This is a genomic window from Bradyrhizobium sp. MOS001 (assembly GCF_004634465.1).
GTDB lineage: Bacteria > Pseudomonadota > Alphaproteobacteria > Rhizobiales > Xanthobacteraceae > Bradyrhizobium > Bradyrhizobium barranii.
In genome coordinates, this window is sequence record NZ_SPVJ01000048.1 from 1 (window position 1) to 57,287 (window position 57,287).

Below are 57,287 nucleotides of genomic sequence, written 5' to 3' on the forward strand. Positions count from 1 at the left end.
GCGTCAATCGCGTTGGGGCGGGGCGGTAAAGACTTGTTTCGCGGTCACGAGCGAGAAAGAAGCCGTCACCGCTTCGTCCCGGTGGCGGCTTTTTTATCGCCCCCGGCGCGGGCGCAGGCGACCGATACCGGGGGCGGCATCACGGCATGAAACACACTTGGTACGTCACTTTTGAAGTGCCGCCGGATGGCACGCTGTTAAGACGGCGACATCCGCGCTTAACCAAGACGTTTGAAACCGAAGCAGAAGCGAAGGATTTTGCGCGAACCAAATTCAACGAGGGATTGGTCGTCACCGCGGGGACCATGATCCCCCACCTGCCGAGAACGTCAATCCCGTCGCCGGAAATTCCAGCGTGGCTTGAAGCTGACGAAGTAAATGAGAGCAGCGGGCCGACCAAAAAGTAATCTTTGACGACGTTGGCACGCTGCCGGGTGCAACTGCGCCTATTTGTTCTAGATCAAGCGCCGGCTCTCGACCTCAGGTGCCATGCTCTGGGGCAACAGCAACCGGGAGCCTGACGATGAGTGAACGTTCGGAGCCGAAACAGGTCTGTCGTCGCAACGCACTCACTTTCCTTGGATACGCGGCCGTGTTTGGGCTTATGGCCTCGCCCGCAATTTTGGCGGTGTCAGAGGCGGAAGCTCAGACCACCACGGCGCCCGCCACGCCCACGACGCCGCCCGCAGACGCGCCGATGTCTGGGACAGAGCGCCGTCAGGAGCGGCGAAGCGGGCGAACAGAAAGGCGCCAGGAACGCCGGACCGGACGCACAGAACGGCGTCAAGACCGGCGCACAGGACGCGACGAGCGACGGGACGCGCGCGACGGCACCCCGACCACTACAACCACCACCGAGCAGAAAAAGTAGTCCGTTCATTCGGGCCAACCACGGCAACCGGGCCGCAGCGCAGGCCCGGGAAGGCCGTACAGCGCGCGCGGATCGCAGGGCCACCGCATGGGGCGCGCCGCGATCCTCAGGCCGTTCGAGCGGCTTAAGCTTCCCGAACTCCAACTCGCGCCCAACGGCAGGATGTGAAACTAGGGCCTAATAGGGCCCGGCAGGTTCGGGCGGGCCTTTCGTTAGTGCGACAAAAACCGAAATATACCTTTAGTTTCAGGTACTTTCACCGCTTTTAACCGGCCGAAAACAGCGCTTGCGGAAAGGACCACACGGTTTTGCCGTACGCACGGCCCGCCATTTCGCCGCAGTTTTTCCAGCCCTGTCGACGGAGCCGGAAACTTACAGACGAGACGAACCTGACAGCGCCGCTCATCCGGCACGAAGTTCTGGGCTCACGGAGAGCAATCCGCCCTGCCCTTAACCTCTCGCGCCCGACGCTGTCGCGTCCACCGCAAGCCCGGCTCGCGACACATGACACGTGACGACACAAGATCGCCCCTCTTGGTGAGCCGGGATGGGCGACACATACGCAATTTCCGAATTTCGGTAAAGTGGAATATTCTTGCAAGCGCGGCTTGACACCGGCGCAGCTCGGAATGACCCGGTGTTTTGCCCGACGGCCGGGCCCGGCGGCGCGCTCGCGAATCCGGCGGCGCGCTTACGAATATCGTCCCGAACGCAACACGCTTCGGAACCTAGGTTGACGTCGCGCCGTTGTTGAGCACAGTCTGCGACAATTCGAGCATGCCTCGGACATAAAGGCGCGGCAATCTCAGGGCTTGTCGATCGCCCCGCCACTGCTTCCCCGGAGTTCCCATGCATTCTGCCGACCGGCCGGCAACGCGCCTCGCGACGCGGCTCGCCTTTCTCGTCGCGGGCTTCGGCATCGCGTGCTGGGCGCCGCTGGTGCCGTTCGCAAAGACGCGGCTCGGCGTCGATGACGGCGTTCTTGGATTGCTCCTGCTCAGCCTCGGCATCGGCTCGGTCGTCGCGATGCTTCTGACCGGAGTCATGAGCGCGCGCTACGGCAGCAAGCCGATCATCATTGCGGGCGGGCTCGGTCTGGCGCTGGTGCTGCCCCTGCTGGCGATCGCGAGCTCGCCGGCAACGCTGGCGCTGGCCCTGTTCGCCTTCGGCGCCGCGCTCGGCTCCATCGACGTCGCCATGAACATCCACGCGGTCGAGGTGGAGCGCGACGCGGGCCGCCCGCTGATGTCCGGCTTCCACGCGCTGTTCAGCATCGGCGGCTTCGCGGGATCAGCCTTGATGACTGCGCTGCTTTCGCTGCAACTCGGCGCGCTCGCCTGCACGCTGATCTGCTCCGTGCTGATGCTGGTCGCGATGCTGGCGGCCTGGCCGCGCCTGCTTCGTTCGGTGCAGGTGCTGGACGGACCGCTCTTCGTGCTGCCGCATGGCTCCGTGCTCCTGCTAGCGCTGCTCGGCGCCATCACTTTCCTCGTCGAGGGCGCGATGCTCGATTGGGGGGCGCTGCTCGTCATCGGCGCGGGCCTCGTCTCGGAGACGCAAGGCGGGATCGGCTACATCGTGTTCTCGATCGCGATGACCGCGGGGCGGCTCGGCGGCGACGCTGTCGTTGCACGCATCGGGGATCGCACGACATTGTTCTGGGGCAGCATCATTGCAATCGCGGGCTTCGTAGTCCTACTCATGGCGCCCGTAGCGGCGGTCGCCATCGGCGGCTTCCTGCTGATCGGCCTCGGTGCATCGAATCTCGTGCCGGTGCTGTTCCGCCGGGCGGCGCGGCAAACGGTGATGCCGACGGGGCTCGCCGTCGCCGCAATCACGACAGCCGGCTATGCCGGCATCCTGATCGGCCCCGCCGGCGTCGGCTTCGTCGCACGCCTTGGCGGATTGCCGACTGCATTCTGGCTTCTGGCCGCGCTGATGGGTCTCGTCACGCTGTCGGCCCGCATCGTCACGGCGGAGGGCCGGCAGACGTCGCGCGTGGAGGCCTGAGCGGCCTCACAAATTGCTCAGCCCGATCGACTTGATCACGGGCGCCAGGCTTGCCGTCGTCGCATCGACAATACGCTGGAATTTGTCCGGGCTCGAATCGCCGTCCGGCTCCATGCCCTGCGCGCGGTAGCTTGCCTGAAGCGCCGGATCGGCCATGGCGAGACGTGTCGCTTGCGCGATCTTGTCGATGACCGCATCGTCCGTGTCCTTGGGCGCGAACAGGCCGAACCATCCCCCGTAGCGGATGTCGGGCATGCCGGATTCAACGGCGGTCGGAATCTCCGGCGCCCCGCTCAGCCGCGTTTCGGTGGTGACCGCCAGCAGCCTCACTTTCCCGGTTTGAGCCAGTTGCTGCAATTGAACGGACATGACGGCAATGATCAGCGAGATCTGACCGCTGACGAGGTCGTTGGTTGCCTGCGAGATGCCCCGATACGGAACGTGGACGATATCCAGCCCGCCGGCCTGCTGCTTGAAGGATTCGCCAACCAGATGATTGCCGGTGCCGATGCCGGGTGTCCCGTAGGACAGCTTTCCCGGATTGGCCTTCGCGTAGGCGATCAGCTCACGCAGATCCGTGGCAGGCACCGACGGATGGACCGCGAAAACCAGTGCACTGCTGATCAAGCGATAGATGGCGCGAAAATCGTCGACGGAATAGCCGGGATTTTTCGAGGTCAGGGGAATGATGACCTGCGTGCTGCCGTTGCCAAGCAGCAGCGAATAGCCGTCGGGCTCCTCGCGCGCGACCGTCGCAGCCCCGATCGCGCCGCCCGCACCGCCGATATATTCCACGAAGGTCGGCCCAAGCAGCGACGACATCTTGTCCACCCAGGGACGCCCGATCTGGTCCCCCGCTCCGCCGGCTCCGTACGGAAGCACCAGGCGAATGGGACGAGACGGATAATCAGCGGCTTGTCCGCTGCGCGGGATCGCCGCCAGCGCCGCTGCGCCCGATAGCGCATGGACGAATCGTCGCCGCGAGAAGGAAGCCATGTTCGAATTCCGGAAGTCGATGTCGAGGCGGGACCGGCTCCCTAGCCGTCCAATGTCAGCAATCGGCTACCACCGTCAATTCGCCATCCGGATGAGAGCACCGGTGCCATCGCCTTGTTATGTCACCATAACCCTTTACTTCTTAAGGGTTATTTCGGCGGACCGGCCGATCGAAGCCATGCGCGCAGGGCTACCAGCTCTGCCCACTGCTTTCGGCCAGTTTACTGTACGCCTCGTTCTGATAGACCAAAAAGTAATACATTTTGACTCCCGTTGCGGGGGCAATGGCGCGTGCCAGATCGTACCGAAGACTCGGCCATTTCCTTTGGGCCATTTCGACTATTTCCGAAGTCGCGGCTCTTGGAGAGGGAGGGCTCGCCGCTTCACGTCGGCGGCCGCGCGCTCGATATTCTGATCTTCCTCGCCGAGCGCCCCGGCGAAGTCATCGACAAGAGAGAGCTGGTCAAGCGCATCTGGGCCGACGTCAATGTCGACGAGGGCAGCCTGCGCTTCCACATCGCGGCACTGCGCAAGGCGCTGGGCGATACCGGCAAGTCGGCCCGTTATGTCGTCAATGTGCCCGGCCGCGGCTACTGCTTTGTCGCCTCGCTCGCTCACGCGGCTCCGCCGGCCGCTCAGCCCGCCGTGAACATTGCACCTCCCCGTTCCCTTCCCTCGCCGCTCTCGAAAATGGTCGGACGGGAGGAGATCGTCGAGAAGATATCGAACGGGCTTTCGCTGCATCGCTTCATGACGGTGGTCGGCCCCGGCGGCATCGGCAAGACCGCCGTCGCCGTCACCGTCGGGCATCGCAGATCGGCGGATTTCGGCGGGCGCGTATTCTTCGTCGACTTCGGTCCACTGAGGGATGCCAGCCACATCGCGACCACCATCGCCTCCGCACTGGGACTGACCATCAGCGCGGAGGATCCGACGCCGGCCCTGCTGACATTTCTGAAGACCGGCCCAGCCTTGCTGATCTTCGACAGCTGCGAGCATGTGCTCGATGCGTTGGCACCGCTCGTCGAGCGCATCGTTCGCGACACACCGCAGCTTCGCGTTCTCGCAACCAGCCGCGAGTCGTTCCGGAGCGACGGCGAACGGATTTTCCGCCTGTTCCCGCTGGATTGCCCGCCGGAGCGCGAGGACCTGGGTGTCGCCGAGGTCCTAGCTTACCCCGCGGCCCAGCTCTTCGTCGAGCGCATTGCGCAGAGCTCGGGTCCGTTCCAGCTCAGTGCGGAAGAAGCGCCGCTCGTCGCGAGCATTTGCCGGCGCCTCGACGGCATTGCGCTCGCGATCGAGCTCGCGGCCGGCCGTGTCAATGCGTACGGTATTGCCGGCACGGCGTCGCTGCTCGACAGCCGCTTCTCGTTGCAGTGGCGGGGTCGGCGCACCGCCGTGCCACGACATCAGACGCTCGCCGCGGCGCTCGACTGGAGCTACGATCTGCTACCTCCCGCCGAGAGTGCCACGCTGCGACGCCTGTCGGTCTTTGCCGGGCCCTTCGCGCCGGAGGCGGCTGCCGCGGTAGCCGCCGGCGACGGCCTCGGCGCGTCCGAAACGCTGGAGGCGATCGACAGCCTCGTCACCAAATCGCTGATCTCGCCATCCGGCTCGCGAACGTTGCGCTATCGCCTGCTCGACACCACACGCACCTATGCGCATGGAAAGCTGAACGAGCTCGGTGAGACCAGTCAGTTCGCGCGCCGTCATGCAGAGCATTTTCGCGACTTCTTCGAGCGCGCGGAGGCCGATACATCGACGCCGCTGCCGGAATGGCTGAGCATCTATGGCGCGGAGCTGGACAATGTGCGCGCCGCATTGAACTGGGCCTTCGGGCCCGACGGTGACGCCGCACTCGGGATCGCGCTGACGGCGGCTGCCGTCACGCTGTGGGTCCGCCTGTCCCTGTTCGCCGAATGCCGCGAGCGCGCCAAGACGGCGCTCACCGCGCTCGGCGACAGCGGCGGCGACGATCGCATTCGCATGCAACTTCTGTCGGCGCTCGGCTGGTCGCTGATGTATGGCGAGGGCCGCGCCCGCGAGGCGCGTCCGATCCTCGAAACGACCCTGGAGCTGGCTGACAGGCTCGACGACAAGGACTTCCGGCTGCGCGCGCTCTGGGGCTTGTGCATCGACCAGTTCAACAACGGACAGTTCGGCAAGGCCCGTGCGCTCGCCGACCGGTTTGCGAATGCAGCGGCGAACTCGTCGGACAGGACCGATCTCATGCTGGGCGACCGGCTGATGGCGGTGGCGCTGCATTATCTCGGCGATCAGAACGACGCACGGCTGCGCATCGAGCGCGTGAACGCGTCGCTGCACGTGCTGGCGGAGAAGCCGAAGATCTTCCCGCTCGACCTCAGGATATCGACGCAATATTTCCGGGCCCGCATCCTGTGGCTTCAGGGCCTCGCCGATCAGGCCCAGGCGCTCGCCGCCCGAAACATCGAGGAAGGTCGCGCCAACGGCCACGCGCTGACTTTCTGCAGCGTGCTGGGGCAAGCCGCCTGCCCGATCGCCTTCTGGTCCGGCGATTTCGAGGCCGCGGAGCGCCACGGCGCCGAGCTGCTCGAACACACCGAGCGCCACGCCATCCGGCTGTGGGGCCTGTGGGCACGGGCCTTCAACGCGGCGGTCGTCGTAAGGCGTGGCGACGTCGCGACCGGCCTGCCGCTGCTGCGCGAAGAGCTCAATCGCGCCGGCGATGCGCGTTTCCTGCCGCGCTTTCTTCCGCTGCTCGGCGAACTTGCCGCGTGTTCCGGCGAGGCCCACCAGATCGACCGTGGCCTCGACGTGATCGAGGACGTCCTGACCCGCTGCAACGACCGGCAGGAGCTGTGGTATCTGCCGGAACTGATGCGCATCAAGGGCGAGTTGTTGCTCAAGAGCCCGCGGCATGCGGGGGACGCCGAGGCGCGCTTTCGCGAGGCCATGGACATTGCCAACCAGCAGGGCGCGCGATTCTGGGAGCTGCGCGGTGCGATCAGCCTCGCGCGGTTCATGATCGGAGCCGGCCAGAATGCCGAGGCGCTGGCAATTCTCGAACATGCATGCGGGGCGTTCAGCGAGGGCGCCGGCATCGCCGATATCCGCAGCGCGCGCGATTTGATCGCGCAACTCCGGACTTGACGAGGCCGGCCGAAGCCGCTCGCTTCATCCTGCCCGCGGAATGAATCCGGGCACGCCGGTCTCTACCACTGTGTTGAAGCGGACATTCGTCGTGATGTGGTCCCGCATCTCCCGCATGGCGTCTTCAGGCAGCGTCGAAATATCGAAGTTTTCCTCGATCCGCTGAGGATTGGTCGAGGTCGTCAGGAAAGCCGTGCCGCGCTGGACGGCCCAGGCCAGGGCGACTTGAGCCGACGTCTTGTGCAGGCGTTCCGCGATGGCGGTGATCACGGGGTCGGCGAGGAGGTTCGGCTTCATGGCGTGTCCCAGCGCCGCAAACGCCTGCAGGACAATTCCATGCTCCCGACAGAAGTCGAGCAGGTCCCATTCGGGCAGGTACGGATGCGATTCAACCTGCACCATGGCAGGCCTGATCCGCGCGACCTCGACGATCTCGCGCAACTTCTCCAAGGTGATGTCCGACAGCCCGATCGACTTGCAGTGCCTCTCGTCGACGAGGCGCTCCAGCGCCCCCCATGTCTCCGCCAGCGTCACGCCTGAATCGCAGATGACATGGCCGCTCGCATCCCTCGGGTCCTGCTCGTCGCCGGGTTGAAAGGCGAAGGGGGTATGGATGATGTAGCAGTCGATCTCGTCGAGTTGCAGCCGTCTGCGACTGGCGTCGAAGGCAGGCCTGACCCGCTCCGGCCGATGATTGGTGTTCCATAGCTTCGTCGTAACGAACAGGTCCTGGCGCCGAAGCGTGCCCGCCTTGAACGCATCCTGCATCGCCTCGCCGACGGCCGCTTCGTTGCGATAGCGCTCGGCACAATCGAGATGTCGAAATCCGGCTTCCAATGCAGCCCTGGTGGCCTGCCGGGTCACGTGCGGATCGGGAATGAGCGTGCCAAATCCGACTGCGGGAATCGTCACGGCCTCATGCGTGGGAATTCTCGTGTAACGAAGTGAATCGGAGGTCGTCATGGTGATACTCCTTGTTGACTGCTGGCCGCGCGATGCGGACCAAGCGATCGAGGTTGCGGACACTTTTTCACGACTCTCCGGCGTTAGCCGACGGGACGCGGCCTACGAAGAAAGAACACCAGCGGGATCACGACGAGCATGGCGAACATCAGGATCTCGAACTGATCGATGACCGCGACCGTGGCCGCCTGGCGCGTGACCATGCCGTTGAGGGCGGCAAGGCCTGGCTTCCCGATCGGGCCCGTGACATTCGCCGCGACACGATAAGGCGTGAGATGCTTGGCGAGCGCGATATGCACGGCCTGAGTGTTGGCATAGAAGAACAGCTGGACCACCGCGATGCCGATGGTGCTGCCGTAAAGGCGCGACAGGTTGATCAGCGCACTGCCTTCAGGGCGAAGCTTCGGATCGAGCGTTCCGAACGCGGCCCTCACCAGCGCCGGCAACAACATGCCGAGACCTGCGCCCTGGAGGAAACCTGCTTCGACGACCGGCCGCCAATCCATCGCCGGCGAATAGCCGAGCATCAGCCAGTTGGCATAGACCACCAGCGCCATTCCACCCATGAGGAACGGCCGGTAGTCGACCTGTCCCGGAACCAGGCTCGTCAGCACGAGCGCTCCCACCAGCGCCACGCCGCGTGGCATACTCATGTAGCCGGTGGTATCGACAGGGTAGTTGAGCAACTCCTCCAGCATCGGGGACGTCAATGCCAATGTCGGCAGCAGGACGAAGCCGAGCGCAAAGGAGATCACCGTCGAGAGGACGAGATTGCGATCCCTGAACAGCGCCGTGCGGAGAAAATGTTCCTTCTTCGTCAGAACGTGCACGATGAAGAGATAGAATCCCAGGACCGAGGCGATCGCTTCAACCCAGATCTCCGTCGAGGCGAACCATTCGAGGCGCTCGCCGCGATCCAGCAGCATCTGCAGCCCGATCATGCCGGCGGAGAAGGTCGTCAGGCCGAAGACGTCGAAGGGCTGGCTCCGCTCTGCCCGCTTCTCGCCCAGCAACAGCGCCATCGTCAAGGCGATGAAGGCCGTCATGGGCAGGCTGACATAGAAGATCGACGGCCAGCCGTAATATTCGCTGAGCCAGCCACCAAGAGCGGGGCCGGTGCTGATGCCGAGCAGCGAGCAGACCGTCAATGCCAGGCCCATGCGCGCTTGTCGCGCCGCCGGCGTCGCCTCTAGCAGAATCGCCAATGAGAGCGGCGCAAGTGGTCCGCTGGCCGCGCCCTGAAGAATCCGCGCCAGCACGAACTGGATCGACGTCGTCGCCAGCGTGTCGAGGACAAGACCAAGCGTGAAGACGGCAAGGGCTGCTTGATAGACCGCCTTGCGGCCATAGCGTCCCGCGAGCCATTGGGTGATCGACATGGTCACGGCGCTTGCAGCGATATACGAGGAGAACACCCAGCCGACCTCGTCATTGGCCATCGAGAGCGTGGCCTGGATGTGCGGCAGCGCGGCGTTCGGGATCGAAATGTTGACGGCCTGCATGTAGGTCGCCATCAGGGCGGCCGCCGAGATTGCATGATGACCGCCGGTCGCGGTCGATGGGAGGGTCGTACTCATTTGACCTCCGTCGCAAGCGCAGGCTGGAGCAGATGCAGCCAGTTGCGACGATGGCCGGTGTCGACCCGCGCCGTCACGCTGATGCCGGAGAACAGCGGCCGGGTCGGATCGGAATCGTCGAGCTCGAGGCGCACCGGCAGCCGCTGGACGACCTTGACCCAATTCCCGGTCGCATTCTCCGGCGGCAGGATCGAGAAGTCCGACCCGGTGCCGGGACTCATGCTGACGATATGCGCCTTGAATTTTCCATCCGGATAGGCGTCGACGTCGATCCTCGCCTCCTGGCCCGGCCGCATGTGGGTCAGGCCCGTCTCACGAAAATTCGCCTCGATCCAGACGTCCCGGCTCGACATCAGTGAGAACGTGGGCGCGCCCGCGTTGACGAAACCGCCGATCTGCAGATCGTCGACCTTGGTCACGATACCGTCGTCGGGCGCCTTCACCGTGGCGTAGGAGAGGTCGAGCCGCGCGCGATCGAGCTGCGCCCTGGCCGCGCGGACCGTCGGGTGGCGGTCGACATCGATGTCGGGGTCACCGTTGAGCGCGACGACCGTATTGGCGATCTGCTGTTCGATCGATGCCACCCGATGGCGCGCGACCTTGAGATCGGTCTCGGCCCGCTCGTAGACCGCGCGCGGCGTGAAGTCGGAGGCGACCAGCATCCTCTTGCGGTCGAACTCGCGCTCGTCGAAAGAGGCCGAGTCCTTCGCCGATTGCAGCTCCGCCTGCTGTTGGCGGTAGGTCGCCTTGAGGGAGTCGATCTGGAGCCGCGCGCTGCCGAGCCGGGCTTCGGCTTGATCGACGGCGATCTGGTAGGGCTCCGGGTCAATTCGAAACAGCACCTGGCCCTGCCGGACGCGCTCGTTGTCGCGCACGGCGATCTCGACCGCCTGGCCGGACACCCGCGCGTTGATGGTGACTTTCGCGGCGCGCACGAACGCATCGTCGGTCGAGACAAATTGTTCCTGCGCCAGATACATGAAGGCGCCGAACACGGCAGCCGCGGCGGGCACCACGAGCATCAGGGGCCGGCGCAGCCGCCTGGCAAGATCCGCTCCGAACCACAGCGCGGCGGCCTCGCTCCCGCGGAAGCTGCGATCGCCCAGCCAGCCGGCGATTGGCGCAAAGTTCAAACCCATCGTCCTCGTCCCTATCTCATTTACTAACGTTCGTTACAAATATTGTACCCCGATGCAGCGATCAAGCCGCGCGGCCATTGATTTTTATAACGATCCATACAAATATACGTGTGGAACATGGCAACCAGGTTCGAACGACATGGCACGGAAAAAGAGCGAGACGGGCCCGGCGCGCCGGGGACGGCCACCCGCCTACGACACTGAGACGGCCCTCAAGCGGGCGACAGAAACGTTCTGGAGGACGGGCTATTCCGGCACGTCCCTGGACAAGGTCGCGGCCGCGACCGGCATGAGCCCACCGAGCCTCTACGCGGTGTTCGGCAACAAGCACGCGCTCTATCTCGAGGCGTTGGCGCGCTATTGGGAGATCAGCCTCGCCGCAACGCGCGAGGCTCTCGCAGGGGACCATCCCTTGGACGAAGCGCTGATGCTGGCCTATGACGCGGCGCTGTCGATCTACTTTTCCGGCAAGGGATCAGCGCGTGGCTGCTTCGTGGTCGGTACCGCGGTGACCGAAGTCGCCGAGGATGCGGCGATCCGGAGCAGCGTTGCGACGGGACTACGCGCGATCGATGCCGATTTCGAGGCCCGCTTCCGCCTGGCGCAGGACAAGGGCGAGCTGGATCGCGAGGCCGATCCGGCTGCACTCGCGATCCTTGCCGCCGCCACGATGCAGACGATCGCCATCCGCGCCCGCGCCGGCGCACGCCGCGCCGATCTGAGGGAGGTCGCCCGCAAGGCGGTGACAGTGATCTGCCGACGCCGGTCGGAGGCGCATTGAGCCCCGAGGAATTCTCGTGATCGTACGATGAGGGGAGTTCGCACATTTGCACTCCTCGTCAAAGGCCCTCGGCGCCCTTACGCGACAATCCGCTTAGCCTCCCACGGCGGCCGCGCGCCTTGGCAGCTTCCAGTCGGGCCGGATGAAGTGGCAGGTGTAGCCATCGGGATAGCGCTCGAGATAATCCTGATGCTCGGGCTCGGCTTCCCAGAACTCCGCTGCGGGCGCGACCTCGGTCACCACTTTGCCGGGCCAGAGGCCTGACGCCTCGACATCGGCGATGGTGTCTTCGGCGACTCTCTTCTGCTCGTCACTCGTATAGAGGATTGCCGAGCGGTAGCTCGTGCCCAAATCATTGCCCTGGCGGTTGAGCGTGGTGGGATCGTGGATCTGGAAGAAAAACTCCAGCATGGTCCGGAAGCTCGTCTTCGCGGGATTGAAGATGATCTCGATCCCCTCGGCGTGGCCCTCGTGATTGCGATAGGTGGCGTTCTTCACATGCCCGCCAGTGTAACCGACACGGGTGGAGATCACCCCCGGTTGCCTGCGGATCAGATCCTGCATGCCCCAGAAGCAGCCTCCGGCCAAAACTGCACGCTCTGTCGTCATCTGATGCTCCATTGGTTTCGTCGAGATAGTCAGCGCTTGTCCGCTGCCGGATGCAAGCGCGGGTCATCATGGTCATCGTGATATTCGAGGCCCAGCGGCCCGATGGCGGAGACCTGTGTGACGTATTCGCCGGACTTCGCCCAGTGAAAATGCCAGGTCTCGCCGGGCAGCACGATGACGCTGCCCGGCGGATAGGCTTTCACCTGGTCGCCATCAAAACGCTCGCCGAGGCCGATGTAGAACACACCCGACATGACCGTGTAGATGCGATCTTCCGGATGCTTGTGCGGCATCAGCTTCGTGCCCCCGGGCACCTTCACCCGGACCACGTAAGGTCCGGGTTCATTGGGATGGCCGACCATCACCGCCAGCCGCGCGCCCGGCGGGAACGCAGGGAACGGTTGCCAAGCGATGTCCTCGGGCAAAATCGCCCGGAACCTGTCTTCATCCGGCTGATGCTGGCGAGGCAGATCTTGACGAGGCGGATCTTGGCGAGAGAGATCTTGGCGAGGCATGGCACCGCTCCCTGTGTTGGATCAGGTCAATTTGGCGTCGAGCGTGATCGCGGCGTTGAGCACCTTCGACACCGGACAGTTCTTCTCGGCCTCGCCGGCGATCTTGGCGAAACCTGCGTCGTCAAGGTTCGGCACCTTGGCGCGAAGCGTCAGTGCCGACTTGCTGATCTTGAAGCCTTTGCCTTCCGGCTCGAGCGTGATGGCGGCTTCCGTCGACAGCTCGTCCGGCGTGAAGCCGGCGAGCTGAAGGCCGAAGGCCAGTGCCATGGTAAAGCAACCGGCATGGGCCGCGGCGATCAACTCCTCGGGATTGGTGCCCTTCTCGTTCTCGAAGCGGGTCTTGAACGAATAGGGTGTCCCGGCGAGCACGCCGGATTCGCTCGACAGATGGCCGGTGCCGTCGCGACCGGTGCCCTTCCAGACTGCTGTTGCCTTGCGGATCATCTCAATTCTCCTTGTTGGTTTTTAAGTTGGTCTTTGGCACCGGCGCTCGGTAGCGGAGGAAAGCGACATTGGCACGACCGCCTGTCACTCCTCCAACCGGCCGAACGCCACAGCGGTTCCGTTAGCCGCTGATTTGACCCACATGGAAGCCCAGCCGGTTCTCGACGTCGCCGGCGCGGTGGAAGCCGCGCGCCATCAGCGCCTTCATGCGGGTCTGGCTGGCAGGACGGCCGAGCGCGGCCAGGAACGCGTCCCACTCCGGCTTGATCTCGTCATCCGGCGGCAGGCTCGCAACATCGACGAGACGCTTGGTCTCGGCGATAGCCTCCTTGTCGAACGACGCAATGCGCATGGCGAGCGCCTCGACGAAGCCGTCGAGCTCCGCATCCGGCAGCGAACGGTTCACGTAGCCGTAACGCTCGGCGAGATCGCCGTGGATGTCATCGGCACCGAGCAACACTTCGAGCGCGCGGCCTCGGCCCATCAGCCGCGGCAACCGGGCCATCGGTCCGCCGCCGGGCACGAGTCCCGCGCCGACCTCCCATTGCGACAGGATCGCCTTCTCGCGGCTGGCAAAGCGCATGTCGCTCGCCAGCGCGAGCTCGCTGCCGACCCCGGTCGCACGGCCCCGGATCGAGGCAATGGAGACGACCGGCGCGCGGCTGAGGCGCACCAGCATGTCGGGCAGCGCCTGCAGGCCGGTCGGCCCGGGTGGAACGCGAAGCGAGTCCTCAAGCGGCGCCAGGAAGTCGTAATGCGTTATGAAGAAGCCTTCGACGGCGCTGTCGAATACGACCACCTTCACGTCCGGATCGGTCTCAATCGCGGTGATGATGTCGTTGAGCAGCGGAAGGTGCTTTGGACCGAAGATGTTCACCGGCGGCATGTCGAAGGTGACACGCCAGTATGTCGGCAGGCGGCGCTCCAGGCGAATGTCCTCGGTGGTGAAGATCTGTACGGGGCGGTTCATTGTTGGCACTCCTGACATGTATGTTCGAAAATGGAACGCACGGCAGCGCGCGTCCCCTGCTCGGTTCAGATCGACTGGCGCAGCGGGCGGAACGCGGTGCGCATTTCCACAGAGAACAGCGCGGGCTGCTCCCAGGCCGCGAAGTGGCCGCCCTTGTCGAGGCGGTTGTAGTGCATCAGCTTCGGATAGGCCTTCTCGGCCCAGTTGCGCGGCGCGGCATAGATCTCGTCAGGGAACACGCTGACGGCGACCGGGATATTGATGTGCTTGGGCGCGAAGAACACCAGCTTGTTCTCCCAGTAGAGCCGCGCCGACGACACCGCGGTGTTGGTGAGCCAGTAGAGCGTGATGTTGTCGATCACGTCGTCCCGCGACAGGCCTTCGGTCTTGCCGTCGAACACCCGCGCGATCATCGCAGCACTGCGTGCGTCGTGATCGAGCATCCAGGATGCAAGACCGGCCGGCGAGTCGACGAGGCCATAGAGCGTCTGCGGCCGGTTCGACATCTCGAAGGCGTAGCCGAGGCCGTGCTTGTAGAAATCGTCGAGCTGGTCGTAGGCAATGCGCTCGTCGGCCGAGAGGTTTGACGGCCGCGTCCCGCCGGGCTGAAGCGCCTTGGCGATGTCGTCGGGAACGGTGGCGGGCATGTTGGTGTGAATGCCGAGCAGCTCCGGCGGTGCGATCACCGCCATCTGCTCCGTGACGGCATTGCCCCAATCGCCGCCCTGCGCCACGTAGCGGTTGTAGCCGAGGCGCTTCATCAGCACGATCCAGGCGCGCGCGATGCGCTGGGGATCCCAGCCGAGCTCCGTCGGCTTGCCGGAGAAGCCGTGGCCGGGAAGCGAGGGGATCACCAGGTCGAATGCATCCGCAGCCTTCGCGCCATGCGCGGTGGGATCGGTGAGCGGGCCGACAATCTTCATCTGTTCGATGATCGAGCCCGGCCACCCATGCGTGACGACCATCGGCAGCGCGTTCTCGTGGCGGGAGCGGATGTGAATGAAGTGGATGTCGACGCCGTCGATCTCGGTGACGAATTGCGGCAAGGCGTTCAGCCGCGCCTCCATCTTGCGCCAGTCGTATTCGTTCTGCCAGTACCGCACGAGCTGCTGAAGCGTCGTGAGCTGCACGCCCTGCGATTCGTCGGCGACGATCTCGCGATCCGGCCAGCGTGTCGCTGTGAGGCGGCGGCGGAGGTCAAGCAGATCTTCCTCGGGTACGCTGACGCGGAACGGCCGGATGGCGCCGCTTGGAGCGGCCTTTGCCGGACGCAGCGGCAGCAGGCTCGCCACGCTGGCGGCAACCGCGGTCATTGCGGCCTGGCTCAGCAATTGACGGCGGTCGGGATTGAGTATGTCGGCTCGTGCTTGCGTTGTCATGTCGGATCTCCCTGGCTTTGGTCGGTGACGCCAACCGAATTCGAAATCGACGCGTCGGTTCGTCGTGAGGAGAGATTGGCGCAGGTCCTGGCAATTAGCTCGTTATCGGTTGTTAGGCCGCGTTAGCCGTTGCGAGTCCGGGGGATGCAGGAAAGCGAGCGACGATGACGATACGCGCGATGCAGAAGCAACTCGGCGCGCGACGAGTTCAATCGGCGCGCGCCCTGTCTGTGAATTCAGGCGATGTGTTCATTACAACTCAGGAGGGCAGCGGTTGACCGGCCTGCTCGCGGACGATGTAGTCGGCGTACCAATCCGCCCAGTTCTCGTCGTGTCCGCCGATGCGCTTCTCGTGCTCACCATGCGCGACAGCGGCACGTCGCAGGGTTGCGGCCAGATCGGCCGTTGAGGCAAACGTCGTGCCGTCACCAGCGATGCGTCCAGGCAGTCGCGTCGTGACCTCCTGGAACAGCCAGCCATTACCGTCGGGATCGCTGAACGAGGCAAACGAGCTGTAGCTGCCGCGCTTCGGGTCAGCACCGCTGACCCGGACGCTGCCGAACAGATACGGCTCGTCCGGACCGGCGTGAACGTCGCCCGCACCATGGAATGGTGCGCTCACCGCGATGCCACGGTCGAGCAGATCCTGTCGCGCCGCCGCCAGATCGGAGACGATCAGGTACAGCCCGCGCGCCGAACCGGGCGCTGCCGGTGTGACGTTCTTGCCGAAGATCACCGAACAGGCCGAACCCGGCGGCGTGAACTGGATCACGCGCCATTCGTCACCTGAGGCAAAATCGGCGTCCAATCGCCAGCCGAGGCGCGTGTAGAACGCCTTGGCGCGGTCGACATCCGACACGGGGATGACGACGATCTCGAGCTTCAGATCAACGCCACGCGATGTCGAAGACGTGTTCGGAGACCTCGCCGCGGCGTCGCGGTCGATTTCGGTGCCGGCCATGTCGAACTCCCTGAGTTGAAATTGAAGCGAGCTTCAAGCGGCAGTGGGCATCACGATCGTCACGCGTGTGCCGCCCTGGTTCGCCTCGCCCTGCAACCGCGCGTCGATACTGCGTGCGAGCCCTTCAAGGATGCGGCTGCCGGTGCCCTGAAGCGGACCGGTCGCGCCGATGCCGTTGTCAGCCACCGTGCAGAGCCAGGCGCCGTCGCGGTTGGCCATTTCGATCCGGATCAGCGCATCGTTCCTGTTCGGGAAGGCATGTTTGGCGGCATTCGTGACCAGCTCCGTCAGCATCAACGCCAGCCGATGACACTGCGATGCCGGCAGCGTCCCGCTCTCGATCGCTGCCTCGCAGCGGATGCCGGCCGGTTCCAGCACTGCCTCGGAGAGCGCCTCGCACAGGTTTTCGAAGAAGGCCTCGACGGAGACGGCGGTCAGACTGTCGCTGTCGGACAAAAGCTGATAGAGCCTGCCGAACGCGACGATGCGCTGCTCGAACCGGTCCACCGCGCCCGACATATCCCTGGTACCCGGCCGCGAGAAGTCGCGGCGGACTGACGCACCCAGCAGCGTCAGCGTGTTCTTCATCCGATGGTGGGATTCCCGCAGCACCAGTTCCCAGTCACGCGACTGATCATCAAGGCTGGCAATGTGCTGAGAACGAACGAAATGGTCGCTCGTCTCCAAGCCGATAGCGGACATGATAGCCTCCCCGTTGGATCTAGGACCTAATTCGAAGCGTATACTGGATGCACCGCGCGCGTTTTGCTCGTTAGACGTTGCAAGATTTTGTTATGATCGGCGGCACAAGTTGGCGGCCAGACCGTCCTCTCGACGGTCAAGCACGCTGACGGGTCGTCCCGATCGCTTCCCAAGCCGCTCGCGTTTAAGCGAAATTTGTCACGCATCATCCCGGTGCGGCCGAATGACTTGCCGCGCGATTTCGCCACTTTCGACCAGTTTACTCATAACCTCGTTCTGCTAGATCAGGATGCGGACAACAGCCCCTTCACTGGATTCATTGGCGCGTGGTGGACACTAACGACCAGGATGCGGCGATTTCCTTCGGGCCATTCCGGCTGTACGCAAGGTCGCGCCTGCTCGAGAAGGACGGCGCTCCGCTTCACCTCGGCGGCCGCGCACTCGACATCCTCATTTTTCTCGTCGAGCGCGCCGGCGAGGTCATCGACAAGCGTGAGTTGATCAAGCGCGTCTGGGCCGACGTGACGGTCGATGAAGGCAGCCTGCGCTTCCACATCACGACGCTACGCAAGGCCTTGGGGGATGCCGGTGAAGGCTCCCGCTATGTCGTCAATGTGCCCGGCCGTGGCTATTGCTTCGCGGGCCCGCTGGTCCGGTCCGAATCGCCGGAGACGCGGACAAGCCCGGCCGTCCCGTCGCCTCACATACTCCCGCCGCCGCTTGCCAGGATGATCGGACGAGACGACGCGGTCGAGCGGATTTCCACCGAGCTTGCGCAGCATCGCTTCGTGACAATTGTCGGCCCCGGCGGGATTGGCAAGACTTCCGTCGCGCTCGCCGTCGCGCATCGCGAACTCCAGGCCTTCGACGGACAGGTCAACTTCGTTGATTTCGGCGCGCTGACGGATGCCAGGCTCGTTCCAAGCACCATCGCCGCCACGCTCGGCCTGACCGTCAATTCCGAGGACCCGATGCCGGGCCTGCTGACGGTGCTGCGCAACCGTCGGATGCTGCTGATCTTCGACAGCTGTGAGCACATCATCGACGAGCTCGCGCCCTTGGCCGAGCACATCGTCCAGGAGGCGCCCGAGCTGCACATTCTCGCCACCAGCCGCGAATCCTTTCGCACCGAAGGCGAACGCGTCCACCGGTTGTTTCCGCTGGACTGCCCGCCCCAGCGCGACGGGCTCGGCATCGCCGAGATCCTTGCCTATCCCGCAAGCCAGCTCTTCGTGGAACGCATTGCCGAGAGCCTGGGCGAATTCGAACTGAGCGAGGAGGATGCACCGCTTGTCGCCGAGATCTGCCGGCGACTGGACGGCATCGCGCTCGCGATCGAGCTCGCCGCCGGACGCGTGAACGCCTATGGCATTGCCGGAACCGCCTCGCTGCTCGACAGCCGCTTCGCGCTGCTGTGGCGGGGACGCCGTACCGCGATCCCGCGGCACCAGACCCTGAGCGCGGCGCTCGCCTGGAGCTATGATCTGTTGCCGGCGGCCGAAAGCGCGACGCTGCGCGGTTTGTCGGTGTTCGTCGGGCCATTCACGATGGAGGCCGCGCTCGCCGTTGCGTCCAGCCAGGGCATCAGCGAGCCCGAGGCGGTCGAGGCGATCTCGAACCTGCTCTCCAAATCGCTGATCGCAACCTCACCTGCGGAGCGGCGGCTGCGCTATCGTCTGCTCGACACCACCCGCGCCTTCGCCGGCGCGAAGCTCGTCGAGAACGGCGAAGCGCCCCGTGTCGCGCGCGCTCACGCCGAATATTTCCGCGACTTCCTGCGCGACATCGCGCTCAAATCCACGGGCATGCAGACCGCGGGCGGCTTCCTTCCCTATGCCGACCATTTGCCCAATGTCAGGGCCGCGCTGGCCTGGAGCTTTTCGGATAACGCCGACCGGACGATCGGCGTGGATCTGGCGGCTTCGGCGGCCCAGTTTTTCCTCGAACTGACATTGCTGACGGAGTGCTATCGCTGGACGAAGCAGGCGCTTGTCTCTCTCGATACGAATTCGATCGACCGCCGCCAGGAGATGACGTTGCAGGCCGCGCTCGGCGTCTCCGTGATGTTCACGCAGGGCAATACCGAAGCGGTCCGGTCGGCGTTCACACGAAGTCTTCAGCTTGCGCGGGATCTCGAGGATCTGCACTGGCAGCTCTGGCTGCTGCGCGGATTGCACATCTACCTGACCAGGGTCGGGGATTTTCACGGCGCGCTCGGCACCGGCGAGCAGGGCGAGAGCGTTGCGCGCAAGCTGAATGATCCGGCCGCCGCGCTGAACGTGGAATGGATGCTGGGCGTCGCGCACCATCTGATCGGCAATCAGGACAAGGCCGTGCAGTTCTGCGAGAGCGCGATGGTGCACAATCCCGGCTCGCAGCGGCTGAACATCGGGCACCTCGGTTATGACGACCGCATCGTCGCGCTGGTCGCGCTGGCGCGCGGGCTCTGGCTCACCGGCCGGCCCGATCGCGCGATCGAGGCGGCGAGATACACCGTTCGCGAGGCGGAACTGCTCGAACAACCCCTCACCCTCGGCATCTCCCTGATCTGGACGATCTACGTGTTCCTCTGGGTCGGCGACTGGGCCAATGCCGAAATCCTGATCGAGCGGCTGATCGACCATTCGGCGCGGCACTTCCTTGGTCCCTATCACGCCGTCGGCATCGGCCAGAAGGGCGAGCTCATGCTTCGCCGCGGCGACATCGCCGGCGGGATCGAGCATCTTCGCCGCAGCCAGGCCACGCTGTACGCGACGCGGCACCGGATCATGACGACGGTGTTTGCGACGGCGCTGGCGGAGGGCCTCGTCGCGGAGAACCAGCCGGACGAGGCCTTGCGCACGATCAATGAGGCCATTGCGCAGATTCCAGATCATGGCGAATCCTTCGACATGCCGGAGATGCTCCGGGTCAAGGGCGACATCCTCGTCCGGTCGGGAAACACCGCCGAGGCCGAGAGTTGCCTCCGGAAATCGCTCGATCTGTCGCGCCGGCAGTGCGCGCTCGGCTGGGAGCTGCGGGGGGCGATCAGCCTCGGCCGGGTCTGGCGCCAGGCCGGACAGGCGGGCGAAGCACGCGCTCTGCTCGCCCCGCTCGTCGCGCGATACCAGGAAGGCCTCCAGACCCGCGATCTCGTGGCCGCCAGGGAGCTCCTGAGCGCGCTGAATTGACAGTATCTTCAACGGGATACCGTCCAAGCACCTGCTCGCAAGTCCTAACAACTTCTAACACGCCAAGCCGCATCCGCCCCGCCATGGTGGTGGCACTTCACGGTGGATATGGCGGGATATGGCGCTTCTTGACGATGTAATTGATGCCAGCGGCGGTATGGCCCGCTGGAATAGCTTGACCCGATTCACGCTCCACCTTTCCGTCGGCGGCTCGTTGTTCTCCAGCGCCGGACATGCCAGCGAATTCAAGGACGTGACGGCGGAGGGCTCGACCCGCGCCCAGTCGGTCCGCTTCACCGGCATCACCGGGGGTGAACACTCCGGCTGCTTTCAGCCCGACGCAATCACGATCGAGAGCCTCGAGGGTGAGGTCCTGCGCACGTGGGATAACCCGAGCCCTGCATTTCCCGAGACCGGCTCTCCTGGGCTCGCGGACGAACTGCACCTCGTCTTCTTCTGCGGCGTAGCGATCTGGAATTATCTGACCAACCCATTTCTGCTCGCCCATCCCGACGTCGTCACGGAGGAGCTTCCGCCGTGGCGCGAAAACGCTGACACGTGGCGGCGGCTGCGCGCGCAGTTCCCGCCGAACCTGATCACGCTCGCGCCCGAGCAGATCTTCTACTTCGACGAGAACGCCCTGCAACGGCGGACGGATCACGATCTGTTCGGAAACAAGGTCGCACATTATTCCTGGGCCCATGACAGCTTCGGCGGCATCGTCGTGCCGACATTGCGGCGTGTGCAGACGCTGCGGCCTGATGGAAGCGTGATCGCCAGGCCCGTGCTGATGGACGTCGAGATCTTCGACGCCGTGTTCGAATAGCGGTGGCGACGCGCGAGAGCGGGAACCGTTCACTGCTCTCAACGCCTAACAATACATAACGAGCTAACACGCGGCCTTGGGCGCAACATTGGGCTCACGAGCAACGAACAAGTGTTGTGCTCGAACGAGACCGAGGCCGGCGCACCTCCACCACGAGGGAATGCGTCATTGCAGCGAACGCACTCAAGGAGATCGTCATGAAGATTCTTATGGTTATCACCTCCCACGACCAGCTCGGCAACACCGGACGCAAGACCGGGTTCTGGCTCGAGGAGCTCGCCGCCCCCTACTACGTTTTCAAGGATTCCGGCGCGGAGATCACGCTGGCTTCGCCCAAGGGCGGTCGGCCGCCACTCGATCCCAAGAGCAACGAGCCCGAGTTCCGCACTGACCTGACGCTGCGCTTCGAGGCGGACGCTGCCGCTGAAGCCCAGCTCGACAAGACGGTGCGCCTCGACAGCGTCAAGCAGGAAGACTTCGACACGCTGTTCTATCCCGGCGGTCACGGCCCGATGTGGGACCTCGCCGAAGACAAGGACTCGGTCAAGCTGATCGAATCCTTCCTCGCCGCCGGCAAGACCATCGCGGTGGTGTGTCACTCGACCGGTGCGCTGCGCCACGTCAAGACCCCCGATGGCAAGCCTTTGGTCGAGGGCAAGGAAGTGACCGGCTTCACCAACGGCGAGGAAGAGGACGTGGGCCTGACCAATGTCGTGCCGTTCCTCGTGGAGGACGAGATGTTGAAGCTCGGCGCGGTCTTCTCGAAAACGGCGAACTGGGGCGTACACGTCGTCAGCGCGGGCCAGCTCATCACGGGACAGAATCCGCACTCCTCCGGCCCGGCCGCGCAGACGCTGCTCGCCGCCCTGGCCAAGAAGGCGAAGTCGGCCGCGTAAGTCAGGCTCGCATCGGAGCGGTGCTCATCAATGAGCACCGCCCCGGCACTGACCGGACACATCGAGGACGATGACGAAAGCTTTACGCCGGAGCTTACGAATGTGATCCGGCGATCGGAAGCTGCTGCGCACAACAGCGATCAAGGTGGGAGCGTGCCGCTCAATCCCGTCAGAGCGGTTGCCGGCGCATGACGCGCCGGCACGTCTCGACGCGACACGCCCACATCGGAGCGATGACATGAATATTCCAGCCACCCTCGCCCTCGCAGCCGCCCTCGCCTGCACCACCGTGCAGGCCTCGGCACAGGATCTGCGGTCGAGCCGACGCTCGATCAGCTATCACACGATCGATATCGGGGGTCTCAATATCTTCTACCGCGAGGCCGGGTCCGCCGACGCGCCGACCGTGCTGCTGCTCCATGGTTTCCCATCCTCGTCGCGGATGTGGGAGCCTCTGCTGCCGCTGCTCGCCGACAAATATCACCTGATCGCGCCTGATTATCCCGGCTTCGGCAACAGCAGCGCGCCGCCACCGTCCGACTTCACCTACACTTTTGACAACATCGCCGGCGTGATGGGCGAGCTGACGAACAAGCTCGGCCTGACCAACTACGTGCTGTTCATGCAGGACTATGGCGGTCCGGTCGGCTTCCGCATGGCGCTGGCGCATCCCGAGCGCGTTCGCGCCATCATGATCCAGAATGCCGTTTCGCATGAACAAGGACTGAGCCCGCTCTGGGAAGCGCGTCGCAAATACTGGGCTGATCCGGCGCATGAGCTCGAGGCGCTCAAGGCCAACTTCACATCCTTGGCCGCGACGCGCCAGCGGCACCTCGGCTCCAGCCCGCACCCCGAGCGCTACGACCCCGATAGCTGGACCGACGAATACGCGTTCCTGACGCGTCCCGGCGCGGCCGAGATCCAGACTACGCTGTTCCTGGATTACCGGACCAACGTCGCCTCCTATCCGAAATGGCAGGCGTGGCTGCGCAAGACGCGGCCGCCGACGCTGGTGGTCTGGGGCAAATACGATCCCTCCTTCACCGTCGCCGGCGCGTCGGCCTATCGCGACGATGTGCCGGATGCGGCGGTCCACATCCTCGAAGCCGGCCATTTCGCGCTCGACGAGGCGACCGACGAGATCGCCACGCTGATCCGCGACTTCCTTGCGCGTCTGGACGGGCACAAGGGCTGACGGCGACTTGCACAATGCACCGACCACAGGAGGCACACATGCCCGACAACATCAACCACGAACGACGTCGTTTCGTCGGCAGGGCTGCGATGGCGCTCGCCGCGACCCAGCTTGCGCTGAGCACGACGGCTACGGCGAAGCCGGCGAAGTCCGCCACCATCGTCAAGCCCGGCGCCAACACCGCGTTCGCGTCCCTGAAACAGATCGACGCCGGCCTCCTCAATGTCGGCTATGCCGAGGCGGGTCTCGCGGATGGCCCGCCCGTGATCCTGCTGCATGGCTGGCCCTATGACATCTACGCCTTCGTCGATGTCGCACCGCTGCTCGCCGCGGCCGGCCGCCGCGTGATCGTGCCTTACCTGCGCGGCTACGGCAGCACGCGTTTCCTCTCCGACTCGACGATGCGGAACGGGCAGCCGGCGGCGATCGCGGCCGACATCGTCGCCCTGATGGACGCGCTCGGAATCGACAAGGCGACGATTGCCGGCTTCGACTGGGGTGCGCGCACCGCCAACATCATCGCTGCGCTCTGGCCAGAGCGGGTCAAGGCGATGGTCTCGGTGAGCGGCTACCTGATCGGGAGCCAGCAGGCCGGCAAGATGCCGCTGCCGCCGAAGGCCGAGCTGCAATGGTGGTACCAGTTCTATTTCGCGACCGAGCGCGGCCGCGAGGGCTACGACAAGTACCGCCACGACTTCTCGAAGCTGATCTGGCAGCTCGCTTCGCCCCAATGGCATTTCGACGATTCCACTTTCGACCGTAGCGCGAAGGCGTTCGACAATCCGGACCATGTGGCGATCGTAATCCACAATTATCGCTGGCGACTGGGCCTCGCCGAAGGCGAAGCGAAATACGCCGACGACGAGGCGAAATTGGCGCAGGCGCCCGTGATCGCAGTGCCTACGATCACCTTGGAGGGTGACGCCAACGGCGCGCCGCATCCGGAGCCGTCCGCATACGCGAAGAAATTCTCCGGGCGCTATTCGCACCGGACCATCAAGGGCGGTATCGGCCATAATCTGCCGCAAGAAGCGCCGAAGGCCTTTGCCGACGCGGTGCTGGACGTCATGGCCGAAGCCTAGGCGCCGGACCTGCCAACGGCACTTAACAACGCTTAACGGGCGATCGTCTGCGCACGGAGGTATCTCTATTGGGGCGACACCACCGATGCGAGAGGAAACGGCCGGATGATTCCGCTGCTGGCGAATGCGATCGAGGCCCATGGCGGGCTCGATCGATGGAATGCCCACGAGCGACTCACCGCCACGATCGTGACGGGCGGCGACCTCTGGATATTGAAGGGCGTCGATCAGGACCAGGCGCCGCGCACGATGCGGATCGAGCTGCGTCGTGAGCGGGCTTCCATGGAGCCGTTCGGCAAGCCCGGCCAGCGCACCGACTTCAGCCCGGAGCGGATCGCCATCGTGGCTGCGGACGGCCGCATCGTCGCGGAGCGCAACAATCCGCGCGCCGCCTTCGCGCGGCACGATATGCGCACGCATTGGGATCCGCTGCATCGCGCCTATTTCAACGGCTATGCGCTCTGGACTTACATGACTGCGCCGTTCCTGCTGGCGGCGGACGGGTTCGAGGTCCGGGAGATCGCGCCGCGGCGCGAGGGCGCGGAGGTCTGGCGCGGATTGCGGGCGACCTTCCCGGCCGTGATCGCAAGCCACAGCGCCGAGCAGGATTTCTATTTTGGCCCCGACATGCTCATCCGCCGGCATGATTACCGGGTCGAGATCGCCGGCAATTTTCCGGCAGCTCAGTACGTGTCCGATCCCGTCACCGTCGACGGATTCAAGCTCCCGACCCGCCGGCGCATCTATCTGCGCGGCGACGATCTGATGCCGCTGCGTGATGAGCTGATGGTGTCGATCGATCTCGCGAATTTCCGGTTCGACTGAGCCTTGTCAGGCAGATGCCTCGTCCAGCACGAGCCGCGCTGCCTTCAAATCCGCCGTCTCGAATCCTTCCGAGAACCGCGCATAGGTCGCGGCGAGATCGTCGAGCGGATTCTTGACGCCCTGCCGAAGCCGAAGCGCCGCAAGCGACATCTCCGTCCGCAATCGCCAGGACAGCGCGCCCTGCTGCTCCGCCAGCGCGAGCGATGCGGCGAAGCCCGCTTCGGCGGCACCGAGATCACCGGTCCGCGCCTCGAGGTCGCCGCGCCGGCGCAGGAGCTCGGGCATGTCAAAACCTCCGCCGCCCTGCTCGACGCGAGCGATCGTCTCCTGCAGGACCTGCAGCCCTTCCGTCAACCGTCCCAGCGCCGCCAGTCCTTGCGACAGATCCGCGGCGAACGCGGATGCGTAGAGCTCGTAGCGATCCGCATGCAGGCGCAGCAGCGCGCTCCGCAGCAGATCGACACCGCCGGCCAGCTCGCCGCGGGCGATCATGGTCTGCGCGCGAAAGCCGGTCGCGACGGCTTCGTACGGCGCGAGCCCGTGCAAATTCGCATGGGTCGCGAGGCGTCCCGTCATCGTCTCGACGGCGGCCCAGTCACCGACCCAGCCGAACACCGAGGATGACCAGCACAGCGCGATGCAATGCATCAGCACATCGCGCGGCGCGGCGGCGCCGACGAGCGGGCGGACGCAATCGAGTGCGCGGTCGGGAAAGCCGCGCAGCCACAGCACCCGCGCGAGCGGAATCTGCGGCGTGCGCGAATAGGCGAAATGCCCGGGCTCCGTCCCGCGCAGCGCGGCGTCGTCGCGCACGCCTTCGTCGAGATGGGCCTGCGCCTCGGCCTGGTCGCCGGCGAGATGATACGACACGCCGAGAAGCGCCTTGCTGCCTGCGATCCCCGCGGTATCGCCGATCTGGCGGGCGATGCGCTCGGCCTGGAGTGCGGTCGGCACGAGGTGCCTGTAGTCGCCCGTGCGGCGATAGAACATGTTCAGCCGCGACAGCAGCCTGAACGCATTGGCGTGATCGTCGAGCGCTTCCGCGATCTCCAGCCCGCGCACGAGTGCGGCCTCGGCCTGCTCGCTGTTGCGCTCCGTGAACATGAAGGCGTGGCCAAGCGTCGACTGCAGCTCGAGCTCCCATTTGCCGCCCTGGTTGGCATCGTCGAGCATCGCGAGCGCGCGGCCCGACCAGATGCGCGCCTCGTTCAGCAGGTTGAGCTCGACGAACAGCCTTGCGGCGCTGCCGGCGAGCGGCACGCGCAAGGCGGCACCGTCGTGGTTGGCAAAACTCCATTCCAACGCCGCACGGGCATCTGCGAGCAGGCTCGCGCGCGCCTGCAGGCGCGAAGCCGGGTCGCCGCCCTGCTCCGCCATGCCGGCTTCGAGCGTGCGCTGAACATAGGCCGTGTGACGGCGCGCGATCGCCGCCGCTTCGCCCGCGTCGACCAGCTTCTGCATGGCATAGGCGCGCGTGGCATCCAGCAGGCGATAGCGCCGCGATGCGCCATCGGGCTGCGCCGACACCAGCGACTTGGCCACGAGCTGCTCCAGCGCATCGACGACGCGATCGGCCGCGGCACCCTCATCCGCGGCGACTGCGATCGCCCCCTTGAGCGTGAAGGGGCCGGCGAAGATGGCGAGTCGCTGAAGCACTGTGCGTTCGCTCTCGCCGATCAGGCCAAAGCTCCAGTCGAGCGTCGCGCCGAGCGTCTGCTGCCGTGGCGGCGCCGTTCGCCGTCCGCGCCATTCGAGCTTGAGCCTGGACTCGAGCAGCGCGGCCATCTCCCGCAATCCGTAGACGCCGACGCGCACGGCGGCGAGTTCGATCGCGAGCGCGATGCCGTCGAGCTTGCCGCAGATCTCGGCCAGGACCTCGGCATCCTCGTCCGTGATATCGCCGCGATGGCCTGCGGCCGCGGCACGATCGATGAACAGCTGCGCGGCCGGATAATCCAGCACTTCGCCGGCGCTGAGGCGCGCCCCTTGCGGCGGGCCGGCCAGCGGAACGAGCTCGAAGATCTGCTCGCCTTCCACCAGCAGCGACTCGCGGCTGGTGGCGAGAATGGCGATGCCCGGCGCCTCGCGATAGATGTTTTCGGCCAGACACGCGACCTCGTCGATGACGTGCTCGCAACTGTCGAGGATGAGAAGCTGCCGCCGTCCGCGCAGAAAATTGACGATGCTGCCTGAGGGATCATCGTGATGAACGACGAGACCCAGAGCGGCGGCAACCGTGCTCGCGACCAGCGTGGCGTCCTTCAGTGGGCCGAATTCGAGGAAATGAACGTGCCCCTCGAACGCCTGCCACATGTCATGCGCGAGCGCGGTCGCAACCGTGGTCTTGCCGATGCCGCCCGGTCCTCGCAGCGTGACGAAGCGGTCGCTCAGCAGACGCGCCGACAACTCGGACAGCACGTCGTCCCGACCGATCATCCGGTCCAGCCGGTGTGGCAAGGCTGCAGGCGGCGCCGTTCTTTCAGGTGCACGCGGCGCGAGTGCCGGAGCGGCGTTGCGCTCGCCACGTTGCACGGGCGCGACGAAGCAATAGCCGCGGCTCGGGACGTTGGTGATGTAGCGGGCCCCGTCCTTGCCGTCGCCAAGCACCTTGCGCAGCTCCGCGACATGGACGCGCAGGCTGATTTCCTCGACCGCGAGGCCGGACCACGCGTAGCTCAGAATCTCGTTCTTCGGCACCACTTCGCCGGCACGGCTGAGGAGCAGACGCAGAATGTCCATCGCGCGGCTGCCGAGCTTGACCGGCGCTCCGTCCCTCTCGAGCAACCGCGACCGCAGCGAAAACGGTCCGAACGAGACTGCGTCGAAATCAAGGCTCGCCCCGGCGCCATTGCCGGGCGAGCCATGTGCTGCCGGGGGTTCGGTCACTTCTGACTCATCTTGACGGCCATTTCATTCAAATGCGCGGCGACTATACCCGCCGTCGATGCGCGGTCCAGCAAGGCGCCGAGCCGGCCTCATACCGGCACATCGATCGCAGCGCGATGTTCTGCAATGTCCTCACACCGCACCGATCTGCGCAAATAATTGAAAAGCTGGACAAAATCAAACGTCCTGCGGCGGGCTGTCACACTTCATGTGCTCGCACAAAATCTAACACCTCCTAATCATCACTAACGGGCTTCTTGCCTGGCTCACGCCTATCCTCTGATCGTGGAAAGCACTGAGAGTTGGCTGATCGCTGCAAGCGGCGACGAGGCCAGGAGAGGACGAGCGATGTTCAATGACTTGCAAGCAGCGCATGCCTGGATCGAATTTCCCGCCAGCCGGTGTGATCGCGAGGCTTCGCACGGGATGCGTGCAATCGCGCAGGAAAGCGGATGGCGCAAGATCGATCGCGGCCTGGACGCGGACATCACGATTTCGCGATGGGAAGACTCGCGGGCCATCTCGTCGCACGAAGCGACGACGCCGGCGGACCGCTATTTCGTCGCCATCGCGCTGAAGACCGCTCGGGTAAAGCTGACGCGGGACCGTCAGATCATCTTCGACGGCACCATGCCCGCGGGCACGCTGTACGTCAGTGCGCCATCGAAGCTTCTCGGCGTGCAATTCCATTCGCCCTGCGCTTTCCTGCACTTCCACATCTCCACCGATCATTTTTCGGCGGCGCGGCCGGCGACCGAGGGCCTCAACGACCTCGTCCTGCTGCGCGACCCGCTCGCAGCCGAGCTCGCCAAGGCACTGACCGAGCATGGCGATACCGCGGACCAGCAATTCGCGCGCTGCATCGGCGAGACCCTTGCGATGCATCTGACCCGGCTCGAGCTGCCACGCTCAAAAGTCAATGCCTTGCCGAAATGGCGGCTACGGCGCGTCGAGCAATATATCGCCGATCACTTTGATCGCTGCATCAGTCTGTCTGAGCTCGCCAATGTCGCGGGCCTCTCGAGGATGCATTTCGCGGCACAGTTCCGCGCCGCGACCGGCTACCGTCCGCGCGAATATCTGCTCAATCATCGCGTCGAGCATGCGAAGACCTTGCTCACGACGACCGAGCGGCCGCTGGCGGAGATCGCGCTTGCCGTCGGCTTCAGCACCCAGGCGCATTTTTCGACCGTGTTCAAGCGCATCAGCGGCGAGTCACCGGCACGCTGGCGTCTGGCCAGCAGGGCTGTGCTGCCTGCTACGGAGGCGCTTCCGCGGCGGCGCCCTGCCGCGGACATGGACTGGATGGTCGGCGCAGCCGCGTAGTTCGTGCGGCGGCAGGCGAATTGGAATCGAGGTATCTGAAATCAAGGGATTTGGAATCAAGCGACTTGAGATCAAGGCACTTGGCATCACGCCATCTGCAGTTCGACCGGTTTGCGATTTCTTTGGCGTGAGTGCCCTGCCACTCACGCCGGCTCGAGCCCTTTTCCTCCCGGGCCTGCGAGCCACTCGGGGCCGTCCCTCCGCCCACACAGGACGGCCCCTTTTCTTTCTGCCTCTCGTGTCCTGGACGCGCTACGGCACGGGCACGAGAGCGCAGTATGACTCACACTCCCTCCACGTCGTCGTTGCGAGCGCATTTCGCGTAGACCGGATAGAGCGCAGCGTAGTCCGGCGCCTTCGCACTACGGCCGCAGCAATCCCGGCGACGCGCCTATACCGGATCGAACGCGCGGATCGGCGGCAGATTGCCGGTGAACTTCTCCACCTCGACCGTCGTGAGCTGGCCGGTGCAGCCCTGCGCGAAGGACGAGGTGCCGATGTCGCGGGTGAGCACGTTGGGATTGCCGTGAACGCAGAGCGGCGCTTCGTCCTCGGGCTCCATCGGGTCGTACCACGCGCCGGTCGGAAGCTGCACGACGCCGGCCGCGATGCCGTCGGTGACGTGGACGGCGGCGAGACAGGCGCCGCGCTCGTTGAACAGCCGGATGATGTCGCCGTCCTTGATTCCGCGTGCATCGGCATCGCGTGGATTCATGCGCGCCACCTCGCGGCCGCGATGCTTCGCGCCCAGCGAATGGCCGCCGAAGTCGAGCTGGCTGTGCAGGCGCGTCACCGGCTGGTTGGCGACGAGGAAGCACGGCGCGCCGGGTTTCGGCATGTCGGTCTTGTCGAGCCAGATCGGATGGCCGGGACAATCGGCATCGCCGTGCGCGGCGATCTTGGCTGAATAGATCTCGATGCGCCCGCTCGGCGTCGGCAGAGGATGTTTGGCCGGATCCTCGCGAAAGCTGCGCAGCCGGCCGCCGTCGTCGGGCTGTTGCGGCACGACCAGGCTGCCGCGCCGCCAGAATTCGTCGAAATCAGGCGCCTCGAGGCCACGAGCTTGAAGCGAGGCGCGAGTCGGCTCGTACAGATGTTCGAGCCACTGCCGCGACGTGCGCCCTTCGGTGAAAGGTTCGCGCGCACCCAGGCGCTCGGCGAGATCGGCAAAGATGTCGTAATCGTCACGCGCAAGGCCGAAGGGCTCGGCGATCTGGTGCATCGCGACCATCAGGGGATCGTTGGTCGAATAGCCGATGTCCTCGCGCTCCAGCGTCATGGTCGAGGGCAGCACGATGTCCGCGTGCCGCGCCGTCGCGGTCCAGGCGAGCTCGTGCACGACGAACGTATCGAGCTGCGCAAAAGCCTTGCGCAAGCGGTTGATGTCCTGATGGTGATGGAAGGGATTGCCGCCGGCCCAGTAGACGAGGCGGATGTCCGGATAGGTACGCGTCTCGCCATTGTAGCGATAGGTCGTGCCGGGACTGAGCAGCATGTCGGCGATGCGCGCGACCGGAATGAAATCGCGCACGCCGTTGCGGCCCTGCCCCAGCGTCGGTCCCGGCACGTCGTTGACGCGGCGGCCATAATAGCCGATCGCGCCGAGCGAATAAGCATAACCGCCACCGGGCAGGCCGATCTGGCCGAGCGCTGCAGCGAGCACCATGCCCATCCACACCGGCTGCTCGCCATGCTCGGCGCGCTGGAGCGAATGCGAAACGGTGATCAGTGCACGCTTTCCGGCGGCGCGGCGCGCGAGCTCGCGTATCGCGTCCGCATCGACGCCGCAAATCGCGGCGGCCCATTCGGCATGCTTGGCCTGCCCGTCGCTCTCGCCATTGAGATAGCGCAGGAACACGGGCCAGCCTTCGGTGTAGCGATCGAGGAAGGCCTGGTCGTGCAGACCTTCGCTCACAAGTGTGTGGACGATGCCGAGCATCAGGGCGGTGTCGGTGCCGGGCAGGCACGTCATCCATTCGGCGCCGGCCTCGACGGGAAGATCGTCGCGCAGCGGGCTGACCAGGATGAACGCGCAGCCGCGCCGGCGCGCGGCTTCCATGGCGCCGCGCTCGACATGCTTGCTGATCGAGCCGCCGGCCACCATGGAGTTCTTCAGCGCCATGCCGCCGAACGCCAGCACGATGTCGGTGTTCTCGGCAATCTGCTCCCAGGTGACGTTGCGCTTGGTGATGTCCTCGTAGCCGGCAAGGATCTGCGGCAGCAGCACCGAGGATGCGCCCGAAGAGTAAGTGTTCACCGAGCGCACATAGCCGCCCATTGCGATGTTGAGGAAGCGATGCACCTGGCTCTGGGCGTGATGGAAGCGGCCCGCGCTCGACCAGCCGTAGGAGCCGCCGAACACGGCGCCGGGGCCGCGCGTATCGCGGATGCGGCCGAGTTCGTCGCCGAGCAGATCGAGCGCCTTCTCCCAACTGACGGAGACGAACTCATCGCGGCCGCGGCGATCGTCCGGGCCAGGTCCGCGCTCGAGCCAGCCGCGGCGGATCGCCGGCTGGGCGATGCGCGCCTGATGCCGCAGCGCGCCGGGGAAATTGCCGATGATGCCGTTCGGATCGGGGTCGCCCGCATAGGCCCTGACCTCGAGCCCGGCTTCGCTCTGACGCGCGGAAAACACGCCCCAATGCGAGGTGTGGGGCTTGAAGCCGTCAGACAGGTCGAGGCCGGGGTCGGGAAAGCCAATCGTATCGTCCATCGTCTGATCCTTGTTCCGGTACGGCACGGACCCAGCCGCTGCCGCGTCGATTCCGGTGGCAGTATACCGATCCGCATCATGATGTCGTCGGGATCAGGGCCGTCGGAAACGCCGGGCTCCCGCGCGCAAGTGCAGCTGGGTGACCGTCCGACCGCACGACAAGCGGCGATTCTTAAGCCAATTTATTCTTTATTTTCAATATCTTGTTGGACGACCTTCGAGACGCCCCGGTCGCGAAATCTCTTCAAACGACATCGACATGGAAATGTGCGATATGCCGCCCATCCCCACAGCAGCATCGGTTCATCATGATCCAGCGCGTCTTGCCCTACGAAGGACTCCTCCACGAAGTGGTCGAGCATAATGGCGTGCTCTACATCGGCGGGATCGTCCCCGAGGACACCAGTCTCGATATGTCGGGCCAGGCCAACGACGTCCTCGGGCAGCTGGCGCGCCTGTTGACGACGCTCGGCTCCGATCTCGCCAACGTCTTGCAGGTGACCATCTTCATGACCAACCTGAAGGAGAAGGCGGAGTTCAATGCGGCCTGGAAGGCGCACTTTGCGGAAGCTCACCTGCCGGCGCGCGCTGCGATCGGCGTGGCCGATCTCGGTCCAGGCGTCAAACTCGAGATGACGGCCATCGCGGCCCGGTAACCCCAGGCTCGAGGCGCTCACTTCCAGGCGATCGTGATCGCGCTGATGTTGGAGGCGAGCTCAAGTCCGGCCTTCGGGCCTTGCAGCACGATCGTCACGCCCTTTTCGTTGCGCAGATGGGCGCCGTTGACGCCGCCGACGAGTGCGAAGCCGCCGCCGACGGAGCTATAGGTGCCGACGAAGTCGCCGACATCGCGGATGCCTGATGCCCGGCCATCAAATCTGCCGACGGTCGCACCGGCCGTGATGCCGACGCTCAAGCCGGAGACCTTGAAGGGATAATTCCGACCGCGGTAGTTCAGCACGCCACTGCCGGTGCCGCCTCCGACCAGCAGGCCAGCCTTGACGAACCTCACCTGGACATGGCCGCTCGCTTGCGCGAACGACGGCGTGGCCGGCATCGCGAGCAGGAGGAGCGCGAGCGCGGCAAGGCCGATTGCGGTCGCGCGCCGCATGCGTTCCGGTTTATGGCTTCGCGGCATCGACCTTCTTCCAGGTCTGGTCGGGATCGAACAGCGTGGTGCGCTCGGCGATGACCGCCGTGCGGTTGCCGAGATCCTTCTGGTAGACGGTGCCGGCATGATTGACGAGAAACGTCATCACGCCGGAATTGCCGTATTCGGCGGGCCAAGCGATCAGTCCGAAGCCCCCGATCATCTTGCCCTTGACGACGTAGTTGAGCGCGCCACCGGCCGCGTCGGAACCCTGGCCTTTCAGTATTCGGAAGTAGTAGCCGTGATAAGGCGCGGGTGCCTCGCCTGTGCCTTGCTTGTAGCCTTCGGCCGAGGCCTCCGCGACCAGCGCGCCGAGCGGGCTCGGATCACTGTCGTCACGCCAGAACAGGCCGTCCTTCTTGCCGGGCGTGGAAAGGAAGCGTTGCGCGTAGACACCAGCGCCCTCGCCGCGATCCGTGTCGGCGTATTCATTCTGGGCATCGACATAGGCAAGCGCGGTCTGGATCGCGTCGAGCTCGTTGCGGCCGATGCGGCGGCGAAGCACCTCGATCCGCCCCTCGTCGGTGTCGAACGCCCAGCCTGTCTTGGTGTTGAGCAGCGGAATCGGAAACGGGAAATCGTCCGGCCCCAGTATCAAGGTCGCGGTCTTGTTGCCCTCCGCCTTGATGCCGTGCTTGGCGTCGTACATCGACGTGAAGCGCTGACGGATGTCGTTGTCGGCGACCTCGTCACCGGACGAGACGATATCCTCGGCGGCCCTGCCGAGCACCTTCAAAATGTCGCCCGGCCCGCTTTTGACTGCGGCCGCGAGCGCGGCGGCCGCATCCTCCGGTGTCTTGTAGGATTGCTGCGCCTGTGCCGCCGAGCCAAGCATGGCGAGCGCCACCACGCCCGGCAGGATCGCGCGATGGAGCGATTTCAGGCCGATCATGGCGTCACCTCCGCAGGGATCTTCGCGCCGTCGGCGAGCCAATCGCGGTAGGTGCGGAATGTCAGGCCAAGCTTGTCATAATAGACGCGCAGATAACCATCGCTGCCGCGCGTCACGGCGTCAGGCATCACCTTCTCCACCTCCTGCGCCATCACGCCGACATAGGCCTTGTCGCTGCCGATGTAGCTGAAGCGATAATAGCCGAGGCCGTTAGAGAGATGGCCGAGCAGGACGATGTCATGCTTCAGCGCGATGTCGGAGCGCCGCCCACCGCCGCCACCGCCGCGGCCTCCTCCTCCGCCTCCACCACCACGGAAGCCACCACCACCACCATGCATGGCCATTCCGCCACCGCCGCCGCGCCCGGCAAAGCTTCCGCCGCCACCGCCGCGCGGCATGCTCGCCATGCTGGAGCGTCCGCGCGCCGATGCTGCGGCCGCCGCCCGGCCCGACGAGACGTTCATCGCACCGCCGCGATTGCCGCCACCGCCTCGATTGGCGGCAGCGCCGCCGCCGGCTCGATTCGCAGCCTTTGCACGATCGCCGCCGCCCTTACCCACATTCTTGCCTGCATTCTTGGCGCGATCTCCACCACCCTTGGCACGATCTCCCGCGCCAGCACGATCGCCGCCGCCGGGCCGGTCGCCGCGATTGCCGGCACGATCACCGCGATCACCAGCGCGATCTCCTGCACGGTCACCCGGACCGCCACGATCACCGGCACGGTCGCCGGCGCGATCTCCAGCCCGGTCTCCCGCACCTTGGCTCGGGCGCAGCACCTGGTTGCCGTCCCGGCCGCGGAAATCCATCCGGTCCGACGCGCCCGCCCTCACATTGTTGTTGCCGAAACGCTGCTGGACGTTGGTGTTGTTATAGCGCACGCCGCCGCGATGCGCCGGATTGTGCTGCCAGCCGTTGGCGATGTTGGTGGTGCGATGATTGACGTAGACGTTGCGGTTGCCCCAGTTGCAGCCGCCGCCCCAGTAACTGCCCCAGCGCCCGATCGCCCAGGCCGTGCCAAAGGCAATGCCGGCCGCAACCACGCCGGCGCCGATATAGGACGGATATCCCCAGTAATACGGCGGATACTCCGCATAGGGCCAGGTGCCGTAGACCGTCGCCGGATCGTAATAGGGCACGTACATCTCGGCGGGATCGGCCTGCTGGATGACGACAACCTGCTTGCCTTCCTGGCTCTGAACGCTGACCTTCTGCTGTTTGGTCGTGACCAGCTTCTTGTTGTCATAGGCCTTGTTGCGCAGGCGCTGGATCGCGTCCATCACGTCGGGCTGCTGGGCGAGAAAGGCATCGCCGAGTTTCTGGGTCCATTCGAGCTTGTCGCTCATCATCGACAACACATCGGGGGTGCTGGCGAGCGCCTTGACGCTGTCGTCCCAGGCCTGCTCGTCGACCTCGGCCTTCAGCGCCTCGCCCTTCAGCGTCTTGCGCTCCTTCAGCCAGCGATCGGCCTGCACCACTTCCAGCGGATAGGTCGATGCCGCCAGGACATTGGCCAGCAGCTCGTCGGGATAGAGCGCGATCGGCGCCACCAGCGCCTCGAGCTGCTCGGGTTTCAGGAGTTCGGCGCTCGGCGGAGGCGGACTTGCGGGCTGTGCCTGCGTGCTCGGCGCCGCCGGCTTGTCAGCCGTCTGCGCGGTTGCGGTGATCGGCATCGTCAGCATCAACGCAAGCGCCATCAGGATCTTGCCGCAGCGAAACATGCCATCCTCCATCGAACTTTCCGGCCACCAAGATCGGGCCGCGGCATGGGCGTTTATTGATCAAGATCAACGAAGGCCTGCTTGGCCGCCTTGTTGAGGCGCGAGAGCAATGCCGCGCCGCCGGATCGCTAAACGTCTGCGCTAGTGGATGATCGGGAGCCTGATCGTGAACAGCGCGCCGCCCGACGGCTGGTTCTCGGCGGCTATGGTGCCGTGATGGGCCTCGACGATGGTCTTGACGATTGCGAGCCCCATACCCATGCCCTGAGGCTTGGTCGTGAAGAATGGATTGAAGATGTTCGCGAGGTCGCCGACCGCAATGCCCGAACCGGTGTCGGCGATCCGGATCTCGGCGTGGCCCCCGGCGCGCCCGGTCGATACGCCGACCTCGCGCTTCTTCATGTCCGCGTCGGAGACCGCATCCAACGCATTGATGATCAGGTTGAGAACGACCTGCTGCAGCTGCACGGGGTCGCCCTTGACGTGCAGCTCCGCAGCGGCTGGCGCGTAAGCCAGCGTGATCCGGCGCCCGTCGGCGAGCGCCGTCACCAGGCCGATTGCTTCCCGTACCGTGTCGTTCAGTTCGGTGTCCTTGATTTCAAACGGCCGCTTCCTCAGGACGCTTCGAAGCCTGCGGATGACCTCGGACGCCCGCTGATCGTCGCGCCTGATGTCGGCCAGAATCTGGCGGATCTCGTTGATGTCGGGTGAAGTGGCTTTGAGCATAAGCTCCGCCGTCTCGGCATTGGTCAGAATGGAGCCGAGCGGCTGGTTCAGCTCGTGGGCAATCGACGTCGTCAACTCGCCGACGGCCGAGTACCGATTGGCGTGGGCGAGTTCGGTCAGGCGTTGTCGCGACTCGATCTCGGCCAACTGGCGGCGATGGCGCTCGCTCAGAAGTCCGCCGATGAAGCCGGCCTGTATCAAAATCACGGCCGCGATCAGCAGCATCTGCCAATGATAGCGATCCCAGAGGGCCGGCTCACGAAACAGGATTTCGCTGCCCGGCGGCAGACTGCTCTCGCCGATCCCCCAGCGCTGCAACTCCCGCCAATCATATTTCGGCGGCCCGAATCCGATCGGCTCGTATTTGATGCGGGCCGGCTTCTCGCCGCCGAGGATCCGGATCGCGGCACTGACGGTCTTCGAACTGGTTTCGGCGATGGAGTGCATGGGCCCGCCGACGCTGGCGTCGCCGAAGAAAGGTTCCTGATACGAGAAGATCGGCGCGTTCGCGACAGCATGCAGCCTGTGCAGGGCGATATCGCCCTCGTGGACAATGCCGCCGGCATCGACCAACATCAGCCCCCAGAACAGCGCGGAATGAGGCGGAAGCACCGATGCGCGCTTCAGGATCTCCTCAAACGGCAGGTCGGAGTACCAGACGAGGTCGAGCCGGCCTTCCAGCGGTTTCAACTCCCGCTTCACCTCGTCGATCCAGAATTTCTCGAGGGGCGAGGCACCGACCACAACGGCGACCGTTTTGATATCGGGCAAGAGCTTGAGAATGTTCTCGAAGGCCGCCACGAAATCATTGCGGACGGACACGACCACGTCATTGTCGGTGAGGTCCAGGCGGTTCACCAGCCGTTGTTCGACCACGGTCAGCACCGTCGGCGTTTCCGGGAAGAGCTTCGCACGGTATCTCTGCACGAACCGCGCCGCAGGTGCGCCGATGCTCAGCACGATATCGGGCGGCCTGCCCTGGTAGAGCGAACCGAGATAATCGACGAAAGGCGCTTCGGGGCCTGGACTGTTGAAACGGGCGGTGAGCAGCGTGTGCTCCTGGACGTCGAGCGGCCAGGGCGATTGCCGCTCGAGCTCGGCCTTGATGCTCCGCGCATATTCACTCCAGGGGCGAAACTCGCGGCCGAAGGAATGCAGGATCAGCACGCGCTTTGGCTCGCTGCGCGCAGCCGAGCCGGGCTCAGCGGCTCGCGCGGGCCCAGACAGCATGCACGCGGCGAGCAACAGGCCGAGACCCAACAGCGTGGTCGCAACCAGCCACTGCTTGACCGACGCCCTGATCATGCGCCCGCTCCCCTCCGCCTCGGCCGCGCTCCGGCGCCTCCGGACCACAATTCTAGCGAGAACTGGGCCGCTTCGACAGTGCCGAGGACGCAGTCAAGCTGCACGCAGGACGGTCCATTCGCGAAACAATCCGACCTGGGACCTCAGTGCCCGCTCAGCACCAGCGTCTTGATCGGCAGCAGCAGCGCCTGGATGCGCAGCAGCAGCGCATGCACCAGCCCGACGCCGTCGACGACATGCAAGACAATGGCCCGGCCGGTGCTGGTCTCCTTCGCCGAGATCTCCTCGTGATTGCTGGTGTAGGCGTTGACGATGCAGCTGCTGCCCGGCGTCACGCCGTCAAGGCCGCCTTTGTAGAGCGGCTCCATGAATGCCAGGATCGTACCGGGCCGCACGACATTCTGCGCCTCAACGAGTAGCTCTCCGCTGCGGAACTGTCCGGCCGCGATGTAGTCTTGCACATTGGTGATGACCATCGGAATGATAACCCACGGCCTCGATATGCAGGTTGCTTCCGCCACCATGCCGACCTGCAAGACCTGAGCCTCGATCTGGCCAAAGCCCGCCTGCAGACTCTGCCGGCCGGCGCCCGCCGGAACCAGCACACCCGCCGGCCGCAACAGCTGATTGACCACGTCGCCGGCGCGGACCAGGAATTGCTCCACACGCCCGTCAACGCCGGCGCGGACAAAAGTCTTGTCCAGATCCACCTGCGCCTCGGCTAGCGTCGCTTCGGCGCTGGCCTTTTCGGCCGGCAAGAGCGTTGAAACGCGCAAGGCTGCCGACTGCCTCGAAGCCGTGGCGGAGTCGACCCCAGCCTGCCGCTGATCGACGAGCACCTGCAGCTTTTCGATGTCGCGCTGCGGCACGATGCCGGGATTGCGACGCTGCAACTCGGATTTGACGTCCAGTTCATCCTTGGCCTGCTGAAGGTTGGCCTTGGCTTCCTGGATCTGCGCTTCGGCCTTGACCACGTCGGATTCCGCGCTCGTCAGCGACGCATCGACTTCAGCGATCTTGCGTTTGGCGGTTTCCAGAGCCGCGCGTTGCTTCGAACTATCCAGCGTGAACAGTACGTCGCCCTTCTTCACCGCCTGGCTGTAGCCGACATTGACTTCCGCGACCCGGCCGGAGCCCTCGGGCAGGATCGGCACCGTACGGTAATACAGCGTCGCCGAGGTCGTTGACGGGTGAAAGTAGAAGATCATGGTGATGAGCGACACCGTGAGCATCAGGCAGCCGGTGATGCCCCATCGCAGCTCGTACCAGATGGAAAAGAACGTGATCTCCTTGCCGAAGCGCTTGCCCTGCGCATAGCGGCGGTAGAGATAGTCGGGCAGGATGGTCAGAAGGGAGCAGAACATGAGCTCAAACATGGCTGCGCTCCTTCTCCTTGGGGACTGACTTCTCTGCCGGTGGGGGGCTCGGTTGCTCGGGTTCGCGCCCGTCGCCCGGAGCGGCGTCAGCGATCCTCTCGACGGAGCCGGCAATGCTGCGCAGCGGCGTGCCGAAATCGGGCAGGTCGATCATCGCGAGCAGCAGGCCGGCCACCCAGAAAATGTGCAAGTGCGTAAAGAGCGAGATGATGCCCAGCACCGCCACGATCTCGAATTGCAGCTTCTGCGACTTGTGCGCCATGCGCTCAGGCAGGCTGTGCAGCTTCCAATAGAGCGTGCCCACCCAGAGCACGGTGCCGATCAGGAAGATCCCCATCACCACCATCAGCGGGTCCACCCCGCTTCCCGGCGCGAGATAGAACGGCAGATGATGCGGGGCCATCGGATGAAGTTGCTCGCTCAACGTTCTCTCCTCGACAGGCGCGTTTCCACTTGAATGCGTCGAATGCAGTGTCGGTATCGGGTGGCGCAATTGCTTGATTTGGATCAACGGGCCTGGAACGGCCCCACCTAGCCTCGCCTGAAAGTTGACGTGCAACAACAGGAGCCGCCTGCCATGCCCGGCATCGATGATCTCATCCCCAGTGCCACGCAGATCCGCAAGGAAGCAGCCCTCAAGGAGGCAGCGAAGGCCGACGAATATGCGCGCCTCGCCGCCGCCGCCGAAGCCGAGAAACACGCCCTCATTGAACGCCTCAGCAAGCCTTCTGGCAAGACCGAGGACGAGAAGATCAAGCTCGCCTCGACGATCATCCAGCGTGCGGTGCGGAACGGCTTGACCGAGGTTCAGGTCTATCGCTTCCCCAACACGCTGTGCACCGACAAGGGCCGCGCTATCAATCAGATGGAAGCGGGCTGGGAGAACACCCTGACCGGAATTCCGAAGGAAATCTTCCAGCTCTGGAGCGATTACCTGAAACCGCGCGGCTATCGCATCGCGTATCAGATCATCGATTTTCCAGGCGGTGTTCCCGGCGACATCGGCGTGACCATTTCCTGGGGTGATTGAGCATGGCCAATGACGCGCCCGTGGAGCGGATGAAGCGGAAGGACTATGAGAAGGAGCTCGAAAAACTCCAGGTCGAGTTGTGTCACCTTCAGGAATGGGTCAGAGCCCAGAAACTGAAGGTGATCATCATCTTCGAGGGGCGCGACGCGGCCGGCAAGGGCGGGACCATCAAGGCGCTGACCGAAAAGGTGAGCCCGCGCGTGTTCCGTGTCTGCGCCCTGCCCGCGCCCTCCGACCGGCAGAAATCCCAGCTGTTCCTGCAGCGCTATATCGAGCAATTCCCGGCCGGCGGTGAGATCGTGATTTTCGACCGCAGCTGGTACAACCGCGCCGGCGTTGAATACGTCATGGGCTTCTGCTCGCCGACCGAACACAAGCGCTTCCTGGAATTGTGTCCGCTGGTCGAGAAATTCGCCGTGGACGCCGGCATCGTCCTGATCAAGCTCTGGCTCGAGGTCGGGATGGAGGAGCAGGAGCTCCGCTTCAAGGCGCGTATCGAGGATCCGCTGCGGCAGTGGAAGCTGAGCCCGATGGACACCGAGTCGTTCGGGCGCTGGTACGATTACTCGCGCGCGCGTGACATGATGTTCGAGGCGACCGACACGAAGCATGCACCGTGGCGACTGATCCGCTCCGACGACAAGCGGCGAGCGCGGCTCAACGTTATCTCGCACATCCTGAGAACTATCCCTTACAAGGAAGTCAAGCGGGAGAAGGTCAAGCTTCCGCCACGGTCCCACAAGGGACGTTACAACGACCAGGCAAGCCTGCGCGGCCTGAAGTTCGTCGAGGAACGCTACTGAAACGCGAAACGGGCTGCGATGACGCAGCCCGTTTAGCTTGAGCGCCCTCCCGGGCCTATTTCAGCCGGATCGTGACGCCGCCAACCGCAGCCGATACTTCCGCGCCGACCTTCGGCCCGCTGAGCTGGAGGATGACGCCATTGCCGTTCTGCAACTGAACGGCTCCGGCGCCCGCGGCAACCGCGCCGCCCGCGCCGCCCGCCGCGTAGGAGCCTTCGATCGACTCCGGCCCCCTCAGATTGAGTGCGCGCCCGACGAGCTTAGTGGTCGAGGCGCCGATCGTGAAGCCGACGCTCATGCCTGAGACGGTGAAGGGATATTTCTTGCCCCGGTACAGCAGAACGCCCTCGCCGCCACCGACGCCGACGATGAACCCGCCCTTGGTGAAGACCACGGCAACCTGGCCGGTGTCGGCACGCGATGACGTACTGAAACCGGCGACGCCCGCGAGCGAGACGGCCAAGGCGGCATAGATGGCGACTTTTCTCATGTCTCACGTTCTCCTCTTGTTATGACGTCGAGCTATTAGGCCAGGATCATCGCAAAGTAACCGAACACGGTGAGCAGGATGCCCGACACCGCGTAGCCGACCGGAAATCCGATCCAGGGCACGGAGCTCTGGATCTCCACCGCGGCCTCGCGGCACGGGCCGGAGTGCGACCGCGCACCGGCAACGCCGCCCATCAGCACGGCCGGGTTGATCTTGAAGACGTGATAGCCGATCGCCCAGACGATGAACGGCGGGATCGTGCAGGCGATGAAGCCGGCGACGAAGATCTTCAAGGCAACGGCACCGGTAAGCTGCGCCAGCAATCCGGCACCGGCATTGACACCGACGATGGCGACGAAGACCACGAGACCGAGGTCCTCCAGCACGTTGCGCGCCGCGTTCGGCGTATTGCCGAAGAAGCGCAGCCGCGAGACCAGCGACGACACGATCACGCCCGACAGCAACAGACCGCCGGCATTGCCGAGACCGATCTTGGCACCGAAGGCCGGAAATTCGATCATGCCAATCAAGAAACCGAGGATCATGCCCGCGGCCAGCGTCAGCAGGTCGGTCGACGTATTGGTCCGCGCGATGCGTCCCCACATCTCGCCGAGTTCGTTGACGGCCGACTTGAGGCCGACTACCGAGACGATGTCCATCCGCTGCAGCTCGGTCTTGAGACCGGCGGCAAGTGGTACACCACCACGCTCGACCTTGGTGACCTGCAACTGGCCGGCGATCGCCGTGTCGCGGAAGGATTCAAAGGTGCGTCCGACCATCTCCTTGTTGGTGACGAGGATGTCGGCCTGATCCATGGGAATGCCCAGCGCCGTGGTGTCGGCAACCTCGGGGCCGATCAGGCCCATCTTGTCGGTGAGATGCTCCGTCGAGCCGCCGAGCGCGACGACGTCGCCCTTCTGCAGCACGAACGCAGGATCGGCTCCCTGCGGCTCGCCGCCGCGCGCCACGTTGACGATCCGGTACTCCGGATGGATCGAGCGGAATTTGGCGATGCTCATGCCGACCTGCGTCGGATTTTCCAGCCGATAGGCACGCAGACCGAACTGCCGATAACCGGTCAGGCCGCCGCCCTCGAGATCCTTGACGCCAAACTCCTTCTCGTACTGCCTGGCCGCCGCCTTGGCATCGACGCCCCACCACCGCGGCAGGTACTTGCAGATCAGGATGATGCCGACGGTACCCCAGATGTAGGTGATGCCGTAGGACAGCGCGATCATGCCCGACGCATCCTCGGGCTTCATGCCTTCAGGAAGCTTGACGACGCCCGAGGTGATCGCCTGCTCGGCCGAGCCGATTGCGGCCGACATGGTCTGCGACCCCGCCAGCATGCCGCCAGCCGCGCCGATCGGAAGCGCGAAGAGTCTTGAACAGATGACGACGAGCGCCAGACCAAGGACGCTGGACACCAGCGCCAAGATGCAGAACTTGAGGCCATCGCCCTTCAGGCTGTTGATGAAGGACGGCCCCACGCGCAGGCCGACGCCGTACATGAAGAGGTAATAGAACAAGCTCTTTGCAAAGTTGTTGAGCTCGAGCTTCACGCCGTAGGTCGAGGCCCACACCGCCAGCCCGGCGCCGACCACGATGGCGCCGGCGACCATGCCGAGGCCGTAGCCCTTGATGCTGGCCCGGCCGATCCAGACGGCAAGGCCAACGACGAAGAACAGCAGCAGAAACGGGTTCTGCTGCAAGAACGTGAAAAAGCCTTGCATGACCGTCCCCTGTTATGATGCGGCCTTCAGCTTCGGCGTGGCGCCCGGCTTGGGCCGGCCGATCTTCGCCAAGGCTTCGGTGCGTACGAGCTTCAAGCCTTCCTTGGCGTCGTAGCCGTGGATTTCCTTCACATCGAGCTTGCGCATGAAGTCGATGGTTTCCTGGGTGATGACCTGGCCCGGCACCATGATCGGGAAGCCCGGCGGATACGGGATCACGAAACTGGCCGAGACGAGATCGGGGCCGGCCTTCAGGCGGCGGTCGATCTCGGGATCGCCGAGCCGGATATATTCGCATCCGGCTGCGTCATAGGCCGAGTAGAAGCCGCTGCGGATATCGCCCTCGTTGGTCTTGGTGCCGGCATCGCCGCGGAAACTATCGTGGAAATGCGAGAAGTTCGGCAGGTCGGGCACGTCGGTCATCAGGCTCTTGACCCGCGCCTCGAATGTCTTCTTCGCATTGGCGCCACCCTGGACAAGTCCGCGGTCGACCTCGCCCGCGATCTCGGCCAGCACCCTCACCAGATGCGCGACGTCGCTGCGGGTGTTGTTGATGTTGGACTGGAACAACACCGAGTTGCGCGAGGTCTTGTTGATCTGGATGTTGTACTCGTTCGCCAGGATGCCCTTGAACTGCGTGCCGTCGTAACCGGCGGTGCCGCACACCAGCGTCATCCGGGTCGGATCGAGGCAGAACTCGTCGTCGTCCAGACTCTTCAGGATGTTCGCCCAGTTCGTGCCGGCCGCGAGATAGTCGGTGAAGCCGCTCTGGCGGTATTGCGCGGGTACCATCGCGTCCGCACCAAGGATGCGGAAATATTTCGAGATCAGGGGATTGTTGTTGACCGCATTACGGATAGCGAACGCGATCTCCATCGCATTGGCCACGAGACCATAGCCCTCGAGCTCCATCTGGCGCCGCGACACGTCGAGGCTCGCGATGAGCTGCTGGTTCGGGCTGGTCGATGCGTGCGTGAACACCGCCTCCTTGAACTGCTGCTCGACCGTATGGAATTCGACGTCCTTGACCGACAGCATCGAGCCCTGCCGGATCGCCGACATCGACTTGTGGGTCGAGTTGGTCTGGTAGACGCGCAGGCGGATCTGACGCGGATCGGGAATCAGCCGGGTCTTGAGCAGCACCTCGTTCGACGGGTTCTTGCCGAGCTCGGCCTGCTGCTTCTCGTAGGCCGTGACCGATTTCGGGTCGTGCATCCAGGCCTCGATCTCATTGGCGGCGCCCATCGCGGTGCGCCGCCGCAGGTAAGGCGAGAAGCGCGCAAAGCCGAACCAGGCTTCGTCCCAGAGGAAGATCAGGTCGGGCTTGATCGCGAGGCATTCCTCCATCACCCGGCGGGTGTTGTAGATGTGACCGTCGAAAGTGCAGTTGGTCAGGTCGAGCATCTTGACGCGGTCGAGCCGGCCATCCGCCTTCGCATTCAGCAGGGCCTGCTTGACGGTCTTCAGCGGCACCGCGCCATACATCGAATATGCCGTCATCGGGAACGCTTCGACATAGATCGGCTGGGCGCCGGCCAGCACCATGCCGTAATGGTGCGACTTGTGGCAGTTGCGATCGACGATCGCGATGTCGCCGGGCGCGAGCAGCGCCTGCACCGCCATCTTGTTCGAGGTCGAGGTACCGTTGGTCACGAAGAACACGCGATCCGCGCCAAGCGCGCGCGCCGCCTTGTCCTGCGCTCTCTTGATGGTTCCGGTCGGCTCCAGCAGGCTGTCGAGGCCGCCGGTGGTCGCGCTGCTCTCGGCCAGGAACAGGTTCAAGCCGTAGAATTCGCCCATGTCGCGAATCCAGTCCGACTTGAAAACCGATTTGCCGCGCGCGATCGGCAGCGCATGGAACGTCCCGATCGGACGCTGCGCATATTTCTTGAGATTGTCGAAGAACGGCGTGTCGAAGCGGTCCTGGATGCCTTCGAGGATCGAGAGATGCAGCTCGAGCAGATCTTCGATGGAATAGAAGATGCGGCGAACGACGTTTGCTTCCGGATTTCCGGCCATCTCCTCCACGTCGCGGTTGGACATGAGATAAAGGTCGAGCTCGGGACGGACCCGCTTGACGATTTGGGCCAGCCGGAGCGCTGACGCGTCGGACTCGTCATTCAGTCCCGCCGATGCCGTCAACGTGCGGAGCACCGGGGCATCGTGCCGCGAGCGCAGGGTGAAGCCTTCGTTGATGACGACGGCTGCGATGTTGGGGTTCAGCATCGTGGCGCAGAAGGCGTCTTCGAGGCTGCCGACGATGACCGGCTCATAGACGAACTGATCGACCGGACGCCGCAGCTTGCGCCATTCGTTGGCGAGCGCGAGCCATTTGGCGGACGAGAGGCCGGTGACGATCAGGGTTTCGAAGTAGGGGCGACGCGCGGTGTGCTGCCCGAACATCTGCGGCACCAGATCGGAGGCGTCGCCATTGTCCTCATCATTCACATTCCAGTCGCCGGTATGCTGGCGGAAGGACCTCGTCGTCAGGGCCTGTGTCAGCCGCGTCGCGAGGGCGAGCGACGTTGCCGCATCGCCAGTGGCGGCTGCTTCCCGCAGGGCCCCCATCAGTTGCAGACCGGGATAGCCGTGAAACTCTTCCGTCACAGACAGATCGGCCAGCGCGGCATCGTATTTTGCACGATCGCCGCCGCGGGCCCACACCTTTGCCGCTTCCACCAGATCGCGCCAGTCGTCCGCCCGTCCACCGGGGCCAGACAGGAACTGATCGATGCGCTTCTGCGCGGGCTTGGCGTCTTTGGACATGTTTCACTCCCGATCCATATCAAGCCGTAGGGCATGAGTGATGCCGGATCGTGAGTGCAGCGCCGCTTGCTCTATTGATCCAAGTCAACGGTCGCGCGATATGCCGGGGCGGGGAGCACGGCCGTGACGCCTCTTCGCAACGCAATAGGCCGTCGCCGACCGATTGGAGGGCAGCGGAGAGATCAGACCGTTCCTCGGGCATCGTTGGGCTGGGCATCGCCAAGAACGCTGTCCAGCGACCGCAGCCAGTCGCCGCTGTCAGTCTTCTCCGCCAGTCCCTCCGCCCGCAACAGATCGCGCAGCTGCGCATGCGCACCGACGATGCAGAAGGCGACATGCCGGGAGGCGAGCTCATCGTAAAGGTCGCGCAACATGCCCGCGCCGGCCAGATCGATGTAAGGCGATGCGGAGAGGTCGCAAATCACCAGCCTGATATCGACCGATCTCAGCAAGGCATCCAGCACCGACTCCAGGATCGTTTCGGCGTTGATGTAAAGCAACGAAGCTTCGGGTCGAAAGGCGATGACGCCGACGAGCGGCTCGACACCCTCGTGCCTCGCGTTGTCGGAGTAGCGGCCGGTCCCGGGCAGCCGTCCGAGGAACGCGACATTCGGACGTGAGGCGCGTGCCAGCAGCAGGACGATCGACGCGATGGCCGCGAGCAGGACGCCTTGCAGGATCCCAAGGAGCAGCACGGACACGAGCGCAATCGCCGCCGCATAGAAATCGAACCGGCTGACGCGCCACATCCGCAACAGCGCGCGGATGTCCACCAGCCTGTAGACGGCCGCAACGACGATAGCCGCCAGCACGGCCTTGGGCAGATTCGTCAACAACCCCGTGAAGAACAGCAGGCACAGTGCGAGCGTCGCCGAGCAGATCACCAGCGCCAGGGGGGTGCGCGCGCCCGCATTGTCGTTGACGGCGGATTGCGACAGGCCGCCGGCGACGGGATAGCCGTGGCCGAATGCGGCGACGAGGTTCGCCGCCCCCAGGCCCAAAAACTCCTGCCGGACATCAAGGGCATAGCCATGCTTGGCGGCAAAGCTGCGGGCCGCAGACACACCTTCAATATAGGCCAGCAGCACGCATCCCGCGGCCAGCGGGAAGAGTTCGTCGGGCTCAAGCAGACCAAACCTGGGTATTCCGATCGCCGGCAACCCTTCGGGGATCGTCCCGGTGACCGGCACCCCGAGGGACGCAAGGCCAAGCAGCGTCGCAAACACGATCGACAGCGCCATGATCGTGAGTCCGACCGGCTTTCCCGGCAGACGCCGTTCTCCGAGCAGCAGGAGCACCAGCGCGATCGCCCCGATCGCCAGAACGAGCGGCTTCGTGTCGCCGAGCTGACCACTGAGCTTGATGGCGCGATCGAAGAAATTGTGACCGCCTCCGGCGACGCCGAACAGGCTCGGCAATTGGCTCATGATGATGGTGAGCCCGGCGCCGGCCTTGAAACCGACCAATATGCTGTCGCTGACCAGGCGAACGAGAATGCTGAGCTTGAACAGCCAGGAGATCAGGCACAACAGCGCCACCGCGCAGGCGGCAAGGCTCGCGATCTCGGCATATTTCGCCGCGTCTCCGCCGGCCAGCGCCCCGACTGTGGCCGCAATCATCAGCGAGATCGCGGAGGTCGGACCGACCGCAAGCTGGCGCGACGACCCGAGCAGCGCGTAGCCGATCCCACCAAGCATATAGCCATAGATGCCGATCTGCGGCGGCAATCCGGCCAGCGCCGCGTAGGCGAGCGACACCGGAATGGCGTAGGCCGCGAGCGTGATGCCGGCGATGGCATCCGGACGCAGCCAGGCGCTGCGATAGTCCGCAAGCCAGGTCGCGGGCGGAAAGAATCGCGATATCGGCCCGAACGTGTTCATGTGCGGGCCTCGGCGCGGTTGGCTTCGCAGCCCAGCAGCACGATCAGGAGAGCGATCACGGGGACACCAAGCGCCAGATTTGGAATCTGCTTGGTCGCGAAGGCGCCGACGGCGGCTCCAAAGCCGAAAGTGCCGCATAGTGCGGCAAAAATGCCGGGGCGCCGAAACGAACCGCCTCCTGAGACCGCGGCGAACACGCTCTCAATCGCGTGCCGCATGTTGCCGGTAATCATCACCGAGCTGTAGGCCACACCTTCGACCTTGGTGAAGACCGCGGTCTGCATGGCGGCGACGAACGAGATGCCCAGCGTGCCGGCGAGGTCCGGCAGGCGATTGTGCAAGATGCCGATGGCAATCAGCAGCAGTATTTCGATCAACGTGCTGATGGCGCTGGCACGGTCTCCGGTCGCCCGGCGAAGCCACGCTGCGACCACGATACCGACCGCGAATGCGAGGATCGGCGGGACAAAATGCAGCGCTTCCGGCCAGTTGCCGATCGAACCATAGACCCAAAGCAGAACCAGATTGGCCGTCTGCGCGTTGGCCATCACGCCGTGGATGATCCAGGTGTAGGCATCGAGATAGCCGCCGGCGAAGGCGAGCAACAACGCAATTTGCACCGTCTCGTCGCGGCGTATCGACGAAGCAGCGGCGATATCCATCGTGCTCATGTCCGAAACATCGGCTCTCCTAACTCCTGCATGGGCCATAGGCGACAGCTTGCCTTGGGGAGGATTGATCTGGATCAAGCGTCGCCTGGTTCCACGAACCAGATTCGGCGGAAATTGCTGGAGGGCATGCGCCATGGGCACCGTTAGGTGGATCATCTCCACGGCTCCGGAGATCTTCCTGCTGCTCGCCATTGCGATTGGTACGGTGCTTGGTCGCGTCAAGATTCGCGGCTTCTCGATCGGAACGACGGCCTGTATCCTGGTCGTCGCCGTGCTCATCGGCCAGCTCGGGACCTTTACGTTCCCCTCGCTGCTGCGCGTGATTCTGTTCAGTCTGTTCGTGTTCACGATCGGCTACCGGTCCGGCCCAGAGTTCTTCGCGTCCCTCAGCATCCGCACTCTGGCGCAGGTCGTCATGGCGCTCGTGCTCGGCGGCACGGGTCTGATCCTCGTCCTGATATTCGCCTTCACGTTCAAGCTCGATCCGGGCACGGCCTCGGGACTTGCCGCCGGTGGGCTGACACAATCCTCCATCATCGGCACCGCCTCTGGCGCGCTGGCGCAACTCGGCCTGCCCAACGACGCCTTTAAGCAGCAGGAGGCGAACATCGCCGCCGGCTACGCCGTAACTTACGTCCTCGGCTACATCCTCACACTCCTGTACGTGCCGTTTGTCGCGCCGAAGCTGATGGGGGTCGATTTGAAGGAGGAGGCGGCGAAGCTGGAGGCGGAGCTTTCCGGCGGCAATCCGCCACAGAACGAAAATCTCCATTATCGGAAATTCCAAGCGCGCGCCTATCGGGTCTCGACCGCCGCGGGACGCACGGTCAATTATATCGAAGAGGAAATCGGCAGCCGCACTGTCGTCGAGCGAATAGTGCGGGATGGAGCCGACGTTGAGCCGCGCCTCGACACCATTCTCGAATCGGGCGACGACATCGTCATTGCCGGGCGAACGGCGTCCCTCGTCGCTGCAAAGCCGGTCATCGGCAAGGAGATCGATGCCGACGAGATTCTGAAGGCTATTCCGGGCAACGTGATCAACGTCCTCGTCGACAGCCGCGATCTCCATGGCCGGTCGATCAAGGAGATCGCCGAACGCGTCGGCAACGACGCACGCGGCGTCTATCTCCGCACGCTGACCCGGATGAGCCGCGAGGTCCCCCTGGGCCCGGATACCCGCGTCTATGTGGGCGACGTCATGACGCTCGTCGGCAGCACCCGCAACATCGAGCGCGCCGCCACGAAAGTCGGACAGATCTTGCGCTCCGGCGACCGCGCCGACATCGCTTTTCTCGCAACCGGTATCGCGGCGGGCCTGCTCGCAGGCCTCATCAGCTTCAAGGTCGGCGGTATTCCGCTGACCCTGGGCGGCGGCGGCGGCGCGCTGATCACGGGCCTCGTCTGCGGCTGGCTACGGTCGCGCCGGCCGACTATCGGCGCTTTGCCGCCCGCCGCGCAGCAGACGCTGAGCGATCTCGGGCTCGGCGGCTTCATCGCCGCCATCGGTCTCGGCAACGGAGCCGCGGCCTGGACTGCGATCCAGGCCCACGGGGTGTTGCTGGTCGGAATGGGCCTGGTCGTCACGCTGGTGCCGCTGATCGTCGCGACGCTGTTTGCGCGCTATGTGGTGCACATGAATCCGGTCATCACCTGCGGTGCGCTGGCGGGCGCCATGACCGTCGATGCTGCGGTGACCGGAGCCTGCGACGTCGCCGAGAGCCAGACGCCGGTGCTCGGCGTCGCCGTGCCCTACGCCGTCGGCAATGTCGTCCTGACCGTACTCGGCCCGATTATCGTGGCCCTCACCTACACCGGCTGACGGAGGCGACGATGCGCAGGCAATTGGCCGCAATCATCCGACCGTTCGTGATGGCTCTACTTACCCTCGCCGCCTTCGTCCTGCCGGTGCGCGCCGAGGACAATGTCCGCATCCAGGAGGAGATCTGGGCGCTGCCGCTGCCGCTTCCGATGTTCGCCTATGTGGTGCGGCCCGTCGGCGACGGCCCCTTCCCGCTCGCGATCATGAACCACGGCGTGTCACTCAAGCCGGTCGATCGCGGCTTCTTTCCGCTGTTGGAATTCCGCGATGCAGCGAAGTGGTTCGCCAAACGCGGCTATTTCGTCGTGGCGCCGGTCGGCACCGGATATGGCGCAGCCGCCATCGACATTCCCGAGCGCGGTCTCTACGGGCCGTTCTTCGCCAAGGTCGGCAAATGCACCAACCCGAACTTCCGTGACGCCGGACGAGCGTTGGCGCTGGCCGATCTCTGGATCATCGACTACATGATCGCCGAGAAACGCGTTCTGCCAAAGGACGTCGTCGTCATCGGACAGTCCGCCGGCGGCTGGGCTTCCATTGCGCTCTCGAGCGTGAACCCGCCGCAGGTCAAGGCGATCATCACCTTTGCGGCAGGTCGCGGCGGACGCGTCGACGGCAAGCCCAACAACAACTGCGCGCCGGACAGACTGGTCGAAGCGACCGCGGATTTTGGCCGGACCTCGCGGGTGCCGATGCTGTGGTTCTATATCGAAAACGATACGTTCTTCGGGCCGGCCCTGTCGAAGCGCATGCATGAGGCCTTCACCGCGGCCGGCGGCAGGGCCGAGTATCATCTGATGCCGCCCTTCGGCAACGAGGGCCATTTCTTCATCGGCTCTCCGGACGCGATCCCGCTGTGGTCGCCGCTGGTGGCGAAGTTCCTCGACCCGCAGAAATAGAGTTCAAGTTCGGAGGCACATCATGCCAAGTCCCCGCAATTGTTTCTCTGGCCTGTTGGTCGTCGCGGTCGCCGGAAGCGCGACATGTGCCGGCATCGCCGCGCCCAAATCCGCGCAGTCCGATAAACCCGCCGAGGTCGCGACGCGCGGCCAGCGCGAGGCAAAGGACATCGTCTACGGAGACTGGCAGAAGCTCTGCTTCAAGGCAGGCGGTGCGCCGACGCTGTGCCGGACCTCAATCACCGGCAAGTTTCCAACCGGCCAGACGGCCGTGCGCGTGGACCTGATCGAGCGCGAAGGCACTCCCTCGGCACGGCTGCAGCTCTTCGTGCCCGTCGGCATGTACCTGCAACAGCCGCCGAAGCTGACCGTCGACCAGGGCAGACCCCTCCGCATCCCCTACAGCTGGTGCCTGACCAACGCCTGCATTGCGGCCGACATCGCGCCTCCCGCGATCATCAAGGAAATGGAGTCAGGGAAGACACTTGCCCTTGAGGTCGTCGATTCAAACCTTCTGGCATTGACGACCTCGGTGCCGCTGGCGCAGTTCGCGTCCGTCCACAAGGGCGCACCGGCCAGGACGCTGGAGCAATATGTCGACGAATGAGTGGCCATGCTGCGTTACGCAGCCGACGCACGCGCCACCGACTCGATCAGGGACTGCGCCGTGAATGGCTTGACCAGATAGGCAATGCATCCGGACGCGACCGCCGCCGCGCGGTTCGCCGAGCTGTCATTTCCGGTGATGTAGATCACCGGTGCTGTGACACCCTCCTCGGCCAGTTGCCGGCGCAGGTCGATGCCGGACCTTCCGTTCAGGTCGATATCGAGAACGATGCAAATCGCCTTGTCGAAGCTGCCGTGATGGAGCAAGGCTCCAGCAGAGTCGAAGAGCGTCGCGGCAAAGCCATGCTCGCGGAGCAGCCTGTTCACGCTGGTCCGGATGGAGGGATCGTCATCGACGACAAAAACAGAGTCACGCTCTGGCAAGGAAGTGCCCCTTCGAGACGAATGACCGATCACGGCGGCGCCGGCGCCATATTCGCCTGGTCTAATTGCGTGTCGGGCAAACCGCCGCATTCGCCGCCCTACATGGCAGCACCACACCAACGAATTTCATATTGTCTCTTGGGGAAGTCACACCGCGGGAACTGTGCCGTGACGACAAATCAGCTAATCGTCGCTCGTATCGAGCATTCCAAGCCGTTCCGCGATCGAAACGAGCTCCGCCAGCGAACGAACCTGCATCTTCTCCATCACCTGGTGACGGTGCGCCTTCACGGTGCGCTCGGTGGTTCCAAGCTCATGCGCGATCTGCTTGTTGATCCTGCCGCGGACGATGAGATCGAACACCTGACGCTCGCGATGCGTCAATGCGGCGAGGTGAATGCGGAAGGTCTCGAGCCTTCCGCGATGCGCCTGCGCGGTGTGCTGGCGCACCAGCGCGCGCTCAATCGCAGCGATCAACTGCTCGGAGGATACCGGCTTGGTCAGGAAATCCTCCGCGCCGGCCTTGATGGCCTGCACCGTGGTTGGCGTGTCGGCGTGTCCGGTCAGGAATATGATTGGCAGCGTCGAGCCCGACGCGACCAAGCGGGTCTGCAAGTCGGGGCCGCTCAGCCCCGGTATCCACACGTCGAGCAGGATGCATCCCGGCTGCGCGTCATCAGGCGCCGCATCCAGTAAATCCTGCGCCGATGCGTAGGTCGCAACGTCGTAGCCAGCGAGCTTCAACCGGCGCGCGATCGCCGTCCGGAAGGAATCGTCGTCGTCCACCACGTGAACAAGGCCGGGCACGCATCACCTCTTGCTGAATTCCGACAGCTTCTCAATCCGCGCAACAACCTCCCAACAGGCGTCCACGCTGTCCCTTGGTACAATGAACCTTGGGACAATGGATGAGAATGCCGCCTTAGTCGTAAATCAACTTCGACGGGAGTGGGACGGCGCGGCGCATTCCCAGCGGCGAGACTTTTCGTCTGACAGACCAATTCGGCGATGAGCTGAGGAGTTGGCCTATGTTCGTTCGCATTGCAGCGGATTCGACGCCGCGTCCCAACTCCCTTCGTGACCTCGGCATGACCAGCGATTCAAATGCGCTCGTCAGTTTAAGCCAATTTACCTATAAAAAAGGCAGCGAAATCTACGGGGAGAGAGAGCCCGCCGAATATGTCTATCAGGTGACGTCCGGTGCGGTACGAAGCTACAAGCTGCTGTCGGACGGCCGCAGGCAGATTGGCGCCTTTCACCTCGCCGGCGACATTTTTGGCCTGGAGAACGGCAACGAGCACCGCTTCACCACGGAAGCGATCGTCGACACAACGGTGCGCCTGGTCAGACGGCAAAGCCTCGAAATGGTGGCTGAAAGCGATGCGATGGTGGCCAGAAACCTCCTCAGCATGACCACGAACAACCTCCAGCATGCGGAGGACCACATGCTGTTGCTGGGACGCAAGACCTCGCTGGAGCGGGTCGCGGCGTTCCTGCTCGAGATGGACGGGCGGTTGACGGCGTCCGGCGTCATGGCGCTGCCGATGTCGCGGCGCGATATCGCCGATTACCTCGGCCTGACGCTGGAGACCGTATCCCGCGCGCTGTCACGGCTCCATGAGCTCGGCGCCCTCGGCTTCGTCGGTAACACCCAGCGTCAGATCGTGCTGCTGGATCGGCACCAGCTTGCAAGCCTCGACCTGCAGCCTTGAGCGGGCCGACACCGGCGAATGGCACAAACTGCACATCACACCGGTACCGTCCGATGCTAGCCTCTTCCGATGTGGAACGAGACAGCATTTCGGATCGCAGTCGTTTTGTTCGGGACGCTGCCGGTGGCGTTCACGGCCATGATCCTTTTCCTGGGGTGAGTTCGGCTCCGACCGAAGCCTCCATCGGTATCAGGATCATCTAAGGCCAGGCGCCTGGGTTACACCGAGGTGCTCGAGAGTCTTGCGCAAGACCTCGAACAGGATGGCGGCCGACCAGCCGAACAGCAGGACACCATTCATGGCCGTCAACGGGCCGATGAGGCGCCATTCGCGCACCGGCGTGATATCGCCATAGCCGAGCGTGGTGTAGTTGACGAAGGCGAAATAGAGCGCATCACTGCCCGGTGCGGCGGCCTGAACGACTTCATACATCAGAGCCCACACCAGAACCTCCAGCGTATGCGCGACCTGCAACACCACGGCTGTCGCGACCATGACACCCATCAGATGCGCTCTTGGTCTCCTGGTTTGCCGCAAACCCGCGCCGCGGGCGATCCCGATGGCGACGATGGTCACCAGCGCATGGATTCCGATATTGATCACGCTGACCAGCGTACCGACGAGGAATTGAAGAAGCATCGAGCGCCGCCAATCCTTTTCAGCTTTCCGGGAAGCTGCCTCAACGTGGCGACGGCCCGTTCAACAAGAGCGCCAACGTGTGCCGCGCGATGGTCAATTCATCGTCGGACGGGAGCACGTAGAGAGGGATACGACTATCGCGGCGCGAGATCAGCCGTGCGTTATGGGCGTTGGCCTTCGCATCCAGTATAGCACCGAGCCAGCTCAGCCTTTCGGCGATGCGCGCGCGGATCGCCGTCGAGCCTTGGCCGATCGCGCCGGTGAAAACGAAGGCGTCGAGCCCCTCCAGCGCGGCCGCAAGCAGGCCGGCGTTGAGGCCGGCGCAGTAGGCGAGGTGCTCGACGGCCTGTTCTGCTCGCAGAAAACGAGCAGCCGCACCGTCGTCACCCGGATTGGTGAACAGAAATGCGTCGCCGGGATCGATTTCGCCTGCGGAATAGTCCGATGGCGATGCGCCAAAAGCATAGAATCCATTCGTGCTTTCGACGCTGCGGCCTTCCTTCAGCGCGCACATCGAGCTGGTGTCGTCGAGGCACGCAACGATCACGCGGCGCGCGGCAATCTCGGGGGCCTCGAGCGTCAGAGTTCGTGCGATCGACTCGTAGCAAAGACCGTGAGCCCCGTAACGCCTTGCGTCACCTGCGCAGAGTTGATGCGCAATAGGATAGCTGCCGTTCTCCACGACCTTGCCAAGATGGAATGCAGTATCGAAGCAGGCGACTTGCGGTAGCGCCGGATGATTGGCCTGCATGATACGGATTGGCGCAAGATTATACGGCTGAAGCAGCGGCGCGAGTGCAATCAGCCGTTCCAGACGCGCCATCACGGCGTCATCGATCAGGGCCGGCCGGGCGTCATCCGGTCCTCCCTGAGCGACGCGATGCCCCACGGCCAGCGGCTGGATTCCCAATTCGTCCCGCAGCCAGCTATCGACAACCGCGCATGCCGCCGGGATGTCATCGACGTCGTCGTTCTGATAGGTGCGGTGCGCCAACGGATCGCCGTTCGCTCTGCTCGCCCTGAGGCGCGGATGGCGGCCGAGCCCGTCAAGCCGTCCCTTGATTTGCCGTTCCAGCCTCCCCTCGCCTCGTACGGAGAAGAGCTGGAAGTTCACGCCTCCTGCATTCGCATCGATGGCAAGGATCGCATCCATGGCGGTCAGTCGACGGCCGTCATCGCCGGGGACGTTTTCCCGAATGCGCAATCCCGCTGCGACGTTTGATGGGCCATCGACATGCCTGCGGTCAGATCTGGCTTCACCTGATCAAGGCGCATCGGGTGTCGAGAGGATTGACTTAGGTCAAAGGTGATGCGTGCGGAGATTCAGGTCTCTTCCGGCCTTTTCGGAGCAGCGGCGCGATCGTTTCGGATCCAGGCCGCCGCGAGTTCCCAGGCGACCGACAGGATGATCGGCCCGATGAAGAGGCCGATGATTCCGTGCGCGAGCGTTCCGCCGATTACCCCGATCAGGATCACGATCGTCGGCGTGGTCAGGCCGCGCCCCATGACGATGGGTTTCAGGATGTTGTCGAGGATGCCGACGGCGCCGAGGAAGACGGTCAGGAGCACCGCCGTGGTCACGTCCTTGTCCATCCAGATCCAGATAACCACGGGGAAGAGAACGAGGAAGGGGCCGATCTGCACGATCGACAGCAACAGGACGAGGAATGCCAGCAGGCCGGCACTCGGGACGCCTGCGAGCTTGAAGCCGATGCCGGCCAGTAGCGACTGCACGATTGCGACACCGATGATGCCCTGCGACACCGCGCGGATGGTCGCGCCGGCGAGCTCCAGAAAATGCTCGCTCTGCTCCGGTACGACCCGGAACAGGAAGCCGCGCACCGCGTCGACGAGCTGCGGACCGTAGGGAAAGAGGAAGCCGGCGACGAATACCGACAGCAGGAACTGGAGCGTGCCGACACCGGCATCACCGGCGAGCGACAGCATCATCCCGGCTAGCGGTTTCAGATACGGCATCACCTCGCTCAGCACCGCGCGAATATTGCTGTTGGCCTGGGTCCAGAGATCGTAGAGCTGGGGGCCGATCAGCGGCCAGCTCTTGATCTGTTCGGGCGCCTCCGTAAGCGTGAGATCGCCGCTGCTGATCTGGCCCGCGAGATCCTTGATGCCGTCGACTGCGCTCATGCCGAGCCAAGCCGCAGGACCAATGACGATGCCCAGCGTAACCAGCGTGAGAATGAAAGCGGCGGTGCGCGGGCGGCCCCCGAGGCGTTTGGCGAGCCAGCCGAAGACTGGATAGAACGCCACCGCGAGCACCGCACTCCAGGCCAGGATTGGCACGAAGGGGCGGATGATCAGGAAAGTCCACAGGATCAGCAGCGCCAGCAATCCGAGCCGGATCACGAGCTGGATGACTCCGTCGATGGACCGATGCTGGCGAAGAGTGTTCAAGGCCTGTGTCCGGGCAGCGCTCCTGCTGGAAGCCTAGCGGCCCCTATCCCACGGCGGGCTTGATACAGATCAATGGCGCGCCCAATGCTCGCGCCAATACACGCTAGTCTACGACGAGCACGTCATCGACCTGTGTCATCGGATCTGCGCGCTGCAGCGCTCGGACGAGATAGGCTTTGGTCTGCCGCCTGAAATCAAACAGCCCTAAAGCGTGATGGCATTAAGTTCGATAGCCTGAATTTTTCAGGTAATTGGCGCATTCCTCGGGGGTGAAGGCATCGAGTGCGTGGCCGATTGCGGCG

The 57,287-nt window shown here is 64.4% G+C and carries 47 protein-coding genes; 18 read left to right on the forward strand and 29 right to left on the reverse strand.

Annotated elements, in window-relative coordinates:
• The first annotated feature begins 146 nt into the window (after nt 1–146).
• On the forward strand, nt 147–407 hold the full coding sequence (locus CT676_RS35665; RefSeq protein WP_084795022.1) for a hypothetical protein: 261 nt from the start codon (nt 147–149) through the stop codon (nt 405–407).
• Between the two features lie 1,313 nt (nt 408–1,720).
• Nucleotides 1,721–2,881, forward strand: a complete 1,161-nt coding sequence (locus tag CT676_RS35670) for an MFS transporter (protein ID WP_063981886.1) — start codon at nt 1,721–1,723, stop codon at nt 2,879–2,881.
• 6 nt (nt 2,882–2,887) lie between these two features.
• Here the strand turns inward: CT676_RS35670 and CT676_RS35675 are convergent, their stop codons facing one another.
• The gene (locus CT676_RS35675) at nt 2,888–3,877 is read right to left on the reverse strand and encodes a tripartite tricarboxylate transporter substrate binding protein (protein WP_063981885.1); all 990 of its coding nucleotides are present in this window, start codon (nt 3,875–3,877) and stop codon (nt 2,888–2,890) included.
• Nucleotides 3,878–4,168: 291 nt separating this feature from the next.
• Here CT676_RS35675 and CT676_RS35680 point away from each other — a divergent pair, with 291 nt between their 5' ends.
• Nucleotides 4,169–7,009 (forward strand): winged helix-turn-helix domain-containing protein, encoded by a 2,841-nt coding sequence (locus tag CT676_RS35680; RefSeq protein WP_135216459.1) that lies wholly within the window; start codon nt 4,169–4,171, stop codon nt 7,007–7,009.
• Between the two features lie 24 nt (nt 7,010–7,033).
• On the opposite strand, the gene CT676_RS35685 is transcribed toward CT676_RS35680, so the two are convergent.
• The 3 genes from CT676_RS35685 to CT676_RS35695 form a co-directional block, all read right to left on the reverse strand.
• A complete protein-coding gene (locus CT676_RS35685) occupies nt 7,034–7,972 on the reverse strand; it encodes an aldo/keto reductase (RefSeq protein ID WP_135216460.1) in 939 nt (312 codons plus the stop codon).
• An 83-nt stretch (nt 7,973–8,055) separates the two neighbouring features.
• Nucleotides 8,056–9,549, reverse strand: a complete 1,494-nt coding sequence (locus tag CT676_RS35690; RefSeq protein ID WP_135216461.1) for an MDR family MFS transporter — start codon at nt 9,547–9,549, stop codon at nt 8,056–8,058.
• Nucleotides 9,546–10,688: an HlyD family secretion protein gene (locus CT676_RS35695; RefSeq protein ID WP_135216462.1), complete on the reverse strand. Its 1,143-nt coding sequence runs from the start codon at nt 10,686–10,688 to the stop codon at nt 9,546–9,548. The genes CT676_RS35690 and CT676_RS35695 overlap by 4 nt, the downstream gene beginning before the upstream one ends.
• 139 nt (nt 10,689–10,827) lie before the next feature.
• Here CT676_RS35695 and CT676_RS35700 point away from each other — a divergent pair, with 139 nt between their 5' ends.
• Nucleotides 10,828–11,469: a TetR/AcrR family transcriptional regulator gene (locus CT676_RS35700; RefSeq protein ID WP_063981882.1), complete on the forward strand. Its 642-nt coding sequence runs from the start codon at nt 10,828–10,830 to the stop codon at nt 11,467–11,469.
• A gap of 93 nt (nt 11,470–11,562) precedes the next feature.
• On the opposite strand, the gene msrA is transcribed toward CT676_RS35700, so the two are convergent.
• From msrA to CT676_RS35735, 7 genes are all read right to left on the reverse strand, one after another.
• Nucleotides 11,563–12,078, reverse strand: a complete 516-nt coding sequence (msrA, locus tag CT676_RS35705; RefSeq protein WP_063986191.1) for a peptide-methionine (S)-S-oxide reductase MsrA — start codon at nt 12,076–12,078, stop codon at nt 11,563–11,565.
• 29 nt (nt 12,079–12,107) lie between these two features.
• The gene (locus tag CT676_RS35710) at nt 12,108–12,593 is read right to left on the reverse strand and encodes a cupin domain-containing protein (protein WP_224580839.1); all 486 of its coding nucleotides are present in this window, start codon (nt 12,591–12,593) and stop codon (nt 12,108–12,110) included.
• Nucleotides 12,594–12,614: 21 nt separating this feature from the next.
• Nucleotides 12,615–13,037 (reverse strand): OsmC family protein, encoded by a 423-nt coding sequence (locus CT676_RS35715; RefSeq protein WP_014493564.1) that lies wholly within the window; start codon nt 13,035–13,037, stop codon nt 12,615–12,617.
• 121 nt (nt 13,038–13,158) lie between these two features.
• Nucleotides 13,159–14,007: an enoyl-CoA hydratase/isomerase family protein gene (locus CT676_RS35720; RefSeq protein ID WP_063981880.1), complete on the reverse strand. Its 849-nt coding sequence runs from the start codon at nt 14,005–14,007 to the stop codon at nt 13,159–13,161.
• Nucleotides 14,008–14,072: 65 nt separating this feature from the next.
• On the reverse strand, nt 14,073–15,386 hold the full coding sequence (locus CT676_RS35725) for an epoxide hydrolase family protein (protein ID WP_135216463.1): 1,314 nt from the start codon (nt 15,384–15,386) through the stop codon (nt 14,073–14,075).
• A 259-nt stretch (nt 15,387–15,645) separates the two neighbouring features.
• Nucleotides 15,646–16,347, reverse strand: a complete 702-nt coding sequence (locus CT676_RS35730; protein WP_063981878.1) for a VOC family protein — start codon at nt 16,345–16,347, stop codon at nt 15,646–15,648.
• 33 nt (nt 16,348–16,380) lie between these two features.
• Nucleotides 16,381–17,049, reverse strand: a complete 669-nt coding sequence (locus CT676_RS35735; RefSeq protein ID WP_135216464.1) for a sensor histidine kinase — start codon at nt 17,047–17,049, stop codon at nt 16,381–16,383.
• A 326-nt stretch (nt 17,050–17,375) separates the two neighbouring features.
• Between CT676_RS35735 and CT676_RS35740 the strand changes: the two genes are divergently transcribed.
• The 6 genes from CT676_RS35740 (at nt 17,376) to CT676_RS35765 (ending at nt 25,043) form a co-directional block, all read left to right on the forward strand.
• Nucleotides 17,376–20,219, forward strand: coding sequence for a winged helix-turn-helix domain-containing protein (locus tag CT676_RS35740; RefSeq protein WP_063981876.1), 2,844 nt, complete (start codon nt 17,376–17,378; stop codon nt 20,217–20,219).
• Nucleotides 20,220–20,337: 118 nt separating this feature from the next.
• Nucleotides 20,338–21,045 (forward strand): hypothetical protein, encoded by a 708-nt coding sequence (locus CT676_RS35745; RefSeq protein ID WP_063981875.1) that lies wholly within the window; start codon nt 20,338–20,340, stop codon nt 21,043–21,045.
• Between the two features lie 197 nt (nt 21,046–21,242).
• Nucleotides 21,243–21,941, forward strand: a complete 699-nt coding sequence (locus CT676_RS35750; RefSeq protein WP_135216465.1) for a type 1 glutamine amidotransferase domain-containing protein — start codon at nt 21,243–21,245, stop codon at nt 21,939–21,941.
• A gap of 238 nt (nt 21,942–22,179) precedes the next feature.
• On the forward strand, nt 22,180–23,136 hold the full coding sequence (locus CT676_RS35755; protein WP_063981873.1) for an alpha/beta hydrolase: 957 nt from the start codon (nt 22,180–22,182) through the stop codon (nt 23,134–23,136).
• 38 nt (nt 23,137–23,174) lie between these two features.
• Nucleotides 23,175–24,218, forward strand: coding sequence for an alpha/beta hydrolase (locus CT676_RS35760; RefSeq protein WP_063981872.1), 1,044 nt, complete (start codon nt 23,175–23,177; stop codon nt 24,216–24,218).
• A gap of 105 nt (nt 24,219–24,323) precedes the next feature.
• A complete protein-coding gene (locus CT676_RS35765; RefSeq protein ID WP_135216466.1) occupies nt 24,324–25,043 on the forward strand; it encodes a hypothetical protein in 720 nt (239 codons plus the stop codon).
• A 6-nt stretch (nt 25,044–25,049) separates the two neighbouring features.
• On the opposite strand, the gene CT676_RS35770 is transcribed toward CT676_RS35765, so the two are convergent.
• On the reverse strand, nt 25,050–27,929 hold the full coding sequence (locus CT676_RS35770; protein ID WP_135216467.1) for a winged helix-turn-helix domain-containing protein: 2,880 nt from the start codon (nt 27,927–27,929) through the stop codon (nt 25,050–25,052).
• Nucleotides 27,930–28,277: 348 nt separating this feature from the next.
• Here CT676_RS35770 and CT676_RS35775 point away from each other — a divergent pair, with 348 nt between their 5' ends.
• On the forward strand, nt 28,278–29,255 hold the full coding sequence (locus tag CT676_RS35775; protein ID WP_063981869.1) for an AraC family transcriptional regulator: 978 nt from the start codon (nt 28,278–28,280) through the stop codon (nt 29,253–29,255).
• A 391-nt stretch (nt 29,256–29,646) separates the two neighbouring features.
• On the opposite strand, the gene CT676_RS35780 is transcribed toward CT676_RS35775, so the two are convergent.
• Complete coding sequence (locus CT676_RS35780) at nt 29,647–31,968, reverse strand: molybdopterin guanine dinucleotide-containing S/N-oxide reductase (protein WP_135216468.1); 2,322 nt, start codon at nt 31,966–31,968, stop codon at nt 29,647–29,649.
• A gap of 308 nt (nt 31,969–32,276) precedes the next feature.
• Here CT676_RS35780 and CT676_RS35785 point away from each other — a divergent pair, with 308 nt between their 5' ends.
• Entirely contained in the window at nt 32,277–32,624 is a 348-nt protein-coding gene (locus tag CT676_RS35785) for a RidA family protein (RefSeq protein ID WP_038958155.1), read from the forward strand.
• A gap of 17 nt (nt 32,625–32,641) precedes the next feature.
• Here CT676_RS35785 and CT676_RS35790 read toward each other — a convergent pair whose 3' ends face one another.
• The 6 genes from CT676_RS35790 to CT676_RS35815 form a co-directional block, all read right to left on the reverse strand.
• Nucleotides 32,642–33,106, reverse strand: coding sequence for a hypothetical protein (locus tag CT676_RS35790; RefSeq protein WP_063981868.1), 465 nt, complete (start codon nt 33,104–33,106; stop codon nt 32,642–32,644).
• The gene (locus CT676_RS35795; protein ID WP_063981867.1) at nt 33,090–34,010 is read right to left on the reverse strand and encodes a DUF2950 domain-containing protein; all 921 of its coding nucleotides are present in this window, start codon (nt 34,008–34,010) and stop codon (nt 33,090–33,092) included. The genes CT676_RS35790 and CT676_RS35795 overlap by 17 nt, the downstream gene beginning before the upstream one ends.
• Nucleotides 34,007–35,731: a DUF3300 domain-containing protein gene (locus tag CT676_RS35800; RefSeq protein WP_167768276.1), complete on the reverse strand. Its 1,725-nt coding sequence runs from the start codon at nt 35,729–35,731 to the stop codon at nt 34,007–34,009. The genes CT676_RS35795 and CT676_RS35800 overlap by 4 nt, the downstream gene beginning before the upstream one ends.
• 141 nt (nt 35,732–35,872) lie before the next feature.
• Complete coding sequence (locus CT676_RS35805) at nt 35,873–37,762, reverse strand: ATP-binding protein (protein ID WP_085402453.1); 1,890 nt, start codon at nt 37,760–37,762, stop codon at nt 35,873–35,875.
• Nucleotides 37,763–37,905: 143 nt separating this feature from the next.
• Nucleotides 37,906–39,138 (reverse strand): biotin/lipoyl-binding protein, encoded by a 1,233-nt coding sequence (locus CT676_RS35810; RefSeq protein WP_063981865.1) that lies wholly within the window; start codon nt 39,136–39,138, stop codon nt 37,906–37,908.
• Nucleotides 39,131–39,541 (reverse strand): hypothetical protein, encoded by a 411-nt coding sequence (locus tag CT676_RS35815; RefSeq protein ID WP_063981864.1) that lies wholly within the window; start codon nt 39,539–39,541, stop codon nt 39,131–39,133. Before CT676_RS35815 ends, CT676_RS35810 begins: the two co-directional genes overlap by 8 nt.
• 174 nt (nt 39,542–39,715) lie before the next feature.
• Between CT676_RS35815 and CT676_RS35820 the strand changes: the two genes are divergently transcribed.
• Nucleotides 39,716–40,168: a hypothetical protein gene (locus tag CT676_RS35820; RefSeq protein ID WP_028149181.1), complete on the forward strand. Its 453-nt coding sequence runs from the start codon at nt 39,716–39,718 to the stop codon at nt 40,166–40,168.
• A gap of 2 nt (nt 40,169–40,170) precedes the next feature.
• Nucleotides 40,171–40,971, forward strand: a complete 801-nt coding sequence (gene ppk2, locus CT676_RS35825) for a polyphosphate kinase 2 (protein ID WP_085402452.1) — start codon at nt 40,171–40,173, stop codon at nt 40,969–40,971.
• Between the two features lie 55 nt (nt 40,972–41,026).
• Here ppk2 and CT676_RS35830 read toward each other — a convergent pair whose 3' ends face one another.
• The 5 genes from CT676_RS35830 to CT676_RS35850 all read right to left on the reverse strand — a co-directional run bounded on the left by CT676_RS35830 (nt 41,027) and on the right by CT676_RS35850 (nt 48,511).
• Entirely contained in the window at nt 41,027–41,461 is a 435-nt protein-coding gene (locus CT676_RS35830) for a hypothetical protein (protein WP_063981862.1), read from the reverse strand.
• A 35-nt stretch (nt 41,462–41,496) separates the two neighbouring features.
• On the reverse strand, nt 41,497–43,194 hold the full coding sequence (locus CT676_RS35835; protein WP_063981861.1) for a transporter: 1,698 nt from the start codon (nt 43,192–43,194) through the stop codon (nt 41,497–41,499).
• A 12-nt stretch (nt 43,195–43,206) separates the two neighbouring features.
• Nucleotides 43,207–45,960: a beta-eliminating lyase-related protein gene (locus CT676_RS35840; RefSeq protein WP_085402450.1), complete on the reverse strand. Its 2,754-nt coding sequence runs from the start codon at nt 45,958–45,960 to the stop codon at nt 43,207–43,209.
• Nucleotides 45,961–46,142: 182 nt separating this feature from the next.
• Nucleotides 46,143–47,840, reverse strand: a complete 1,698-nt coding sequence (locus CT676_RS35845) for a SulP family inorganic anion transporter (protein ID WP_135216470.1) — start codon at nt 47,838–47,840, stop codon at nt 46,143–46,145.
• Entirely contained in the window at nt 47,837–48,511 is a 675-nt protein-coding gene (locus CT676_RS35850; protein WP_063981858.1) for a YoaK family protein, read from the reverse strand. The genes CT676_RS35845 and CT676_RS35850 overlap by 4 nt, the downstream gene beginning before the upstream one ends.
• Before the next feature lie 133 nt (nt 48,512–48,644).
• Here CT676_RS35850 and CT676_RS35855 point away from each other — a divergent pair, with 133 nt between their 5' ends.
• From CT676_RS35855 to CT676_RS35865, 3 genes are read left to right on the forward strand one after another with little or no spacing between them, the layout of a single operon-like run.
• On the forward strand, nt 48,645–50,333 hold the full coding sequence (locus CT676_RS35855) for a transporter (RefSeq protein ID WP_135216471.1): 1,689 nt from the start codon (nt 48,645–48,647) through the stop codon (nt 50,331–50,333).
• Between the two features lie 50 nt (nt 50,334–50,383).
• Nucleotides 50,384–51,232 (forward strand): dienelactone hydrolase family protein, encoded by an 849-nt coding sequence (locus tag CT676_RS35860; RefSeq protein WP_244623373.1) that lies wholly within the window; start codon nt 50,384–50,386, stop codon nt 51,230–51,232.
• 22 nt (nt 51,233–51,254) lie between these two features.
• Nucleotides 51,255–51,839, forward strand: a complete 585-nt coding sequence (locus CT676_RS35865) for an invasion associated locus B family protein (protein WP_135216473.1) — start codon at nt 51,255–51,257, stop codon at nt 51,837–51,839.
• A gap of 14 nt (nt 51,840–51,853) precedes the next feature.
• Here the strand turns inward: CT676_RS35865 and CT676_RS35870 are convergent, their stop codons facing one another.
• Nucleotides 51,854–52,222, reverse strand: coding sequence for a response regulator (locus CT676_RS35870; RefSeq protein ID WP_063981854.1), 369 nt, complete (start codon nt 52,220–52,222; stop codon nt 51,854–51,856).
• A 183-nt stretch (nt 52,223–52,405) separates the two neighbouring features.
• Nucleotides 52,406–53,029, reverse strand: a complete 624-nt coding sequence (locus tag CT676_RS35875; RefSeq protein ID WP_135216474.1) for a response regulator — start codon at nt 53,027–53,029, stop codon at nt 52,406–52,408.
• 221 nt (nt 53,030–53,250) lie between these two features.
• On the opposite strand from CT676_RS35875, the gene CT676_RS35880 reads away from it, so the two are divergent.
• Nucleotides 53,251–53,934: a helix-turn-helix domain-containing protein gene (locus tag CT676_RS35880; RefSeq protein ID WP_063981852.1), complete on the forward strand. Its 684-nt coding sequence runs from the start codon at nt 53,251–53,253 to the stop codon at nt 53,932–53,934.
• A gap of 195 nt (nt 53,935–54,129) precedes the next feature.
• Here the strand turns inward: CT676_RS35880 and CT676_RS35885 are convergent, their stop codons facing one another.
• From CT676_RS35885 to CT676_RS35895, 3 genes are all read right to left on the reverse strand, one after another.
• Nucleotides 54,130–54,573 (reverse strand): potassium channel family protein, encoded by a 444-nt coding sequence (locus CT676_RS35885; RefSeq protein WP_135216475.1) that lies wholly within the window; start codon nt 54,571–54,573, stop codon nt 54,130–54,132.
• 40 nt (nt 54,574–54,613) lie between these two features.
• Entirely contained in the window at nt 54,614–55,726 is a 1,113-nt protein-coding gene (locus tag CT676_RS35890) for an acetate kinase (protein ID WP_135216476.1), read from the reverse strand.
• Nucleotides 55,727–55,896: 170 nt separating this feature from the next.
• A complete protein-coding gene (locus CT676_RS35895; RefSeq protein WP_135216477.1) occupies nt 55,897–56,985 on the reverse strand; it encodes an AI-2E family transporter in 1,089 nt (362 codons plus the stop codon).
• Nucleotides 56,986–57,287 lie beyond the last annotated feature (302 nt).

Coding starts and splice junctions, on each gene's coding strand:
- CT676_RS35760 (WP_063981872.1), top strand. CDS start 23,175: ATGCCCGACAACATCAACCACGAACGACGTCGTTTCGTCGGCAGGGCT.
- CT676_RS35685 (WP_135216460.1), bottom strand. CDS start 7,972: ATGACGACCTCCGATTCACTTCGTTACACGAGAATTCCCACGCATGAG.
- CT676_RS35745 (WP_063981875.1), top strand. CDS start 20,338: ATGGCGCTTCTTGACGATGTAATTGATGCCAGCGGCGGTATGGCCCGC.
- msrA (WP_063986191.1), bottom strand. CDS start 12,078: ATGACGACAGAGCGTGCAGTTTTGGCCGGAGGCTGCTTCTGGGGCATG.
- CT676_RS35780 (WP_135216468.1), bottom strand. CDS start 31,968: ATGGACGATACGATTGGCTTTCCCGACCCCGGCCTCGACCTGTCTGAC.
- CT676_RS35725 (WP_135216463.1), bottom strand. CDS start 15,386: ATGACAACGCAAGCACGAGCCGACATACTCAATCCCGACCGCCGTCAA.
- CT676_RS35835 (WP_063981861.1), bottom strand. CDS start 43,194: ATGCAAGGCTTTTTCACGTTCTTGCAGCAGAACCCGTTTCTGCTGCTG.
- CT676_RS35755 (WP_063981873.1), top strand. CDS start 22,180: ATGAATATTCCAGCCACCCTCGCCCTCGCAGCCGCCCTCGCCTGCACC.
- CT676_RS35710 (WP_224580839.1), bottom strand. CDS start 12,593: ATGCCTCGCCAAGATCTCTCTCGCCAAGATCCGCCTCGTCAAGATCTG.
- CT676_RS35845 (WP_135216470.1), bottom strand. CDS start 47,840: ATGAACACGTTCGGGCCGATATCGCGATTCTTTCCGCCCGCGACCTGG.
- CT676_RS35805 (WP_085402453.1), bottom strand. CDS start 37,762: ATGATCAGGGCGTCGGTCAAGCAGTGGCTGGTTGCGACCACGCTGTTG.
- CT676_RS35700 (WP_063981882.1), top strand. CDS start 10,828: ATGGCACGGAAAAAGAGCGAGACGGGCCCGGCGCGCCGGGGACGGCCA.
- CT676_RS35890 (WP_135216476.1), bottom strand. CDS start 55,726: ATGGATGCGATCCTTGCCATCGATGCGAATGCAGGAGGCGTGAACTTC.
- CT676_RS35675 (WP_063981885.1), bottom strand. CDS start 3,877: ATGGCTTCCTTCTCGCGGCGACGATTCGTCCATGCGCTATCGGGCGCA.
- CT676_RS35855 (WP_135216471.1), top strand. CDS start 48,645: ATGGGCACCGTTAGGTGGATCATCTCCACGGCTCCGGAGATCTTCCTG.
- CT676_RS35670 (WP_063981886.1), top strand. CDS start 1,721: ATGCATTCTGCCGACCGGCCGGCAACGCGCCTCGCGACGCGGCTCGCC.
- CT676_RS35795 (WP_063981867.1), bottom strand. CDS start 34,010: ATGATCGGCCTGAAATCGCTCCATCGCGCGATCCTGCCGGGCGTGGTG.
- CT676_RS35690 (WP_135216461.1), bottom strand. CDS start 9,549: ATGAGTACGACCCTCCCATCGACCGCGACCGGCGGTCATCATGCAATC.
- CT676_RS35885 (WP_135216475.1), bottom strand. CDS start 54,573: ATGCTTCTTCAATTCCTCGTCGGTACGCTGGTCAGCGTGATCAATATC.
- CT676_RS35750 (WP_135216465.1), top strand. CDS start 21,243: ATGAAGATTCTTATGGTTATCACCTCCCACGACCAGCTCGGCAACACC.
- CT676_RS35695 (WP_135216462.1), bottom strand. CDS start 10,688: ATGGGTTTGAACTTTGCGCCAATCGCCGGCTGGCTGGGCGATCGCAGC.
- CT676_RS35865 (WP_135216473.1), top strand. CDS start 51,255: ATGCCAAGTCCCCGCAATTGTTTCTCTGGCCTGTTGGTCGTCGCGGTC.
- CT676_RS35815 (WP_063981864.1), bottom strand. CDS start 39,541: ATGGCCCCGCATCATCTGCCGTTCTATCTCGCGCCGGGAAGCGGGGTG.
- CT676_RS35880 (WP_063981852.1), top strand. CDS start 53,251: ATGTTCGTTCGCATTGCAGCGGATTCGACGCCGCGTCCCAACTCCCTT.
- CT676_RS35665 (WP_084795022.1), top strand. CDS start 147: ATGAAACACACTTGGTACGTCACTTTTGAAGTGCCGCCGGATGGCACG.
- CT676_RS35790 (WP_063981868.1), bottom strand. CDS start 33,106: ATGCCGCGAAGCCATAAACCGGAACGCATGCGGCGCGCGACCGCAATC.
- CT676_RS35785 (WP_038958155.1), top strand. CDS start 32,277: ATGATCCAGCGCGTCTTGCCCTACGAAGGACTCCTCCACGAAGTGGTC.
- CT676_RS35775 (WP_063981869.1), top strand. CDS start 28,278: ATGTTCAATGACTTGCAAGCAGCGCATGCCTGGATCGAATTTCCCGCC.
- CT676_RS35860 (WP_244623373.1), top strand. CDS start 50,384: ATGGCTCTACTTACCCTCGCCGCCTTCGTCCTGCCGGTGCGCGCCGAG.
- CT676_RS35840 (WP_085402450.1), bottom strand. CDS start 45,960: ATGTCCAAAGACGCCAAGCCCGCGCAGAAGCGCATCGATCAGTTCCTG.
- CT676_RS35850 (WP_063981858.1), bottom strand. CDS start 48,511: ATGAGCACGATGGATATCGCCGCTGCTTCGTCGATACGCCGCGACGAG.
- CT676_RS35810 (WP_063981865.1), bottom strand. CDS start 39,138: ATGTTTGAGCTCATGTTCTGCTCCCTTCTGACCATCCTGCCCGACTAT.
- CT676_RS35715 (WP_014493564.1), bottom strand. CDS start 13,037: ATGATCCGCAAGGCAACAGCAGTCTGGAAGGGCACCGGTCGCGACGGC.
- CT676_RS35820 (WP_028149181.1), top strand. CDS start 39,716: ATGCCCGGCATCGATGATCTCATCCCCAGTGCCACGCAGATCCGCAAG.
- CT676_RS35830 (WP_063981862.1), bottom strand. CDS start 41,461: ATGAGAAAAGTCGCCATCTATGCCGCCTTGGCCGTCTCGCTCGCGGGC.
- ppk2 (WP_085402452.1), top strand. CDS start 40,171: ATGGCCAATGACGCGCCCGTGGAGCGGATGAAGCGGAAGGACTATGAG.
- CT676_RS35735 (WP_135216464.1), bottom strand. CDS start 17,049: ATGTCCGCTATCGGCTTGGAGACGAGCGACCATTTCGTTCGTTCTCAG.
- CT676_RS35730 (WP_063981878.1), bottom strand. CDS start 16,347: ATGGCCGGCACCGAAATCGACCGCGACGCCGCGGCGAGGTCTCCGAAC.
- CT676_RS35800 (WP_167768276.1), bottom strand. CDS start 35,731: ATGTTTCGCTGCGGCAAGATCCTGATGGCGCTTGCGTTGATGCTGACG.
- CT676_RS35720 (WP_063981880.1), bottom strand. CDS start 14,007: ATGAACCGCCCCGTACAGATCTTCACCACCGAGGACATTCGCCTGGAG.
- CT676_RS35765 (WP_135216466.1), top strand. CDS start 24,324: ATGATTCCGCTGCTGGCGAATGCGATCGAGGCCCATGGCGGGCTCGAT.